Source organism: Gallicola sp. Sow4_E12 (assembly GCF_052116305.1).
Taxonomy (GTDB): Bacteria; Bacillota; Clostridia; order Tissierellales; family Peptoniphilaceae; genus JBQKLI01.
This window is the reverse complement of record NZ_JBQKLI010000002.1, coordinates 1-55,467: the sequence shown is the minus strand read 5'-3', so window position 1 is coordinate 55,467 and position 55,467 is coordinate 1. Positions and strand designations below refer to the sequence as shown.

General features: G+C 37.1%; 70 protein-coding genes, 1 rRNA gene and 1 other annotated feature (1 of these 72 only partly in view). Of the genes, 59 read left to right on the top strand and 12 right to left on the bottom strand.

Annotated elements, in window-relative coordinates; translation table 11 throughout:
• From ACTQ46_RS01390 to ACTQ46_RS01370, 5 genes are all read left to right on the top strand, one after another.
• On the top strand, nt 1-511 hold the 3' portion of the coding sequence (locus ACTQ46_RS01390) for a PulJ/GspJ family protein (RefSeq protein ID WP_441746912.1). 53 nt of this gene lie to the left of the window's left edge; only the last 511 of its 564 coding nucleotides appear in the window; the start codon falls outside the window, past its left edge; its stop codon occupies nt 509-511.
• Nucleotides 501-1,427, top strand: coding sequence for a hypothetical protein (locus tag ACTQ46_RS01385; protein ID WP_441746910.1), 927 nt, complete (start codon nt 501-503; stop codon nt 1,425-1,427). The genes ACTQ46_RS01390 and ACTQ46_RS01385 overlap by 11 nt, the downstream gene beginning before the upstream one ends.
• A 62-nt stretch (nt 1,428-1,489) precedes the next feature.
• Nucleotides 1,490-2,437: a GTP 3',8-cyclase MoaA gene (moaA, locus tag ACTQ46_RS01380; protein WP_441746908.1), complete on the top strand. Its 948-nt coding sequence runs from the start codon at nt 1,490-1,492 to the stop codon at nt 2,435-2,437.
• Between the two features lie 3 nt (nt 2,438-2,440).
• Nucleotides 2,441-3,355 (top strand): cyclic pyranopterin monophosphate synthase MoaC, encoded by a 915-nt coding sequence (gene moaC, locus ACTQ46_RS01375; RefSeq protein WP_441746906.1) that lies wholly within the window; start codon nt 2,441-2,443, stop codon nt 3,353-3,355.
• Between the two features lie 11 nt (nt 3,356-3,366).
• Nucleotides 3,367-4,896: a YifB family Mg chelatase-like AAA ATPase gene (locus tag ACTQ46_RS01370; RefSeq protein WP_441746904.1), complete on the top strand. Its 1,530-nt coding sequence runs from the start codon at nt 3,367-3,369 to the stop codon at nt 4,894-4,896.
• 193 nt (nt 4,897-5,089) lie between these two features.
• On the opposite strand, the gene ACTQ46_RS01365 is transcribed toward ACTQ46_RS01370, so the two are convergent.
• Nucleotides 5,090-5,464, bottom strand: coding sequence for a winged helix-turn-helix transcriptional regulator (locus tag ACTQ46_RS01365; protein ID WP_441746902.1), 375 nt, complete (start codon nt 5,462-5,464; stop codon nt 5,090-5,092).
• A gap of 160 nt (nt 5,465-5,624) precedes the next feature.
• On the opposite strand from ACTQ46_RS01365, the gene ACTQ46_RS01360 reads away from it, so the two are divergent.
• The 16 genes from ACTQ46_RS01360 (at nt 5,625) to ACTQ46_RS01285 (ending at nt 19,191) form a co-directional block, all read left to right on the top strand.
• The gene (locus ACTQ46_RS01360) at nt 5,625-6,122 is read left to right on the top strand and encodes a nitroreductase family protein (RefSeq protein ID WP_441747202.1); all 498 of its coding nucleotides are present in this window, start codon (nt 5,625-5,627) and stop codon (nt 6,120-6,122) included.
• 176 nt (nt 6,123-6,298) lie between these two features.
• Nucleotides 6,299-6,931 (top strand): flavodoxin family protein, encoded by a 633-nt coding sequence (locus ACTQ46_RS01355; protein WP_441746901.1) that lies wholly within the window; start codon nt 6,299-6,301, stop codon nt 6,929-6,931.
• A 242-nt stretch (nt 6,932-7,173) separates the two neighbouring features.
• Entirely contained in the window at nt 7,174-8,112 is a 939-nt protein-coding gene (locus ACTQ46_RS01350) for a D-2-hydroxyacid dehydrogenase (RefSeq protein ID WP_441746899.1), read from the top strand.
• On the top strand, nt 8,113-8,295 hold the full coding sequence (locus ACTQ46_RS01345; RefSeq protein ID WP_441746897.1) for a hypothetical protein: 183 nt from the start codon (nt 8,113-8,115) through the stop codon (nt 8,293-8,295).
• Between the two features lie 105 nt (nt 8,296-8,400).
• Entirely contained in the window at nt 8,401-8,898 is a 498-nt protein-coding gene (locus ACTQ46_RS01340; protein WP_441746895.1) for a QueT transporter family protein, read from the top strand.
• 59 nt (nt 8,899-8,957) lie between these two features.
• A complete protein-coding gene (locus ACTQ46_RS01335; RefSeq protein WP_441746894.1) occupies nt 8,958-9,386 on the top strand; it encodes a PPC domain-containing DNA-binding protein in 429 nt (142 codons plus the stop codon).
• Between the two features lies 1 nt (nt 9,387).
• Nucleotides 9,388-10,092, top strand: coding sequence for a gamma-glutamyl-gamma-aminobutyrate hydrolase family protein (locus ACTQ46_RS01330; RefSeq protein WP_441746892.1), 705 nt, complete (start codon nt 9,388-9,390; stop codon nt 10,090-10,092).
• The gene (locus ACTQ46_RS01325) at nt 10,085-10,789 is read left to right on the top strand and encodes a gamma-glutamyl-gamma-aminobutyrate hydrolase family protein (protein ID WP_441746890.1); all 705 of its coding nucleotides are present in this window, start codon (nt 10,085-10,087) and stop codon (nt 10,787-10,789) included. The genes ACTQ46_RS01330 and ACTQ46_RS01325 overlap by 8 nt, the downstream gene beginning before the upstream one ends.
• Nucleotides 10,790-10,882: 93 nt before the next feature.
• Nucleotides 10,883-11,860, top strand: coding sequence for a lipoate--protein ligase (locus tag ACTQ46_RS01320; protein WP_441746888.1), 978 nt, complete (start codon nt 10,883-10,885; stop codon nt 11,858-11,860).
• Nucleotides 11,861-11,862: 2 nt separating this feature from the next.
• On the top strand, nt 11,863-12,699 hold the full coding sequence (gene lipA / locus ACTQ46_RS01315; RefSeq protein ID WP_441746886.1) for a lipoyl synthase: 837 nt from the start codon (nt 11,863-11,865) through the stop codon (nt 12,697-12,699).
• Nucleotides 12,700-12,742: 43 nt separating this feature from the next.
• Nucleotides 12,743-13,372, top strand: a complete 630-nt coding sequence (locus ACTQ46_RS01310) for an epoxyqueuosine reductase QueH (protein WP_441746884.1) — start codon at nt 12,743-12,745, stop codon at nt 13,370-13,372.
• 171 nt (nt 13,373-13,543) lie between these two features.
• Complete coding sequence (locus tag ACTQ46_RS01305) at nt 13,544-14,845, top strand: NCS2 family permease (protein ID WP_441746882.1); 1,302 nt, start codon at nt 13,544-13,546, stop codon at nt 14,843-14,845.
• A gap of 12 nt (nt 14,846-14,857) precedes the next feature.
• Nucleotides 14,858-16,111 carry an amidohydrolase family protein gene (locus ACTQ46_RS01300; protein WP_441746881.1) on the top strand — a complete coding sequence of 418 codons (1,254 nt, stop codon included), beginning with the start codon at nt 14,858-14,860 and terminating at the stop codon, nt 16,109-16,111.
• A gap of 494 nt (nt 16,112-16,605) precedes the next feature.
• Nucleotides 16,606-16,974, top strand: coding sequence for a GntR family transcriptional regulator (locus ACTQ46_RS01295; protein WP_441746880.1), 369 nt, complete (start codon nt 16,606-16,608; stop codon nt 16,972-16,974).
• A gap of 10 nt (nt 16,975-16,984) precedes the next feature.
• Complete coding sequence (locus ACTQ46_RS01290) at nt 16,985-17,860, top strand: ATP-binding cassette domain-containing protein (protein ID WP_441746878.1); 876 nt, start codon at nt 16,985-16,987, stop codon at nt 17,858-17,860.
• Nucleotides 17,860-19,191: a hypothetical protein gene (locus tag ACTQ46_RS01285; protein ID WP_441746876.1), complete on the top strand. Its 1,332-nt coding sequence runs from the start codon at nt 17,860-17,862 to the stop codon at nt 19,189-19,191. Before ACTQ46_RS01290 ends, ACTQ46_RS01285 begins: the two co-directional genes overlap by 1 nt.
• Before the next feature lie 77 nt (nt 19,192-19,268).
• On the opposite strand, the gene wecB is transcribed toward ACTQ46_RS01285, so the two are convergent.
• Nucleotides 19,269-20,333: a non-hydrolyzing UDP-N-acetylglucosamine 2-epimerase gene (gene wecB, locus ACTQ46_RS01280; protein ID WP_441746874.1), complete on the bottom strand. Its 1,065-nt coding sequence runs from the start codon at nt 20,331-20,333 to the stop codon at nt 19,269-19,271.
• Nucleotides 20,334-20,335: 2 nt separating this feature from the next.
• Nucleotides 20,336-21,439 carry a glycosyltransferase family 1 protein gene (locus ACTQ46_RS01275; RefSeq protein ID WP_441746873.1) on the bottom strand — a complete coding sequence of 368 codons (1,104 nt, stop codon included), beginning with the start codon at nt 21,437-21,439 and terminating at the stop codon, nt 20,336-20,338.
• Between the two features lie 121 nt (nt 21,440-21,560).
• On the opposite strand from ACTQ46_RS01275, the gene ACTQ46_RS01270 reads away from it, so the two are divergent.
• Nucleotides 21,561-22,142: a DUF937 domain-containing protein gene (locus ACTQ46_RS01270; RefSeq protein ID WP_441746871.1), complete on the top strand. Its 582-nt coding sequence runs from the start codon at nt 21,561-21,563 to the stop codon at nt 22,140-22,142.
• Between the two features lie 33 nt (nt 22,143-22,175).
• Here the strand turns inward: ACTQ46_RS01270 and ACTQ46_RS01265 are convergent, their stop codons facing one another.
• The 8 genes from ACTQ46_RS01265 to thrC form a co-directional block, all read right to left on the bottom strand.
• Entirely contained in the window at nt 22,176-23,003 is an 828-nt protein-coding gene (locus ACTQ46_RS01265) for a hypothetical protein (RefSeq protein ID WP_441746869.1), read from the bottom strand.
• A complete protein-coding gene (locus ACTQ46_RS01260; RefSeq protein WP_441746867.1) occupies nt 22,996-23,706 on the bottom strand; it encodes an ABC transporter ATP-binding protein in 711 nt (236 codons plus the stop codon). The genes ACTQ46_RS01265 and ACTQ46_RS01260 overlap by 8 nt, the downstream gene beginning before the upstream one ends.
• A complete protein-coding gene (locus ACTQ46_RS01255) occupies nt 23,699-24,061 on the bottom strand; it encodes a GntR family transcriptional regulator (RefSeq protein WP_441746865.1) in 363 nt (120 codons plus the stop codon). Before ACTQ46_RS01255 ends, ACTQ46_RS01260 begins: the two co-directional genes overlap by 8 nt.
• Nucleotides 24,062-24,111: 50 nt before the next feature.
• Nucleotides 24,112-25,467, bottom strand: a complete 1,356-nt coding sequence (locus ACTQ46_RS01250; protein ID WP_441746863.1) for an aminotransferase class I/II-fold pyridoxal phosphate-dependent enzyme — start codon at nt 25,465-25,467, stop codon at nt 24,112-24,114.
• Entirely contained in the window at nt 25,460-26,827 is a 1,368-nt protein-coding gene (gene scfB / locus ACTQ46_RS01245) for a thioether cross-link-forming SCIFF peptide maturase (RefSeq protein ID WP_441746861.1), read from the bottom strand. The genes ACTQ46_RS01250 and scfB overlap by 8 nt, the downstream gene beginning before the upstream one ends.
• Nucleotides 26,828-26,891: 64 nt before the next feature.
• Nucleotides 26,892-27,041 carry a six-cysteine ranthipeptide SCIFF gene (gene scfA / locus ACTQ46_RS01240; RefSeq protein ID WP_441746859.1) on the bottom strand — a complete coding sequence of 50 codons (150 nt, stop codon included), beginning with the start codon at nt 27,039-27,041 and terminating at the stop codon, nt 26,892-26,894.
• A 45-nt stretch (nt 27,042-27,086) separates the two neighbouring features.
• Nucleotides 27,087-27,971: a homoserine kinase gene (gene thrB / locus ACTQ46_RS01235; protein ID WP_441746857.1), complete on the bottom strand. Its 885-nt coding sequence runs from the start codon at nt 27,969-27,971 to the stop codon at nt 27,087-27,089.
• Nucleotides 27,964-29,457, bottom strand: coding sequence for a threonine synthase (thrC, locus tag ACTQ46_RS01230; protein WP_441746855.1), 1,494 nt, complete (start codon nt 29,455-29,457; stop codon nt 27,964-27,966). The genes thrB and thrC overlap by 8 nt, the downstream gene beginning before the upstream one ends.
• A 111-nt stretch (nt 29,458-29,568) precedes the next feature.
• On the opposite strand from thrC, the gene ACTQ46_RS01225 reads away from it, so the two are divergent.
• A complete protein-coding gene (locus ACTQ46_RS01225) occupies nt 29,569-31,599 on the top strand; it encodes a cell wall-binding repeat-containing protein (RefSeq protein WP_441746854.1) in 2,031 nt (676 codons plus the stop codon).
• Between the two features lie 62 nt (nt 31,600-31,661).
• On the opposite strand, the gene ACTQ46_RS01220 is transcribed toward ACTQ46_RS01225, so the two are convergent.
• Nucleotides 31,662-33,422, bottom strand: coding sequence for an ABC transporter substrate-binding protein (locus ACTQ46_RS01220; RefSeq protein ID WP_441746852.1), 1,761 nt, complete (start codon nt 33,420-33,422; stop codon nt 31,662-31,664).
• 135 nt (nt 33,423-33,557) lie between these two features.
• On the opposite strand from ACTQ46_RS01220, the gene ACTQ46_RS01215 reads away from it, so the two are divergent.
• The 36 genes from ACTQ46_RS01215 to ACTQ46_RS01040 form a co-directional block, all read left to right on the top strand.
• A complete protein-coding gene (locus ACTQ46_RS01215) occupies nt 33,558-35,024 on the top strand; it encodes an oligosaccharide repeat unit polymerase (RefSeq protein ID WP_441746850.1) in 1,467 nt (488 codons plus the stop codon).
• Between the two features lie 38 nt (nt 35,025-35,062).
• Nucleotides 35,063-35,270 (top strand) — a binding site (T-box leader).
• Between the two features lie 46 nt (nt 35,271-35,316).
• Nucleotides 35,317-36,549 (top strand): argininosuccinate synthase, encoded by a 1,233-nt coding sequence (locus ACTQ46_RS01210; RefSeq protein WP_441746848.1) that lies wholly within the window; start codon nt 35,317-35,319, stop codon nt 36,547-36,549.
• Between the two features lie 13 nt (nt 36,550-36,562).
• The gene (argH, locus tag ACTQ46_RS01205; protein ID WP_441746846.1) at nt 36,563-37,951 is read left to right on the top strand and encodes an argininosuccinate lyase; all 1,389 of its coding nucleotides are present in this window, start codon (nt 36,563-36,565) and stop codon (nt 37,949-37,951) included.
• Between the two features lie 392 nt (nt 37,952-38,343).
• Nucleotides 38,344-38,652 carry a 30S ribosomal protein S10 gene (gene rpsJ, locus ACTQ46_RS01200; protein ID WP_441746844.1) on the top strand — a complete coding sequence of 103 codons (309 nt, stop codon included), beginning with the start codon at nt 38,344-38,346 and terminating at the stop codon, nt 38,650-38,652.
• A 66-nt stretch (nt 38,653-38,718) separates the two neighbouring features.
• Nucleotides 38,719-39,348: a 50S ribosomal protein L3 gene (gene rplC, locus ACTQ46_RS01195; protein WP_441746843.1), complete on the top strand. Its 630-nt coding sequence runs from the start codon at nt 38,719-38,721 to the stop codon at nt 39,346-39,348.
• A 22-nt stretch (nt 39,349-39,370) separates the two neighbouring features.
• A complete protein-coding gene (gene rplD, locus ACTQ46_RS01190) occupies nt 39,371-39,994 on the top strand; it encodes a 50S ribosomal protein L4 (RefSeq protein ID WP_441746841.1) in 624 nt (207 codons plus the stop codon).
• Complete coding sequence (gene rplW / locus ACTQ46_RS01185) at nt 39,994-40,284, top strand: 50S ribosomal protein L23 (protein WP_441746839.1); 291 nt, start codon at nt 39,994-39,996, stop codon at nt 40,282-40,284. The genes rplD and rplW overlap by 1 nt, the downstream gene beginning before the upstream one ends.
• A gap of 14 nt (nt 40,285-40,298) precedes the next feature.
• On the top strand, nt 40,299-41,129 hold the full coding sequence (gene rplB / locus ACTQ46_RS01180; protein ID WP_441746837.1) for a 50S ribosomal protein L2: 831 nt from the start codon (nt 40,299-40,301) through the stop codon (nt 41,127-41,129).
• A gap of 21 nt (nt 41,130-41,150) precedes the next feature.
• Nucleotides 41,151-41,432, top strand: coding sequence for a 30S ribosomal protein S19 (rpsS, locus tag ACTQ46_RS01175; protein ID WP_441746835.1), 282 nt, complete (start codon nt 41,151-41,153; stop codon nt 41,430-41,432).
• A gap of 12 nt (nt 41,433-41,444) precedes the next feature.
• Entirely contained in the window at nt 41,445-41,780 is a 336-nt protein-coding gene (gene rplV / locus ACTQ46_RS01170) for a 50S ribosomal protein L22 (RefSeq protein WP_441746833.1), read from the top strand.
• 15 nt (nt 41,781-41,795) lie between these two features.
• Nucleotides 41,796-42,533 (top strand): 30S ribosomal protein S3, encoded by a 738-nt coding sequence (gene rpsC, locus ACTQ46_RS01165; protein WP_441746831.1) that lies wholly within the window; start codon nt 41,796-41,798, stop codon nt 42,531-42,533.
• 23 nt (nt 42,534-42,556) lie between these two features.
• The gene (rplP, locus tag ACTQ46_RS01160) at nt 42,557-43,000 is read left to right on the top strand and encodes a 50S ribosomal protein L16 (RefSeq protein ID WP_441746829.1); all 444 of its coding nucleotides are present in this window, start codon (nt 42,557-42,559) and stop codon (nt 42,998-43,000) included.
• Nucleotides 42,990-43,196 (top strand): 50S ribosomal protein L29, encoded by a 207-nt coding sequence (rpmC, locus tag ACTQ46_RS01155; protein ID WP_441746827.1) that lies wholly within the window; start codon nt 42,990-42,992, stop codon nt 43,194-43,196. Before rplP ends, rpmC begins: the two co-directional genes overlap by 11 nt.
• A 6-nt stretch (nt 43,197-43,202) precedes the next feature.
• Nucleotides 43,203-43,457 carry a 30S ribosomal protein S17 gene (rpsQ, locus tag ACTQ46_RS01150; protein ID WP_441746825.1) on the top strand — a complete coding sequence of 85 codons (255 nt, stop codon included), beginning with the start codon at nt 43,203-43,205 and terminating at the stop codon, nt 43,455-43,457.
• A gap of 27 nt (nt 43,458-43,484) precedes the next feature.
• Nucleotides 43,485-43,853: a 50S ribosomal protein L14 gene (gene rplN, locus ACTQ46_RS01145; protein WP_441746824.1), complete on the top strand. Its 369-nt coding sequence runs from the start codon at nt 43,485-43,487 to the stop codon at nt 43,851-43,853.
• A 16-nt stretch (nt 43,854-43,869) separates the two neighbouring features.
• On the top strand, nt 43,870-44,178 hold the full coding sequence (gene rplX, locus ACTQ46_RS01140; RefSeq protein WP_441746822.1) for a 50S ribosomal protein L24: 309 nt from the start codon (nt 43,870-43,872) through the stop codon (nt 44,176-44,178).
• A 17-nt stretch (nt 44,179-44,195) separates the two neighbouring features.
• Nucleotides 44,196-44,738 carry a 50S ribosomal protein L5 gene (gene rplE, locus ACTQ46_RS01135; protein ID WP_441746820.1) on the top strand — a complete coding sequence of 181 codons (543 nt, stop codon included), beginning with the start codon at nt 44,196-44,198 and terminating at the stop codon, nt 44,736-44,738.
• 16 nt (nt 44,739-44,754) lie between these two features.
• On the top strand, nt 44,755-44,940 hold the full coding sequence (locus ACTQ46_RS01130; RefSeq protein WP_441746819.1) for a type Z 30S ribosomal protein S14: 186 nt from the start codon (nt 44,755-44,757) through the stop codon (nt 44,938-44,940).
• 22 nt (nt 44,941-44,962) lie between these two features.
• Nucleotides 44,963-45,358 (top strand): 30S ribosomal protein S8, encoded by a 396-nt coding sequence (gene rpsH, locus ACTQ46_RS01125; RefSeq protein WP_441746817.1) that lies wholly within the window; start codon nt 44,963-44,965, stop codon nt 45,356-45,358.
• 26 nt (nt 45,359-45,384) lie between these two features.
• Complete coding sequence (gene rplF / locus ACTQ46_RS01120; RefSeq protein ID WP_441746815.1) at nt 45,385-45,924, top strand: 50S ribosomal protein L6; 540 nt, start codon at nt 45,385-45,387, stop codon at nt 45,922-45,924.
• Nucleotides 45,925-45,937: 13 nt separating this feature from the next.
• Nucleotides 45,938-46,306, top strand: a complete 369-nt coding sequence (gene rplR / locus ACTQ46_RS01115) for a 50S ribosomal protein L18 (RefSeq protein WP_441746813.1) — start codon at nt 45,938-45,940, stop codon at nt 46,304-46,306.
• Between the two features lie 17 nt (nt 46,307-46,323).
• Nucleotides 46,324-46,830: a 30S ribosomal protein S5 gene (gene rpsE, locus ACTQ46_RS01110; RefSeq protein WP_441746811.1), complete on the top strand. Its 507-nt coding sequence runs from the start codon at nt 46,324-46,326 to the stop codon at nt 46,828-46,830.
• Between the two features lie 16 nt (nt 46,831-46,846).
• A complete protein-coding gene (rpmD, locus tag ACTQ46_RS01105; protein ID WP_441746809.1) occupies nt 46,847-47,029 on the top strand; it encodes a 50S ribosomal protein L30 in 183 nt (60 codons plus the stop codon).
• A gap of 11 nt (nt 47,030-47,040) precedes the next feature.
• Nucleotides 47,041-47,490, top strand: coding sequence for a 50S ribosomal protein L15 (gene rplO, locus ACTQ46_RS01100; protein ID WP_441746807.1), 450 nt, complete (start codon nt 47,041-47,043; stop codon nt 47,488-47,490).
• The gene (secY, locus tag ACTQ46_RS01095; protein ID WP_441746805.1) at nt 47,490-48,767 is read left to right on the top strand and encodes a preprotein translocase subunit SecY; all 1,278 of its coding nucleotides are present in this window, start codon (nt 47,490-47,492) and stop codon (nt 48,765-48,767) included. Before rplO ends, secY begins: the two co-directional genes overlap by 1 nt.
• A gap of 13 nt (nt 48,768-48,780) precedes the next feature.
• Entirely contained in the window at nt 48,781-49,425 is a 645-nt protein-coding gene (locus ACTQ46_RS01090; protein WP_441746803.1) for an adenylate kinase, read from the top strand.
• Between the two features lie 8 nt (nt 49,426-49,433).
• A complete protein-coding gene (locus ACTQ46_RS01085; RefSeq protein WP_441746801.1) occupies nt 49,434-49,694 on the top strand; it encodes a KOW domain-containing protein in 261 nt (86 codons plus the stop codon).
• Between the two features lie 3 nt (nt 49,695-49,697).
• Nucleotides 49,698-49,916 (top strand): translation initiation factor IF-1, encoded by a 219-nt coding sequence (infA, locus tag ACTQ46_RS01080; RefSeq protein WP_441746799.1) that lies wholly within the window; start codon nt 49,698-49,700, stop codon nt 49,914-49,916.
• A 10-nt stretch (nt 49,917-49,926) separates the two neighbouring features.
• On the top strand, nt 49,927-50,040 hold the full coding sequence (rpmJ, locus tag ACTQ46_RS01075; RefSeq protein ID WP_441746797.1) for a 50S ribosomal protein L36: 114 nt from the start codon (nt 49,927-49,929) through the stop codon (nt 50,038-50,040).
• Nucleotides 50,041-50,064: 24 nt separating this feature from the next.
• Entirely contained in the window at nt 50,065-50,409 is a 345-nt protein-coding gene (gene rpsM / locus ACTQ46_RS01070; RefSeq protein WP_441746795.1) for a 30S ribosomal protein S13, read from the top strand.
• Nucleotides 50,410-50,428: 19 nt separating this feature from the next.
• On the top strand, nt 50,429-50,827 hold the full coding sequence (rpsK, locus tag ACTQ46_RS01065) for a 30S ribosomal protein S11 (RefSeq protein ID WP_441746793.1): 399 nt from the start codon (nt 50,429-50,431) through the stop codon (nt 50,825-50,827).
• A 263-nt stretch (nt 50,828-51,090) separates the two neighbouring features.
• On the top strand, nt 51,091-52,035 hold the full coding sequence (locus ACTQ46_RS01060; RefSeq protein WP_441746791.1) for a DNA-directed RNA polymerase subunit alpha: 945 nt from the start codon (nt 51,091-51,093) through the stop codon (nt 52,033-52,035).
• A gap of 12 nt (nt 52,036-52,047) precedes the next feature.
• Nucleotides 52,048-52,392 (top strand): 50S ribosomal protein L17, encoded by a 345-nt coding sequence (gene rplQ, locus ACTQ46_RS01055; protein ID WP_441746789.1) that lies wholly within the window; start codon nt 52,048-52,050, stop codon nt 52,390-52,392.
• Between the two features lie 137 nt (nt 52,393-52,529).
• A complete protein-coding gene (gene rpsD, locus ACTQ46_RS01050; RefSeq protein ID WP_441746787.1) occupies nt 52,530-53,123 on the top strand; it encodes a 30S ribosomal protein S4 in 594 nt (197 codons plus the stop codon).
• 101 nt (nt 53,124-53,224) lie between these two features.
• Nucleotides 53,225-54,571, top strand: a complete 1,347-nt coding sequence (locus ACTQ46_RS01045; protein WP_441746785.1) for a L,D-transpeptidase family protein — start codon at nt 53,225-53,227, stop codon at nt 54,569-54,571.
• A gap of 494 nt (nt 54,572-55,065) precedes the next feature.
• A 16S ribosomal RNA gene (locus ACTQ46_RS01040) occupies nt 55,066-55,467 on the top strand; the annotation flags it as partial.

The following is a 55,467-nucleotide window of genomic DNA, read 5'->3' as shown; positions in this document are numbered from 1 at the left end:
CCTGATTGAAGTATTAACGGCGATCTCCATTAGTTTTATACTGATCATGATATTGGTTCGGCTGTTGGGGTTTTCTATTGATTTAATGGATTTTACAGTTCAAAGAGATCAGCTGCTTTTTAACGGCAGAGGAGCTGTGGATTATATCGAAAGGGAAATTAATCGTTCTTATAAGATACATAGTGTAAAGGATAAAAATCATACTTCCGGGGAGGATTTGGGATTTATATTAGAGATAAAACCTTATGGGGAAACAAAGGAAGAGAGGCAGTTTGTCTTATATACCCTAAATCGCGAAAAACTAAGAAGAAGAACATTGAAAACAGATAAACCGTTTACAGAGGCAGGCGATATCAACAAAGGAAATAATATTATTGCCGAAGAAATTTCCTCTCTTCAGGGAAGCTATTACGATAGCAGCCGCCATATGATCCGCCTAAATATAACAACGACAGATAATAGGAGCTATAGCATGGAGGTGTATGTGGGAGATAAGATCAATGAAACGTAAAGGCTATATTTCAATATTTGCTTTACTTATAGGACTGCTATTGTTTACGATTATTACCTTTATGATAGTCTCCATACGCTCTCATAATAGGATCAGTACACATCAGTTATCGATGGAACAGGAGAGGCTAAAGGGAGAATCCATAGCAGCATTTCTATTAGAAGATGAAATAAAAATGAAATATTTTAAAGATTTGTTAGGAAATGATAAAGCGGAAGAAGTCGGTACAACACCTTACAGCAATGAGACGTTAGGGGTACATAATTTGATAATAACTCATAAGAAAATATCCGGCAATGAACTGCAGCTTTCTTTTAAAATAGAGGGAAAAGGCATAAAACAAACTTTTAATTTCCATCTGCTTGCAAGAGATCTGCCAATCCCTGCTTTAGAAGAAGAAACCCCTTTCCACGCTATGGATTCTATAGAGATGGAGGAGCTGCTGTCTAGTATAACCCTTAACAGCTTAACAAGAATTGAAGACAAAGCTGTGCTTTTTTCACAGGAAGGGAATGTCTATACTATCGATGAAGAGGATTATCTTGCTCTATTGGAAAAATATGAAGAATCTGAAAATCCGGAAGCGTTGTGGCAAGAGGCTCGGGAATCAGGAAAACCCATTAGCGGGCCGGTTTTTATGGATGGAGAAAGGATTCTTTTTGCTGGAATAGAAGAGATCAATATGGAAGGAATCGCTGTAGACCGAGGAGATACCCGATTTCTTGCAAAAACAAATTGGAATGGGATGTACTTTAATTATGAAAATAATGTAAAGGAAAATTTGTCTGTATTTGGCAAACTATTAGGTGAAAACAGCGGTATGGTCTTAGAATTCAAACAGGAGTTTATGGATCCTTATAAAAATATTTTTCGAAAAGAGAAAGAGCTGATCTATCACACTTCCTATTCTTATTAGGGTGTTGCAATTAATACCCTATCGCTGTATTTCTTGTGGTATAATGTCTTTAGGTGATAATTATGAAAGATCAGTTTAATCGGGAAATCAATTATTTAAGAATTTCTCTAACAGATAAATGCAATCTTCGCTGCAAATATTGTATGCCTGAAACGGGGATCGATTATGTGGATCACGAAGATGTGATGACAATTGAAGAATATTTGAAAATTGCAAAGATTTTCTACGACCTGGGGATACGGAAAGTTCGTTTAACCGGCGGAGAACCGCTCGTTAAAAGGGGTAATATTGAACTGATCAAAGGGCTTAAGGAAATCGGTATAGAGCAGATCGCTATGACAACCAACGGTATTTTATTAAAAGAAAAAGCGAAGGCTTTAAAAGAAGCAGGTCTTGACCGTGTCAACATTAGTCTGGACACTTTAGATCCTGTGAAATTTAAAGAAAATACACGAGGCGGGGATTTGGAAAAGGTCCTTGAAGGGATGAAAGAGGCGAAAAGGGTTGGTCTTCTTCCCATTAAGCTTAATGTAGTGGTGATGAGAGATTTCAATTACGACGAAGTACAAGACTTTATTGAAATGACTAAAGATGAAGAGATTACAGTCCGTTTTATAGAACTGATGCCTTTAGGGGAAGCACTGAAATATAAAGATCAATTTGTTTCGAATGAAGAAATCATCGAGAAATTCAAATTGATTCCCATTCCTCCAAAGGATATATCCAGTCCTGCAAAATATTATAAGATCGACGGAGGCAAGGGTGAAATAGGCTTTATCAATCCTGTGTCCTGCACCTTCTGTGCGAACTGCAATCGGATAAGACTCGACTGCAAAGGAAGCATTTTGTTATGCCTTCACTCAACAAAGAGAATTGATCTTTTAAAGCCTCTTCGGGAAGGAGAGGATGTAGAACAATTATTAAGGGATGCAATTTTCGACAAACCGGAATCTCATCATTTAGAAGATGGAGATTACAACCCAGATCAAATGAATACTATCGGAGGATAATAGATGGAACTAACACATTTTAACGAAAAGGGACTTCCTAGAATGGTAGACGTCTCAGAAAAAGAAGATACAAAAAGAAGAGCAACTGCTGCTTGTACAATTCACATGAAAAAAGAAACAGCAGATAAAATAAAAGAAGGTTCCATAGCAAAGGGAGACGTGCTTTCTGTAGCACAAGTGGCTGGGATTATGGCTGCGAAGAATACAAGCCAGAATATTCCTATGTGCCATAATATTTTAATTACGGGAGTAGATCTTGATTTTGAGATCCACGACCAGTCGATAGAAATTTTTGCAAGTGCAGATACCACTGGAAAAACAGGAATTGAAATGGAAAGTTTAAATGCTTGTGCTATGGCGGCCCTTACGATTTATGACATGTGCAAGGCAATAGACAGAGAAATGCGTATCGACTCTTTAAGACTTCTTGAAAAAGAGGGCGGACGATCCGGCCATTTTAAGGCTTCGGATTCTAACAAGATCGGAAAAGTTTTAGAGGTGAACATTAGTGAAAGAAAAGGTGTGATCAAGACGCCAGTAGAAGTAGGGAAATTGAAGGTGGATTTTGGAATAGAAGGAGATGCCCACGGCGGAAAATGGCATCGCCAGGTCAGCCTTCTTTCTCAAGAAAGTATCGATAAAATGAAGGCTATGGGTCTTCCCGACTTAAAGCATGGCGATTTTGCGGAAAATATTACAACAGAAGGGTTAGTACTCTTTGAACTGCCGGTAGGAACAGTTTTCACGATGGGCTCTGCTGTTATGGAAGTCACTCAGATCGGGAAAGAGTGCCATAAAGGATGCGCTATTAAACAAAAGGTAGGAAACTGCATTATGCCTACGGAAGGGATCTTTGCTAAAGTCCTTCATGAAGGAGAAGTTCGCCAAGGAGATGAAATCAGAATTTTAGATTTATAGTGAGGTAAATAATGTATTCTAAGATTAACACCTGTGTGCTCCAGGGCTTAACAGGATATAAAATCGAAGTGGAGGCTGATATCTCAAAGGGACTTCGGTCTTTTAATATGGTAGGGCTTCCGGATACTTCGATTAAAGAGTCTAAAGAAAGAGTAAGGGCTGCCATTGCAAACATCGGTCATAGTTTTCCAAGGGGGAGGCTGACTATAAATCTTGCACCGGCAAATCTAAAAAAGGAAGGTTCTCAAATGGACCTGACCATTGCTGTTTCAATCCTTACTGCTATGGGAGAAATTATCGAGCCGCCTTCAGAAGAGGTGGCTTTTCTTGGTGAGCTTTCTTTAGACGGAAGGATCCTTCCAGTTGAAGGGGCTCTTCCCATGATTATTTCACTGCAGAGTTTAGGGCTTAAAAAGTGTATCATTCCTTTAGAAAACAAAGAAGAAAGCTCTATGGTCAAGGGGATTGAACTGATTTGCGTTGAGGATTTAAAGGAAGTTGTAGAGTATCTGAATGGGGAAAGAAAGATCGAGCCTTTTGTATCCGACGGGCTCTTTGAGTTTGAAAACAGGGAAGTCTTTGATATCGATTTTAGCGATATTAAAGGGCAGCTTATGCTCAAAAGGGCTATGGAAATTGCAGCGGCAGGAGAACATAATCTTTTGATGATCGGACCGCCTGGCTCCGGGAAAACTATGGCAGCCATGAGACTGCCTTCCATTCTGCCGAAGATGACCTTTGAAGAAGCTATCGAATGTACAAAGATCTATTCTGTATCCGGGGAGCTTGGAAAAAGGAAAATGATTATACATAGACCCTTTAGAGATCCCCATCATACATCCTCCAGTGTTTCGATTATCGGGGGAGGAAGAATACCGAAGCCGGGAGAAATTTCCTTGGCTCATAACGGAGCATTGTTTTTAGACGAACTTCCAGAATTCAGCAAATCCACGATAGAAGTGCTAAGACAGCCCTTAGAAGAAAAGAATATTACAATCGCAAGAGCCCAAGCAAGTTTGACCTATCCTGCAAATTTTCTCTTTATAGCAGGAATGAATCCCTGTCCCTGCGGCTACAATGGAGATCCGAACCACGAGTGTAACTGCTCTGCGGGGCAAATTCAAAAATATCTGAATAAAGTAAGCCGCCCGATTCTTGATCGGATCGATATTCATGTAGAAGTTCAGCCGGTAAAGTTTTCGGAACTTACAGATAAAGGCAAGGAAGAAAGTTCCGATGCGATTCGAGAGCGTGTCCAGAAAGCACGAGATATCCAAAAGAAGCGTTTCGAAAAGGAGAATATTTCTACAAACGGTCTTATGAGTTCAAGGCAGATTCGAAAGTATGTAGTTCTTTCAGAAGAGCTGGAAAAGGTAATCCAGACGGCTTTTCAAAAGTATAAATTTTCCGCCCGTTCCTTTAATAAGATTCTAAAACTTACAAGAACCATAGCGGACTTAGAAGGAAGCGAAGAGATAAAATCAGCTCATCTTATGGAAGCGATACGCTATCGGACGATCGATCAAAAGTACTGGGGTTAATAGTATAAGCATATTATCCAGGATATAGTCTTCCGGCTGCATAGGAACACATGTACTGAAATTCTTAAATGAAAATAATGATTCCCGATAGAGGGGGGTAAAAGTGAAATTCTCCATTATATAAATGAAGAACACAGGAAAGGATAGAAATGTATTGTATCCACCTCAAATTTTATCTGCTGCTATGATTGGTTTATATCTCTGCCTGATCTTTATTTAAGGGTACTAGCTTATATTGATGAATATCGCCCCAGTTGTAAAGATCAATTAATGCAGGGATTAGTTCTTTTCCCGAGTCAGTAAGTTCATATGTAACTGAGGGAGGGACTGAACCTTTGGATTTTCGGATAATGATATAATTTTGTTCTAACTCCTGGAGACATCGTGTAAGCACAGTGTTTGATATACCATTTAAATGCCGCTTTAGCTCATTATAATGAAGTATTTTGTAATGTGCTAGATGCCATAGTATGGGAATTTTCCACTTGCCCCCTATCAACGACATCGCATAAAGGATAGGGCATTTTTCTTCATATGGATTTTCAAAAACGAGTTTCTTTTTCGCCATGGTTATTTTCCCTTCATATAATTTAAAGAAACAAAAATGTGCGTACTTGTCTATTTGTTTCTACTTGATATACTAACTCTAGTTGCAATTAAGCGAGAAGTCAACGTTTTATAGTACTATGGAATACTTATTATATGGAGGGTAAAATGGAATTTAGTAAATTGGCAGAGGAAAGATATTCCTGCAGAAAGTTTTAGAGAAAAAAGTCGAAGATGAGAAAATTGAAGCGCTGATTGATATCATACACCTGGCACCAAGTGCAGAGAATCATCAGCCGATACGTGTCTGGGTGGTTCAAAGCGATGAAAAGTTAGACAAGTTGAAGGAAATTACAAAATTTCATTATAATGCACCCCTATCTATTGCGATAGGTTTTGTTCCAGGAGAAGCTTGGATAAGAGAAAGCGACCAAAAAGATATGGGAATCGTTGATGCTAGTATCGCGGCAACATCTGTATGGTATGCGGCGGCGGATCTGGGATTAGGATGTGTCTGGGTGTCATCATTCGACACTGAAAAACAAAAAGAGTATTTTCCGGAAATGAAAGAGTGCGAAATGGTTGCGTTCATGCAAATAGGGTACCCTGATCCCAGTGGGAAAAAGGCAAAATGGCACTATGAGAAAAAAGAAAAAGCGGATATGTTTTTTGAGTTATAGTGATCAGGTTAAAGTCAGTTAGAAAAACCTATTGTTAGGATTCGGTGAATAAATATTTTTGTTTTTATAGGGGATTTTCCAAAACCTTGGATTGAAGGAAATGATATTGAGCCGTAAAAAGCAGCTGATTTATCTTAACATAATAAATAATTTTTATAATAAAAGGAGTTGTATAGATGAAGGTACTTGCGTTAAATTGCAGTCCGCGTAAAAACTGGAATACTGCAAAATTACTTAAATCAGCACTGAAAGGAGCAGAATCTGCCGGTGCAGAAGTCGAGTATATCGATCTGTATGGTTTGAACTTTACTGGATGCAGAAGCTGCATGCTGTGCAAAAGAAAAGATGTTGAAAGATGCCGCTGTTATTGGAAAGACGATCTTTCCCCTGTTATCGACAAGGTCTTTTCCTCAGATGTTCTTTTTATAGGCAGTCCCATCTATTTAGGGAGACCTACAAGTCAATATTTTGCTTTTATGGAGAGGCTGCACTTTACATCCCTTTCCTATGATGATTACAGCAGCTATTTTAAAGGGAAAGTAGATGTTGGAATGTTTTTGACGATGAACGCAACAGAAAAGTTTTATGAGCAGTTGTACAAGAAAGAGTTCGAAGATTATGCGAATGAATTTCGTATGCTAAACGGCGATGTTTCTTTATATCCGGTGTTTAACACCCTCCAAGTAAAGGATTATACGAAGTTTGATATGAGCGGCTTTAACGAAGAGGTGAAGAAGGATGTTCATGAAGAGAAATTTCCTATCGATTTAGAAAATGCTTTCAATATGGGTGTTTCCTTGAGCAAATAATACTTCAAACCAGTGCAGTCTGTTCACTAGAATAGGCTGCTTTTTATTATTTTTATCCTCGTGTTACAATAAAAACAGCTGTTAAAATCAACAACGAGATTTCGAGAACGGTTTTGGTTTCTAGAAAATATAAAATAAAAACAATTTTATAAGAGATTTTAGTCCTATAGAGGCTAGGGTGAAAGTTTTAAAGCATAATAAAACGATGTATAACACTGAAACAGATCAGTAGGGAGAGCGGAATGAAAATAGTTGTAACAGATTCGAAATTTGTAAATCCTGGAGATTTATCTTGGAAAAAGTTTGAGGAGTTTGGCGAAGTCGAAGTTTTTCAAGATAACGAACCTGAAGCTTTGAAAGCCTGCGAAGATGCAGATGCTGTATTGATCAATAAGACGAGGATAGATGAAGCCTTCTTAAAAAGCTGTCCAAAGATTCGGTATATCGGAGTAACAGGAACAGGCTACGATGTAATCGATGTAGAGGCCTGTAGAAAAGGAAATATTGTTATCAGCAATTGTCCGGAATATGGAACAGATATTGTGGCAGAATATACCTTCGGGCTTATTCTTCAGTTAAGCCATGAGTTTGATAAACATGATACAGCTATTAGAGAAGGCAGATGGAACGAGGAAAGCGGGTACTGCTTTTGGCTGAATAATCCCTTTGAATTACAAGGGAAAACTTTAGGCATCATCGGCTATGGGAGAATTGGAAAGAGGGTTTGCGAGCTTGCCAAGGCCTTTAAAATGAAGGTTTTAGTTAATAATGGGATAGAAAACTCAGAAAGAGAAGTTTCTTTAGAAGAGCTTCTTACGCAGTCGGATATTGTAACTCTTCACTGCAATCTGACAGAAGAGAATAAAAGATTTGCAAACAAAGAATTCTTTGATCGAATGAAAAAGGAAGCCTATTTTATCAATGTTGCCAGAGGCGGTCTTGTAGAGGAAGAAGATTTAAAACAGGCTCTAAATGAAGGAAAGATAAAGGGAGCTGCTGTTGATGTTGTTTCAAAAGAACCTATTGAGAAGAGAAATCCTCTTCTTGATGCTCAAAATCTCTTAATCACCCCTCATATAGCCTGGGTGGCGAAAGAGGCGAGGGAACGAATTATAAATATCAGTTATGAAAACTTAAAAGCTTTTCTCGAAGGTAGTCCTCAGAATAGAGTAGGAGAATAGATGATGAAACTTCAGAACGAATTATTGATAAGATTGATAACGGACGCAACACTAGTCCTAGCGCTGACAGCGGCGATTGTTATTACAAATTTAGCTCTTCCGATTAAGATATTATTAGGTTTATGGCTTATAATAGAGATTATAGCAGTATACAGAAGTATAAAAAGGTGGAAGGATCAATAGTTTTAAGTCATAATAGGATAGGAATAGAAGTGTTTTCTTGGAACCCACTTTAAAAATCAGGATGGCTGCGTCATTTTGATGCGGCTTTTTTTATGAGGAGGAATTATGAATACAAGGTTTTTAGCAAGACAGGCTGCTGTAGCAGCGATTTATATGGTTTTAACGATTGTTTTATCGGGGATATCTTACGGTCCTCTGCAGTTTCGGGTATCAGAAGTAATGACCCTTCTGCCTTTTTACAATAAGGAATATATCTGGGGAATTACAGTCGGGTGTATTCTAGCGAATATCGCCAGTCCTTTTGGAATTGTGGATATTATTGTCGGATCTTTTGCAAGTTTTCTAGCAGCAGTAATTATGAGCCGGATGAAAAATATTTGGCTGGCTTCTTTAATGCCTGCGATTACGAATATTCTAGTGGGTGTGCAGATTGCCTTAATGAGCAGCGAACCGTTGAATTTTTTCGTTGTAACAGGGCAGATTATGCTCTCCCAGTTTATTATCGTAACGATTATCGGTGTTCCCTTATTTAAAGTTTTAACGAAAAACAAATCTTTTGTAAATATGCTGGAATTAAATGATAAAAAGAGCTTTAGAAGCTAAAGAGAGCCTTGAAATATGATATACTAAAATACTGATATTGTTCAGTAAAGGAGGATACTATGTTTAAGACTAGAAAAGGCGACACTCTTATTATTCGTTTGGAGAAGGGTGAAGAGCTTGTAGAAAGTATTATAAATATTTGCGAAGAAGAAAAAATAAAGACAGGTATCGTTTCGGGTATCGGAGCTTGCGGGGAAATTGAAATAGGATACTTTAATACAGATAACAAAGAATATTTTTCAAAACAATTTGAAGGACATTTAGAAATTGTATCTCTTTCTGGGAATTTCAGCCATATGAAAAGGGAACCTTATGGGCATTTCCATATGGCTTTTTCCGATGAAGATTTAAATCTCCATGGAGGGCATTTAAATTCTGCGGTTATTTCAGCAACAGGAGAGATTTTTATCCAAGCAGTGGATGTGGAAGTGGATCGTGATTTTAGCGAAGAAATCGGATTGAACCTCATGGAATTTCGAGGTGAATAATGTGAAGACCATTGGTATATCAGGATCGGTCATGGAAGGTGAATTCAGTCCAATATTAACAGTAAGGGAAACCTATCTGAATGCACTTAATGTTAATGGATTTGCACCTATATTATTTCCCATATTAGAATGTACGGATTGGATGGATGATATTTTAGACCGAATTGACGGGGTTGTGATTCAAGGCGGCATCGATGTATCTCCGTTAACTTATGGAGAAAATCCAACCCTTGAAAGTCTTGATTTTCATCTTACGAGAGACCAGTTTGAATTAAAACTAATTGAAAAGTCTTTAGAGAGAAAGATACCCATTTTAGGGATCTGCAGAGGGCTTCAGATTATAAATGTCTATTTCGGGGGAACTCTTCATCAGCATCTTTCCTTGGAAGATGCGGCGGTGATTCATCATCGAAATAGAGAAATAAAAGAAACCAAACATTTTATCACAACGAAAGAAGGAAGCATTGCAAGACGATGTTTAGGGGAAAGGCCGATTGTAAATTCCATTCATCATCAAGGGATTAAGGATCTTGGCAGAGATCTTATAGCCACCTCCTATGCCGACGATCAGTTAATAGAATCTATAGAGTACAAAGGAGAGGGATACCTTCATGGTGTACAGTTCCATCCGGAACAGATGACGGGAGATGGGGCAAAAAGAATTTTCAATGATTTTTTCGAAGAGGTGAAGAAATATCATGAGTAAGTTTATAGGAATTTTATGCTGGTCGGATATTATCTGCGGATTAAAATATCAAAGTATTAATACAGCTTTTTCAGAAATGATTGAAAGGGCAGGGGCCGTTCCCATAGTTTTCCCTCAGATTGAAGAGATGGAAAAAGTAAATCACTATCTCAATCTTGTAGATGGTATTTTGCTAATAGGAGGGTCTGATATCTCTCCTCATCTATATGGGGAAGATCCTCAGCGCTATCTTTGGGATACAAATCCAAGAAGAGACATTGTAGAAATGAATATTCTCAAGAGAGCGATGGAAAGAAAAGTGCCTATCCTTGCAATCTGCAGAGGGATGCAGCTTCTAAATGTGTATCTAGGCGGGGATCTTTATCAGGATATTTATGAACAGAAAGAAGATGTAATGGTTCATAGTTTCCGAGAAGATAAAAAAATTGCCTACTATCATAATATCTATATGGAAGAAGGCAGCCATATGGAGAAGATCTTTGGCAGGAAAACATTAGTCAACAGCTATCATCATCAAGCGATACGAAAACTGGCAGGAGATTTAAAAGCTACGGCACGTGCAGGTGACGGGATTATCGAAGCGGTAGAATATAAAAATGAGGATCAGTTTATTCTAGGAGTGCAGTTTCATCCAGAGCTTATTCAAGATAATTTAAAATTCAAAGATATTTATAAATATTTTGCGTCCAATCTATAGTAAAAGTTGAAAGCTTTTGAAAAGCTGTGTAAAATAGAATGAGGCTGTAATCCTTTTCCGATTGCAGTATTCTATTGAAAGGAAGTAGCTATTATGATCCTAGTTGAAAATAAATCAAAAAATCCGGCATACAACCATGCCCTTGAAGAGTACTTGCTGAGTACTGGCGAAGATGTTTTTATATTATGGCAAAATGAACCTACCGTTCTTGTGGGGCGCAATCAAAATGTATATAAGGAAGTAGATATCGAGTACTGCAATGATAAAGGAATCCACATCGTTAGAAGGCTTTCCGGAGGCGGTACGATCTATACAGATCTTGAGAATATGCAGTATACCTTCATAACAAGAGAGCAAGAAGGGGACTCCTTTAAATATTTTGCAGCTCCGATTATCAATGCTTTAAAAAAACTGAATATTAATGCAGAATTTACAGGCAGAAATGATATGGTTATCGATGGAAGAAAATTTTCTGGAAATGCCCAATATCATCAAGGCAATCGTGTTCTTCATCATGGAACGATTCTTTTTAGTGTAGATATGTATAATCTTCAGAATTGTCTAACGCCGAATAAGAAAAAGTTTGAAGGAAAAAATGTTTCTTCAGTAAAATCGAGAGTAGGGTTTTTAAAAGAATATACAGATAAAACGATTCAGGAATTTATGGATGTATTAGAAGAAGAAATCTGCAAAGAATATGGTATTATAGAAAGATACGATCCAAAAGATATTGAAGAACAGGTTTTAAAGATTCAAAAGGAGCGCTTTGAGTCGAAAGAATGGAATTTTGGACAAAATCCAAAGTTTTCAGTTGATATTATTGAAAAACATCCCTTTGGCCTTGTGGAATACGGAATCAATGTGTCTAAAGGAAGAATTAAAGAGATAAAAATCAACGGCGATTTTTTCGGCAGGAAAAATATCAGCGGCTTGGAAGACCTTTTAAGAGGACAGCTCTTTGAAATCAAAGAAATCACAAATGTATTGAGTCAAATAGATATAAACGATTATATTCAAGGGGCTCAGAAAGAAGATATTATTAATGACTTATTTCAGGAAGGTGAGGTATAAATATGGTTTTAAAGAAACCGGAGTGGATGAAAATTAAAGTACGCGGAAGCGGAAAGTTTATGGCGGTAGAAGATCTTTTATCCGACTTGAATTTAAATACAGTCTGTGTGGAAGCAAACTGTCCAAACAAAATGGAGTGTTACGAAAGAAAAACATCCACATTTATGATATTAGGCGCAAATTGTACAAGAAACTGCAAATACTGTAATGTAACATGCGCCCGTCCAGAGGAAGTAGATCCGAAAGAGCCAAGAAATTTAGCCACAGCTGTAGACCGTTTAAAACTAAAGCATGCTGTAGTGACTTCTGTAACACGAGATGATCTTGAAGATGAAGGAGCAAATCAATTTGCGGAAGTGATTCGTGAGATTCGTAAGCTTAACAGCGAAGTAACGGTAGAGGTGCTTATACCAGACCTTCATGCTAAAAAGGAACTTCTTGATATTATATTTGTAGAAAAACCGGAAGTTCTTAATCATAATATCGAAGCGGTAAGATCTATTTTTAAAACCGTCCGCCCTCAGGGGGATTATGAAAGAAGTCTTGATGTCTTAAAGCAGGCCAAAGAAAGCGGATTAGTAACTAAGTCTGGCTTTATGGTAGGGCTGGGAGAAACAAAAGAAGAAGTGTTTGAGACATTAGAAGATCTTCGTTCTGTTGATTGCGATATGGTAACGATAGGACAATATCTCCAGCCTACGAAAGAGCATTTTGAAGTACAAAGATATGTAACTCCAGAAGAATTTGACGAATACAAAGCAAGAGCTTATGAACTAGGGTTTAAACATGTAGCTTCAGGTCCTTTTGTCCGCAGCTCTTATCACGCACAAGCATTATAATATAAAAGAGAGTAGAAATACTCTCTTTTTTCGAGGTATAAATATGAATAATAAGATCAACTATCAGAAAAAATTAGATCAGCTGCTGGAAAGTATTGAAGGTACGCCAAAGCTGCTCCTTCACAGCTGCTGCGGTCCCTGTTCTTCTTATATATTGGAATACTTGACAGAGTATTTCGAGATCTTTATTTTGTATTATAATCCGAATATTTATCCGGAAAAAGAATATTGGAGAAGGCTGGAAGAGCAAAAGGATGTCATCGAAAAAATAGAAAAAACAAATCCTATTCATATGATCGAAGGGGAGTTTGAACCAAAAGATTTTTACGATTCGGTAAAAGGTCTGGAAGATTCTGGCGAAGGTTCCGAAAGATGTTTTTCATGCTACCGTTTTCGTTTAGAAGAAGCGGCAAAAAAAGGAAAAGAAAAGGGCTGTGATTATTTTACAACAACACTTTCTATTAGTCCTTATAAAAATGCCTCTAAACTCAACGAAATCGGTCAAGTCATGGAAGAAAAGTATAATATTAAATATCTCTATTCTGATTTTAAGAAAAAAGGCGGATATCAAAGATCTCTTGAATTATCGAGAGACTACGACTTATATCGGCAGGACTATTGCGGATGTGTTTTTTCAAAAAAAGAGAGAGACGAGAGAATAGAAAAGCGGTAGAACCGCTTTTTTATTTTTCAAGAATCAAGTTTTATGGGAAAGCAAGTTCCCTGTGTAAATAATTTGAAGAAATACAGGGCTTTGGTAAAATTATAGTAGTAACTCATGAGGATATAGATACATTTCAGGTACCGGGAATGTAAAAATAGTATAGAAGTCATGGGGAGAGATATGAAAGAAAAATTAAATCAGTATTTTAAAATCAAAGAAAGAAATTCATCATTTAGAACGGAAATCTTTGCAGGAATAACAAGTTTTATGACTATTGCCTATATATTGGCAGTTGTTCCGCTGAACTTGTCTGAGGTAGGTATGGATAGACAGTCTGTATTTACTGCAACCGTTGTCAGTTCGCTGATAGCAACCTTTCTTGTAGGTGTTGTAGGGAATTTTCCCTTTGCATTGGCACCGAGTTTAGGCATTAATTCCTTTTTCGCCTTTTCAATTATATTGGGTATGGGAAAAAGTGTGGAATTTGCCATCACAGCAAGTCTTATCTCTGGAATATTGCTTCTATTAATGACCATTTTTAAAATTAGAGAATTATTGTTTGATTTGATACCTGCATCTTTAAAATTAAGCATGGTAGCGGGGATCGGGTTTTTTATTACCTTTATTGGTTTGAAAAATGCCGGTATCGTAGAATCGGGCGGTGCTGTTTTAACACTAGGCCGATTAAATCAGCCCAGTGTTTATTTAGCCCTATTGGGAATCGTTTTACTAGGAATATTAGAATATAGAAAAGTAAAAGGCTCTTTTATTATTACAATTTTATCAGTATCCGTAATCGGAATCTTTTTTGGAGTCACAACGCTGCCGGAGGCAGTTGTCAGTCTGCCTCCTTCAATGGAACCGACTATGTTTCGATTTGAATCGATTGAAAATATATTAAGTGTGGAAATGGTTATCAGTGTTTTTACCTTTCTATTCGTTGTTATTTTTGATACGATAGGAACTTTGGCAGGTCTTGCTTCAAAGGCGGATCTTTTAGATGAAAACGGCAAGCTTCAACATATCAACCGTTCTTATTTGGCTGATTCTATCGGAAGTATTGCTTCTAGTATCTTTGGTACAAGCATGATCGGGACAACTGTCGAGTCGGCAGCTGGAATTAAGGAAGGAGGAAAGACAGGGTTAACTGCATTGGTAACGGCAATTATGCTGGGATTGGCACTGCTATTAAGTCCGATTTTCCTAGCCATCCCAAGTACTGCTACTACACCGGTATTAGTTCTGGTCGGATATTCTATGATGTCTGTCATTCAGGTGCTGGATTTTACCGATATTACAGAAGGACTGCCCGCGTTTTTAACGGTAATTATGATGCCATTAAGCTATTCTATAGCTGACGGGATTATGGTGGGAATATTAAGTTATACATTTTTGAAAATACTAACAGGGAAAACGAAGGAAGTATCCATTCCGATGATCGTACTTTCAGTCTTGTTTATCCTAAAAATTATATTTATATAAAAGGAGAAAAATATGAAAGCTTACAAAGGCAATATAATATTTACAAAAGATGCATCCGATTTTACGATTTATGAAGACAGCTATATTCTTGTTGAAGATGGAAAAGTAAAAGATATCGTAAAAGAAGAACCGGATTGCGAAGTAGAGGATTTTGGGGAGAAGCTAATCATACCTGCTTTCAACGATATACATATTCATGCTCCTCAGTTTACAAATTCCGGAATCGGATATGATGAAGAATTGATTCCATGGTTAAACAAATATACCTTCCCAACAGAGGCGAAGTATGCAGATCCAGAATTTGCGAGAAAAATCTATAAAAGATTTATTGAAATCTTGTGGAGATACGGTTCAATGAGATCCGTTGTATTCTCAAGTCTTCACAAAGAAGGAACGGAAATCCTTTTTGATTTGTTCAAAGAATCCGGTTTAGGCGCTTATATCGGCAAAGTAAATATGGATCGAAATTCAACAGAGGATTTAATAGAAACAACAGAAGATTCTTTAAAAGATACACGAGAAATTATCGAAAAATACAGAGATGAAAAACTAGTGAAGCCGATTATAACACCTCGGTTTGTCCCAAGCTGTACAAATGAGCTTATGGAAGGACTTCAGGAGATTATCAACGAAGAAAAACTTCCAGTACAGTCTCATCTTTCAGAGAATGTGGGAGAAGTAGAGTGGGTAAAAGAGCTTCATCCAGACAGCGAAAATTACGGTTCCGTATATGATAAATACGATATGTTCGGAACAACTCCAACGATTCAAGCACATTGTGTATATTGTACAGAAGAAGAGATGAAAATGATGGAAAAACAAGATGTCTATGTGGCACACTGCCCCACATCAAACCTTAATTTAATGAGCGGTCTTGCTCCGATCAAAGAATATTTAGAAAGAGATATAAAAGTAGGGCTAGGGACAGATGTTGCCGGCGGACATACATTTAATATGATGCAGGTTATCACTTCTGCAATACATGTGAGCAAGATGTACTGGTTATACGTTGATAAGAATAAAAGTCCTCTAACAACTTCAGAAGCTTTCTATATCGCAACAAAAGGCGGCGGGGAATTCTTTGGAAACGTGGGAAGCTTCGAAAAGGACTATGCCTTTGATGCTTTAGTAATCGATGATTCCGATCTAAAAGACTTGGATATTCCAGTAAAAGAAAGATTGGAAAAAGTAATTTATATGGGAGAAGACAAGCATATTATAAAAAGATTTGTAGAAGGAAACTTAATTGAAAAGCCCTTTAATTAATAAAAATTACCGATGTAGAAATACATCGGTTTTTTGTTGTGTTTTATTAGATAATATTAATAAATAAATAAATAAATAAATAAATAAAGAAAGTAAGAGTGATAGAGTGAAGTTGATGATGAAAAATGATAAAGACGCTCATTTTTCTGTTTATATCAGTAAACGGTTTTAAACATTCTTCTTAGAACTATTAAAGAGGATGATTATTAAACTAAAAAACTTAAAGTTATTTTTTATCTAGATCCTATCGAAATAAATAAGCTGCACCTAGCTGAGAGTATTTGAGTGAAAGGGTAGTGAAGCCAGTCGTAGGCTAAAAATACTCAATCCCTATTACTTCCTCTTAAATTCTACTCCCTATTTTTCCTCCCTAATCCCCTCTTGACATGTATGGCGTGTGATGGTACACTTAGGACAACGACAAATATTTTTTTACCATAGCTGTATGGTGATTTATGATACAAAGCATACATCTACAGTTGAAAGGAGGGGCCATGTATACACTTGATTTGCAGTCAGAGATACCGATTTATAAACAAATTGTGAAGCAGACAAAAGAGATGCTCATTCGAAAAGTGCTGCAGGATGGAGAGAAGATGCCGTCAATACGAGAACTCGCATCGATATTATCGATCAATCCGACTACAGTGGCGAAGGCATATGAAGAGTTGGAAAGAGAAGGGATACTAGTGAAAATTCAAGGAAGAGGCAGTTTTATTTCTTACGATGAACAGGATAAAGCCCTCAGAGTAGAAGAAAATTTAACACAGCTTGCTTCCATATTCAAAGAATTAAAATTATTAGGTTTTCAGAATAATGAAATAATTACCCAGATGAAAGACATACTTTCCACGCTGGATTAAGGAGGATGAAATGTATTTAGAAATAGAAGATTTATCGAAAAAAATAGGGAAACAGACCATTTTTGATCATGTTAGTTTCGCAGCGGAAAAATCCGACGTGATAGCCCTTATAGGAAGAAATGGATCAGGAAAAACGACATTGCTGCAAAATATAATGACGGTGATGACACCGGACAGCGGGGATGTTCTTATTGAAGAGAAAAGTGTATATGATAATCCAGGGCTTTTAGAAAAGATGGTTTTAGTTCCAGACCGCTTTGACTATTTTAAATTTACGAATCTTAAAAAAGTTATAGAATATTTCGCTATTCTTTATGACGGATTTGATCGAAAAAGGGCTATGGATGAATTCAATGATCTGGGAATCTCGATAGATAAGTCCATGAACACATTGTCAAAAGGACAGCTTACCTTAACGGCGATAATATTAAATCTATGTACTGGAGCAGAAATCATGCTTATCGATGAGCCTTATGATGGAATCGATGTAGTAAATCGAAAAAAAATTGATGAATTTATAGTCGAGATGGCGGATTCTGGTAAAGTTGTAATTGTCTCCTCTCATAATTTGGATAAATTAGAGATGATGGCTACAAAAACGGTCTATTTAGAAACGGGCAGATCTGGGATACTTTTAGATGAGCAAAAATTAAACCAGTATTATAAATATCAAATTGTTTATAAAGAAGAAGAAGGAATTGAGTTCGACAAAGAATCCGATGTGATCCTTCTTCAAAAAATCGGCAGAGTCGTGACGATACTAACTACAAGAAATCAAGCGCAGATGAACGGTTTTTTAAATAGTGATAAGGTGAGTCAATACGATATTCTTAAGTTAAAAACAGAAGACTTATTCTTCTGGGATCAGAAAAAAGGAGGAATCTAATGGTTAAATATTTTAAATTTTTATGGAAAAAGAATGCAGCTATTTTTACCATTATATTGTTAATGTCCTCGTTGATATATGGATTTGGTTCAAAATCTCAGGTAGATGATTTTATGGATAAAATTCATTCTAATATAGCGCAGATGGAGATTGCAAAAGAGGAACCGGAAAGATATCAGCAATATTATAATGCTCTATCAAGGAATCAATCAGAACTTACGAATGGAGAGGGAGACTATTTTAATCATTCTCCAGAAGAAGAAATTCAAAAAGAATTAGACTGGTATAATGAAAATAATACTAGATTAAAAAATGAAGCAAAAAAGAAGCCCTTTACATCAGAGAATTTAAAAGAATATAAAGAGAATGCGAGGGATTTCTTTAGAAATTATCCTGAGGCGGTCCCCTATATGGATATTGGTGGAAGTCTATCCTTCTTACCGGATGAGGATACTTATTTCCAACAGGAGAATTATACTTATGACGCAGCTTCTTACTATGAAAAGACTTTGGAATATAACAGCATTTACTTGGCTAAGAATCATTTCAATATGGCAATTTTTGCAATGGCGTTCTTAGGGATAATTTATGCAGTGTTTCTAACAAGTTTGGAGCATATGACAAAATATAAAATGTTTGAAGAAATGATACCTCTAGAGGGCAAAGTAAAGTATATGACGAAATTGGTTTTCGGTATAGTGTGGCTTGCATTTTACCTGATTTTAAATACGATCATTATGTTCGTATTAAGCAGTATGGCCACACAAGGAAGTATAGATATCAGTTCTTTAATACAAGGATATAGTCAGGCTGGACTCCAAGGAGTAATATGCTTTATTCTTGCGATGTTTGTAGGATCTTTTACAGGCAATATTGTAGGCCACGTAGCTGGAATGATTCCTCTGTCCATAGGATATCTATTCTTCAACAGCTTATACCCTCTTCAGGACACATTGTGGAGATTGATATTTTCAAATATTCAAAATATCGATACTAGATTCTACTATCCGATTATATCTCCCATCGCTTCAAGTACGATGGTGTTAAGCAGAAATCAACTCTTTGCAGCTCTTCTTCTTTCTCTTGCAGCAGCAATAGCGGGAGCTTGTTTATATAAAAAAGCAAAATATGAAGACAGCGGAAAGTTCTTCACCATTAAGTGGATCAATACATTGTATTATATCTTTGCAGTATGGACCTTTGCGTCGATTACAGCATTTATTTCCACGGGGATCGTAGAGGGAATCTTAACAGCTGTTGTATTTATTATATCTGTATTGTTTTTTGGATATATATTCCGATTCTTATTTAAGGTTCGTATCGGATTTTAATAGAGAGTTGGCAAGTACAAGAAAGATAAAAATATATATAAAAGCACAGAATCTAGTAGAAGAATCTGTGCTTTTTATTATTGTATATTGTCTTTTAATATTTCAACAATTTGTTTTGCCGCATCACCTTTTCCATAAATGAATTTTTGGAAATTTTGATTGTTTTCTTTTTTTACAGCTTCATAGATTTCAGAAGGTTCCACTAAAGTGTTGATACCGGCATCGGTAAGTTCTCTCCAAGAAGTATCCGGCATAATAATGACTGCTTCTTTGTTAGCGAAATAGGACTCTTTTTGATAGCCGCCGCTGTCGGTTATGGTTTTATAGCAGTATTTTGTAAGACCCATTAATTTAAGATAATCGATAGGCTCTAGAATAGTTATTCCTTCAAGAAGCGATTCGAAACCGAAGGTTTCAATTCTTTTTGCAGTTCTTGGGTGAATCGGCCAGACTACAGGAATTTCTTTCGATACTTTTTGCACTTGTTCGAGAATTGTTTTTAGTTTTTTTGGTTCGTCTACATTAAAATCCCGATGCATTGTCATAACGATATAGTTTTCTTTTTCCAAATTATATTTTTTGAGGAGGCTGTCATCAAAATGAGGTTCCATTTTTAAGAAGATATCATACATAACATCTCCTGTGAAGTAGACATTATCTGTAAGACCTTCTTTTTTAAGATTTGATATGCCTGTTTCGCTTGGAACAAAAAGAAAAGAGGAGATACGGTCTGTTAGTACTCGGTTCGTTTCTTCCGGCATATCCTTTGGTTCTTGTCTAAGACCTGCTTCTACATGGGCAACTTTGATTTTTAATTTCGAAGCTGCCAAGGCGCCTGCAAGGGTAGAGTCTGTATCTCCATAAAGAAGGACTGCGTCCGGCTTTTCTTCCATTAAGATTTTTTCAATCTCGATAAGCATTTCTCCAGTCATGGCACCATGGGTTTTTCCATTGATTCCTAAATTATAATCTGGCGTATCCATTCCAAGGATATCGAAGAAAATTCCAGACATGTTTTCATCATAATGCTGTCCTGTGTGAACGACGATTTCTTCCATTTCATCTTGTTTTTTTATTTCGGACTGAAGGATTGCTTCTTTTACAAATTGCGGTCTAGCGCCGACGATAGTCAATATTTTCATTTTTATCTCCTTGTTAAATCTTCAGCTACTTGTCTGCAGCGCGCTTCCCAGGTGTTTTCTCTTATAGCCTGATCCATATGTTCTACTTTCTCATCGATCTTAGAACGGTTTAAATTTATATGTTCAAAAAATGAGATTAATTTGTTCTCATCATAGGGGATTTCCCAGCCTATTTTATTTTCAGAGACAAATTCTCCTACTGCAGTCATATCTACAGATAGAATGGGTTTTTTATAACTCATATATTCGAAAAGCTTCACAGGCATCGCGAATTTCCTATATTCTCCCGGTTTAAAATAGATTAGAGAAATATGAGCGTTTTCGATATCTTCTTTGAATTCTGAGCCAGACTTATGTATAATGCGGATTCTATCGTTTAAGTAAGGCGAATATTTATCTTTGGATTTTTCCCATTCTTCTTTGCGGGTGCAGACAGTAAGCTTTAAGAAGGGCAGTTTTTTAACAACGGAGAACACCATCTCCATATCATAAACCTCGTCTAGTCCTCCAACGTAAAAGAGCCGCAGCTCTTTGTCATTGCTGTCCGGGATTTTTACCGCAGCTGAATTCGAGTATTGTGTTCCTGGAGGAAGAGAGGCGATAGGTCCTTTGAATTCCATAGGAAGGTAGTTCATCATTAATGTTGTAGGCAGATAGAAAACATCGATTAATTCTGGGTATTTTTTCAGATCATATCGATAATAATACTCGCTGACTTTCCTTTTAAAGGTAGAGAGTTCTTTTCGATTTTCGTTAAACAGCCAATAACAGTCTCTATAAAATAATCCGATAGGAATATTGTTTTTCTTTAAAAAACCCATAAAAGAGAAATCTAATTTGGGATAGGTAGGCAGATGATGAGATTCTGTTAATAGGGTAGGCATTGTGGAGCTTTCGCTATAACAGAAATCATATTTTTTTCCTTGCTTTATTTGTTCCTTGATATTGTCGATAGATTTCTTTCTTTCTTTACCATAACCCATGACTACGTCCACGTTATAGCCGATATTACGAAAGCCATCGAGCATTTTGAAGGGACGTATATGGGAGCCGGATTTTCTGTTTTTGTCCACAAAATAAGGGACATGAAAAATTATATTATTCATAATATACTCCTTGTAAAGGTTTGAGTTTATTATACCATAATTAAATATTCCAAGTATTTGGGTCTTGATAAAAATAAAGGGTATATAAAGTGTAGAAAACAAGAATTATAGGAGGAGAATTATGGCTTTATTTGATATGTTAAAAGATGGTTTAAATATGAATCCTGGCGGAATGAAGAACAGAAGAAATCCTCAGGGATTTGATGAAGAATCCAAGAAAAAATTAGCAATGGTTGCTATACCGGCTATTTTATGGGCTGTTCACAAGGCTGTAAGAGAAGATGAGAAAAAACAGAAAGAGCTGGAAGACATTGCAACACAAAACAGAAAACTAGATCCAAATGATATGACAAAAACGATAGAAGAGGCGAATCCTCAAGAAGGAAAGGATATTTTAGACAAAATCCTCGGCAGAGAAAAAGAATCTGTGACTAAGAACATTGCTGAAAAGTCCAATGTGTCTCAAGAAGAAGTAGATGCAGTATTGGATAAAATCACACCGACTATTATTGAAATGCTTCAGAAAGAAAAAGAAGACAAGGGTGTTTCCTACGATGATCAGCTGAGGGAAGAATTAAAAGAAATGCAGAGAGATCCGGAGATCGGCACAGCCAGCTCTACTGCTAAGGAATATATAGAAGACGATAAAGAGCATTCTTTGCAGGATGGTTTGATGGATATATTAGGTAAATTTTTAAGATAAAAAAAACTCCTTTTCCGCGGAAAAGGAGTTTTTTTATAGATCTACTTTTTTTTCTAAAAGTTTGGCACTGAGAACAAATAGCAGAATCGTTGTTGCTGTATAAAGGAATAAAGAAACGAGACTGATACCTGTAAATAGCGTAAGGGAGTTGGGATCGTTTAACATTCCGCCGTTTACAGCCAATTCTTCTGTCATTGTTATCCAGCGGAATTCAGCATTATTCGCCATAACAAAGAGTGGAATCGTTCTGCTGATATAAGATATTCCGTATTCTAAAAGAGAAGAAAGCAGTATATAGAACAATATCCAGAAATATCCTAATCGATTAGAGCGAAACAGCGTTTTGCTCAATATGATACAAAAATACATCAGCACTAAGGTAAAAACTAAGGATATCAGAGAGTAGAGAATAAATAAGACGACGATAATCGGCGATGAGATAATATTGTTGCTGAGATAATCGAAAAAGGTATTTATTTCTGCTGCTCCAAAGGTGTAAGTCATCGCTGCATAATTAAGGGCTAATGTTCCAATTAACAGCATTATAATCCAAAAGACGGAGTTTATAAGTTTCGCGCCCAAGTATCCTTTGCTGCTTACAGGAAGGCTGAAAGTTAAGTATCTCGAGTCATGGTATAAATCACGCCTAAAATAAGAGATGATCATAAAAAGAAATAATAAGTTCAGTACAAACATCAATACCACAAGGAAAGACATAGCAAGTCCCTGCAAGAGGGTATTAGATTCTGATAAACCTGCAATAGTCGGATACATCAGCAAATTAACTACAATGATAGAAAGAATCAAACCTAAAAAAAGTTTTGCAGTTCTTCCGAATTCTACTTGTAAGAATTTACTCAATCTCCTCACCTCCAAATTCCCTGCGGTAGATTTCATCCAGAGAGGCCTTTCGTTCGATACGAAGGTCTTCAGCGTTCCCGTCGAGTACAATTTTTCCTTCGTTAATAAAGAGGGCACGATCAAAGATGCCTTCCATTTCTTTAATAATATGGGTTGTTACAAGCATAGTGCTTTCAGGATCGATATTTGAGATTACAGCAGACAGGATCTGCTCTCTCGCTACAGGGTCGACACCTGCAATAGGCTCGTCCAGCAAAAAGAGTTTAGCGTCTCTAGAAAGGACAAGGGCTAAGTTCAGTTTCTCTTCCATACCTTTCGATAGAGAGGAAATTTTCATCTTCTCTTCAAGCTGCATATTTTCCAGCAATTTTTTCGCTTTTTCCATACTAAAATCTTTGTAAAAATGATTAAAGAGCTTTAAAGATTCTTTAATATTGTTTTGATTGCCTAAAAAGTTACGGTCAGGCAGATAGGAAACGAAGGATTTTGTTTTCACGCCTGGTTTTTCTCCCTGAATATAAACATCCCCTTTATAGCGGAGAATCATGCCGGAAAGAATTTTTATCAATGTGGTTTTGCCGGAACCGTTGGGACCGAATAACCCGTTTACAGTCCCTTCTTCTAAGGTCAGAAGTTCCAAATCGACTGCTGCTTTCCTTCCATATTTTTTCTTAAGATTTTGAATTTCTACTGTATTAATCATTATTCACCCAACTTTCTTTGATTAAGGTAATACTCTTATCTCGAGGAAACCCTAGATTATTCATATCCTCGACAAAAGATTGAACAATATCTTTGGCCATTTCTTCCTTTAAACGGTCAAACAATTCTTTGTTATCTACGACAAAAGACCCTACACCTCTTTGTGATAATAAAATGCCTTCTCTTTCTAAATCGCTATAACTCCTTTGAACTGTGTTGGGATTTACTTTTAAATCTCCTGCGATTTCCCGAACTGCCGGTAATTTATCGCCAGGTTTCAGTTCCCCGCGGATAATCCGAAACTTTATTAAATCCATAATCTGTATATATATAGGTTGATGATCGTTAAAATACAAAAGTATCCCTCCCTCCGCATTGTATTAGATATATAGTACACTGGAGACGTTTACTTGTCAATATTTACATAAAGCAGGTCGTCATTTTTTGAAACACTTTTATGCAATCGAATTTTTTGTTTTCTAAACTTTGTCAATTCGATCAGATGTTTCTTTTCGAGGATCGTTCCTTTTTCTAAATACAAACTGCCGGGAGGATAGATATAGATATCTTCTAGCAATTCTTTGCCTTCACAGTCTAAAAAAGGAAGACCGATATCGTCATGGATCTTATTTTTCGTAGTACTTCGGCAAGGAGATCTTTTGTAATTTTCTATTGTACTATAAAGGCAGTTAAAATCTCTTTCCTCGTCGAGTATCGTGGAAATCAATACAATGGTATTTTCATCGTGCATTTCTGCATAGATTCCATTTTTTTCTAAATAAGAAAGCATATCGATAACATTTCCTTTAGGATAAAGAAGTATTCTAGTAAAATCTTTTTCTGAATCCATTTCTGCTGATATATGGATATTATTCTCAAGTTTTCTTAGGAATAAGTCAATCATTTTCTTCAAGGATAGGAATTTTTCCTTGTATTTCTGCATATAACGAAAGGATAAATCCAGGGATGCGATAAAAAGGAAAGAGGGAGAAGAGGTTTGAAGCATAAGGAGCATGCTTCTTACTCGTTGGATATCCTCTTCGTTTAAACTGCCTATATTTAATACAGCTGTTTGTGTAAAGGAAGGCATTGTTTTATGGAAACTATTAATACTGATAGAACAGCCTGATTCTACAGCAGACTTTGGAAAGAGGCTGCTGTAGACGAAATGGGAGCCATGGGCTTCGTCAATTATTGTATAGATTCCTCTTTCGCTGCAGTAGGCAGCTAGTTTTTCGATGTCTGAAGCATAGCCGTAATAATTAGGTCTGGTAAGAAAAACCATTTTTATATCTTTATCCTCTTCCAAAATTTCGAAGATCTTTTCTTCAGAAGCGGGAAGGGGGAAACCTTTTTTATGAGAAGGCTGTTCTAATACAACTTTCTTTAATCTGCCGAGTTTCACCGCATTATGGACGGACTTATGACATCCTGATTCGATCAGTATTTTATCCCCCGGATCTAAAAGTCCCATTACAGAGGATAAGATGCCGACGGTGGAACCATTTACAAGATAAAAACTTTCTTTTGATTTCCGGTCCTTTTTCAGATCGTTCAAACTTTCAGCCAAAAAGGAGACAGGATAGTACAGATCATCTGTATCATCAAGCTCCGTAACATCGAAAGAATAAAGATTCTCAGCTAAGGCATTAAATTCTTCTGGGAGTGTTCCTTTATGTCCTGGCATATGAAAGCGAAGTTTGGATTTGTTTTGATATTCCTCTAACCCCTTAAGGATAGGGGAACGGAGGGGGTTATCCATTTGCCTGTTCCATCATTTTGCTGACTTCAACCATAATCGCGCATTCTGTTCTTTTTCGCTGGAGTTCGCATCCTAATTCATAGGGTTTTTGCAGATCCTTATTGAAATTATAAGCATTTGCATGACAGCCGCCGGAACAGTAAAATTTCGCCCAGCAGTTTTCGCAGGAAGGTTTTGAAAATACATGGGAGTTTAAGAATCCCTTTGTAATTTCTTCAGGAAATTCAATAGTTTCTTCTAAGAGATTTCCTAGTTTGAAATCTTCATTGCCGACAAACTGATGGCAGGGGTAGATATCTCCTTCAGGAGTAACTGCTACATACTCGCATCCTGCACCGCAGCCTTGAACTCTCTTAATAATACAAGGGCCTTGTGATAGATCAACCATAAAATGGAAGAATTTGAAAGGATCGCCTTTGACTTGGTCTTTTGCATATTCGATAGCCAGTTTTTCGTATTCCTTTTTAATTGCTTCTAGATCTTCTTCGGTGATGGCATAATCGTCGTATTCAGAATCTACTACAGGCTCGATAGATGCAAGATCGAATCCTAAATCTTTGAAATGCTTGACATCTTCCGAGAAGTCTAAATTTTTCTTTGTGAAAGTTCCGCGGACATAGTAGTATTTGTTCTTTCTGCCTTCTACAAGCTTCTGGAATTTCGGTACGATCAGGTCGTAACTGCCTTTATCGTTGACCGTTTTTCTCATAGAGTCGTTTATTTCTTTACGCCCATCCAGGCTTAGGACCACATTATGCATATGTTTGTTGATATAGTCGATTTTTTCGTCATCTAATAATACGCCGTTTGTAGTAATGGTAAAACGAAACTGCTTGTTGTGTTCCAGAGCTTTCTCATTGCCGTACTCTACTAAAGTTTTAACCAGTTCAAAATCCATAAGCGGCTCGCCGCCAAAGAAGTCTACTTCCAGATTTTTTCTGTTTCCAGATTCAGAAATCAAATAGTCGATAGCTTTTTTACCCACTTCTTCAGTCATATAGGCTTTATATCCTCCGAAATCTCCTTGGGAAGCAAAGCAGTACTCGCATTTTAAATTGCAGTCGTGTACTACATGAAGACACATTGCTTTTAAAACAGGATTTCTTTTTTTGAAATCTTCCGAGTCCATATAGTCTGCAGAGGAATACAGGAGGTTTTCATTTTCCATCTCTTGGATTTCCCTATAGGCTTCTTCGATTTTTTCAGCAGGATATTCATGAAAAACTTCTTTTATTTCCTCAAGAGTTTTTTCTTTATAAAGGTCTAATATATTATAGGTGATATCATCTACCACGTGGATCGCCCCGCCATTTACATCGAGGACGATATTGTAATTATTCATTTTATACTTATGGATCATCTATTTCTCCTTAATTTGTAATTTAAAAAAGGATTGAGCATCTCAATCCTTTTTTCTGTTCCGGTTATCTAGATTCGTTTTCGCATTCTTGATTTGCTACAGTACAAGAAGTTTTACAAGCTGATTGGCAAGAAGTTTGGCATTCTCCGCAACCGCCTGTGCAAGCAGAATCTTTTAATGTGCTGCCGGTAAGAGTTAAAATATGTTTTTTCATAATATGTACTCCTTTCCTTGAATTCATTTTATTATAACATAAATACTAATCCTGGGAAATAATTGTCCCTTCATTATCGATAGAAAGATCAACGGCTTTCCACTGATCTTCAAGAGTGTGTAAATAGTTTTGTATATTTTTCTTAAAGCTGTTCTCCTCGTTTTTGCGGAGAATCATAATAGTAGGGCCAGCACCGCTTAGAAAGGCACCGTAAGCACCTAGATCATAAGCTTTTTGTATAATACGGTCGAAATTTGGTATAAGGCTTGATCTATAAGGTTCGTGAAGCTTATCTTTAAGAAAATATTTAAGATCTTTGAATTGACCGTTTTTTAAGCTTTCTACAAAAAGCATCGCATGGGATAGATTATAGGTCGCATCGGTTAATGAAACTGTCTCAAGAAGCACAGCTCTTGCCTTTTTGGTAGAAAGTGTAAAATCCGGGATTAATGCCGTACAAAGAAGTCCTGAGGGGATATTGGCTTTGCGATAGAAGATTCTATCCTCTTCCCGCATAGATAATGTAAGCCCGCCAAAAAACTGGCTGGATATATTGTCGCAGTGTCCTTCAATAGCTACGGCTTTCAAATAGATCTCTTCTGTTGTCATTTTCTTTTTCAAATATCGGTTTGCTGCGATAACGCCGGCCAATATGCAAGTTGCAGAAGACCCTAAACCTCTTGATATGGGGATTTCATTTGTCATAGTCAATTTTAAGGCCGGGGCTTCGATTCCTTTTTCTTCTAAAACCTGCACTAGAGTACGATAGACGAGATTGTTCTTATTATTATATCTTTTGTTTGGTGTGTTGATAATAAGTTCGTTGCTGTCTTCGAATATAAATTCATTATAAAGTTTGAAAGATAATGCAAGTACATCAAAGCCCGGTCCCATATTAGCTGTAGAAGCAGGTACTTTGATCTTAAGCATCATGATCACCTTTTACAAACTCGTTTAAATAAGTGAATATTTCCTCTTTCGGGACGTAAGTGGTAAAGCGCTTTTCTTTGCTGTCTAAATTCATTAGATTTTTAGGGATATCCACTGAAGTCAATTCGCTTAGTTTTTCGATTTTTTCTTGTTCAGTCATATTTTCTGTTTCTATTTTAAGTGCTTTTAGCATAGAATCGGAAAATTTATAAGGGGAAGCAGTAGAAGCGATAATTGTCTTTGTATTATCTTGTGTTTCCATACGATATTTATCGTAGCAGACATTAGCCACTGCTGTATGGGTATCCATCAAGTACTGATCGTTGATCAAGCTGTATAGAATCTTGTTGGATGCTTCTTCTTCAGTCGCGTAATAAGCCTTAAGGAACGGCATTTTATCCTTTAGATCTTCTGGTATTCTATATTTTCCCTTATCTCGGAGTTCGCCCATTAGAGCAGAAATCAACTCATCATCATTGCCGCTTATATGGTATAAGAATCTTTCTAGATTTGAGGAGACAAGAATATCCATGGATGGGGAAGGGGTGGCTACCAATTCTCTATTGCTGTCGTAAACACCAGTGTTTATAAAATCTGTCAGTACATTGTTATCGTTAGAAGCGCAGATTAAATTGTTTACAGGAAGGCCCATCTGCATAGCGTAATAGGCTGCTAGAATATTTCCAAAATTGCCTGTCGGCACTACAATATTGATTTTTTCGTTTTCAGATATTTCGCCAAATTTAAGCATAGTGATGTAGGCGTTGTAATAATAAACAATCTGAGGAATCAGCCTTCCGATATTAATAGAATTCGCCGAACTTAGACGTGTATTGTTGGACTTCAAAAGCTGGCTGAATTCTTCATCTGCAAAGGTGGTTTTTACAGCTCTTTGGCAATCGTCAAAATTGCCTTCTACCCCAAGAACAAAGACGTTCTCCCCTTCTTGTGTCTGCATTTGAAGTTTTTGGGTATCGCTTACACCTTTTTCAGGATAAAAAACAGCAATTTTTGTATGTTCTACATTTTTAAAACCTTCCAAAGCGGCTTTTCCGGTATCGCCGCTGGTTGCGGTGATGATTAGAATATCCGTATAGTCTTTTTGAGAATGTAACGAGCTTTCTATAAAAAAGGGAAGGATACATAAAGCCATGTCCTTGAAGGCGCTGGTTCTGCCGTGGAAAAGCTCTAGGATAAAACGATCGTTTAATTTTCGAAGGGGTGCTATAAATTCTGTGGAAAAATTATCTGTGTTATAAGCGGAGCTTACACAATGAGATAGTTCCTCCGGTGTAAAATCAGTCAAAAATTTGCCGCAGATATAGTAGGCAAGATCTTTGTATTTCATTTCCGTCATATTTGATGGAGAACCTGCGTTTGGAAAACTCTCCGGTACATACAGTCCGCCTTCGTCTGAGATGCCTTGTAAAATGGCTTTTTTTGAACTTACTTGATTTCTTTTGTTTCGAGTACTATTGAAAAGCAAGTCACTCTCCTCCTTGTTTTTTTGGTATTATGTAGTTATTATATCATTAATCAAGTAGAGGAGATAGTAATATTGCAGGAACTTGGAATGTTCAAATATAAGGAGAATAGAATGAAGAAATTATTTTTGTGTGCATTCCTCCTTTTCGCGAGCCTAATGAGCGTAAATGAATCGAATGCTCAAAGGGATTACGAACGGATAGCCGGAAAAAATAGAATTGAAACAGCAGTAGAAATTTCGAAAAAAATACAGAACAAATCTAAGATAGCGGTAGTCGCAAACTCCATGAAGTATGTGGATGCTCTTCCCGGATCGACTTTAGCAAATCTTCATAAAGCACCGATTCTTTTAGTAGAAAAAGACCGTATCCCGGAAGCGACTATAGACGAGTTAAATCGTCTGGGAGTGGAAAAAATATATATACTTGGCGGAGAAGCGGTAATTTCAAAATCTGTAGAAGAAAAACTTAGCGCATTTAAATGTATAAGACTTGCGGGAGAGAATCGCTATGAAACTTCTTATGAAATTTATAAAGAAATAACACAAAGCGCTGAAACTGAAGAAGTTTTTGTTGCGGCGAAAGAAGTCGATGCGGTAGCTTCAGCAGCAGCGAGAGGAGAAAATATACCCCTGCTATTCGTTTCTGAAAACATACCCTCTTTTATGGAAGAAATAGAAGCGAAAAAAACTGTGTTAGGAGGCGATCAGGCATTAAGCCGGAAGGCTTACACCGCTTTGCGGGCAGCTGGAAGAATCGCAGGAAAAAACCGTTATGAAACGGCGATACAGTTGGCCGAGAGAGCCGGCATGGAAAACCAGATTTTAGTAAATGCCTTCAATTTTGTAGATGCTTTTACATCAGGAACATTGGCGTATCGTATGAATGGTAATATACTTTTAACAGATACTCACAGTCTTCCGGAAGCGACAAAAGATTATTTGGAGAAAAATAAAGGAAAACTAATACTTATTGGCGGCGAGAAAGCAATATCCGAAGAGATCTTTCTAGAGGGGGATTCTACAAATCCTCTTGATGCCGCTTATTGGAATAAATATAATCAATACGGAAGAAATATCCTTATGACTGGAAAAGAAATTATGGATTACAATCAGGCTATCGATAAGGAAAGTCCTTATGTACGAGATCTATTGAGCCTGTCAAATAAGTTCTCGAAATCCTACATTAAGGATGCGGTGGAAGGTCTTAAAATGTCTTCTAATCCAACGAAAGCAAATGGTGGAGGCTATAGCCAAGGACAAAAGAACCAGTGGCTTAATAATAGAGCTATAAACAGGATAAAAGACACAACAGCCAGATATGCTGTGGCCCTGCAGCGCACTCTTATCCGAACACTGCCTACGGCAGATGGAAATATTAAGGGTGGATATCATGATTATTTTGCAGAGGATGCAGTTAATCCATGGGAAATGATGATGGTTCTTCATAAGAGCAGCGACGGCAAATGGTGCTTTGTTATGACGGAAAACTATATGGGCTGGGTTATGCAGAAAGATATCGCTTATACAACGAAAGATGAACTAGCAGCCTATAATAAATTAGATTTTTATGTAGTGACAGAGCCTAAAATTAATTTGAACGGGTGGAATATGGATATGGGGACAAAAATTCCTCAAAGAGAAGGCCGGCCGTTATTGCCGAAGGCCGATGATAAGGGGAATTTGTCAGTGAGCGCAGGAAAGAGAACTGCTGCCCTTCATACCGGCTATCTTCCTTATACGGAATATAAGCTGGTAGAACAGGCGCTGAAGTTTGAAGGAGAACCTTATGGATGGGGAGGAAGCAGAAATTCTCATGACTGTTCTTCTTTCATCGAAGATATTCATAAAGTATTTGGAATAAAGCTTCCAAGAAATACATCTCATCAGGAAGCGCCAGCGCTAAAAGGGAGAGTTTCTATAGCAGGTAAATCAAAAGGGCAAAAGCGAGCTGAGATCCAGAAAAAGGGTCCCGGAGCTGTGATCTATATGAAAGGCCATGTTGCCCTTTTCTTAGGAAAAGATGCGAAGGGCAAAGATATGATTATTCATCAAAACGGCAGTACTCGGGACTGTGCCATAACGGCTCTTGATTTCGGAGGAAGCTACTTGAACGCCTACAGCACAATTCAAAAATATCGTTAAAAGCGAGTATAAATTAAAAAGACATTTGACAGAGTTTGAAACTTCTATCAAATGTCTTTTTTTTAATCTTCAAGAGGGGTTACTCTATTATTTACTGTTTCGTTATTTGGAGCGTTTTCTAGATCGTTTGGAGTGATATTATAAGCGTCTAAATCTTCTTGGGTATATTCAAATTCTTCTTTATCAAGACGTTCTGGATATCTGAAATAGCCCCTTGCTTTAGGTTCCGCCTGTTCCACATTTGTAATTCTCTCGTCTACTGCCATAATTGTTTTTATATAAAGCAGAGGGTAAACAGGTTTATCCCTTAATATTATCCTTTGAATTTCGTCATAGAGGACTTTTCTTTGAACCGGATCCGTTTGAGCATCTGCTTTTTCCCATAATGCATCTAGATCCGGATTGCTGTAACCGGTTAAATTATAGGGCGAATCTGTTTGGAAATAGGATTTATAGCTGTCTGGATTCGGGTTTGAAGGATAGCTGTACAAGCAGACATCAAACTCATTGTTTGATGGATCGTATAACTTGGCTTCAAATTCATCTCTATAAAGCGGTACAAGCTGCAGGTCAACACCCATCGCTTTAAAACTTTCCTGAAGGGCAACAGCAACTCGTTCCTGCGGCTCCCCTGGATCTAAAATAAATCCGAATTTGATGACTTCTTCTGGATGGTCTAAAGAAAATCGAAGCAGTGTATTTCTAGCTTCCTGAGTGTTATTGTCAGCAAAGGGCGAATCGTTCAGACGATAAGGATTGTCTTCGCTGAAAATCGAATTAGCAGGAGTTACATGAAGGGAGCTTCCAAAATTCCCTTTGATACTATCCACATTCATTGCTTGAAGAAAAGCGTCTTTTATCTCCGGATGCTTTCCAAAAAGACCGGCTTCTTTATATAGAAGATTAACGACTTCTCCTTGAGGGAATTCGTAAATATTATAATCCACCGCAGATAAAGCATTTGCATCGCTGGAATTTATATAACCTACCTGCACATTATAATCGAGCATTTCATACCTTGGAGTAGTTCCGTGGACTGCTACTTTTGCTTCAAGATGGGAGAATTTTGGTTCTTCGCCGAAATATCCATCAAACTTATTAAATTTAAAATAATCTGTAAAAGAAGTTGTATCGTAATAAATATTTTCAAAGGCAAAGGGTCCATTGCCGATAAAGGAATCTTTATTCTTTACCGAAAAGAAAGTGTTTTCGTACTTTGAGTAAATATGAGAGGGTACGATTGTGAGATCTGCAAGATTATAGAGAAAAGACATAGAAGTTCTTGGCAATGTAATCGTCACAGCTTTTTCGCCGTTTTTTTCAACGGAAACCGGCTCCCCGTCTATTCTAAAGAGATCTTTATGCTTTGTATCCCGATGCTCTATCGTATAATTAATCGAATAGATGATATCGTCGCTTGTAACTGGAGTTCCATCATGCCAAAGGGCATTCTCTTTAAGGGTTAGTTTAAAGACTTTATGATCTTCTTCGATTTCCAGGCTGTTTAAAAGATTCGTTTCGGTAGTATAGTTTAAATTTTGATCGTTCAAATAAAACAATGGCTCATAAAGCAGTTCTATAATCCGGTTGGAAGAATCGGACTCGGAATAGAAAGGATTCATATTGGCAGGATAACCTACTAGACCATATTTAATTGTATCGCCGATTTCTTTCTGCTTTGCAGCTTTGGCGACTAATACTCCTTTTTCAGTATTGAATAGCGCTTCTTTTATCTCTGCAGTCGATGAGGTGGAATCCTTCGCGCAGGAAGAAAGAAAAACACTTATCAAAAGTGTGAAAAAGATAATTTTTTTTCGTTTCATGGGAGCCTCCTGTTCATTTCAATATCTCTATTATGGCAAAAAACCAAAAGCACTGCAAGAGGGGCACTGTTGCTTTTAAAGCCAAAATTTTTTATACTATAACAATAGAGTCCAAAATTAGTAAGGAGGAAAATTATGAATTTTCTAGGCCTGTCTCTGCAGGATTACGGAATACTGATTATAACGATTATTTTATGTGCATTATCCGTTCGTTTATATATCAAAGCGTCAGGAACGTTGTCGCCCGTTAAAATTAGTCCTATATCATTAACGTTTTATTTTTTTCTTGTATTTTCAGTTATCGGCACAACTTTAGTCGCTATGGGGAATGAGTATCATCACATGATGAGATACATGCGCCATGGAGATATTAAAATGCTCGCATGGTTTTTGGTGATGATTTTATTTGTATTATTTCCGGCGATTCAGATACTTCTCAATAAAATCTTTAAATATAAACCAGAATCTTATCAAGAATATACAAAAAAGAAAACAACATTAAGCAAAAATAGAGATGCAGAATTTATTGCAGTATCTCTAGCAGCAGCTATATGTATAGGTGCTGTGGTTTATACGTTCTGGAAGATCGGTATCAGCGATAATCCGCTGTTAAATGCGATCCGAGGAGTGGATTCCGAGCAGCTTGCCTTTTTAAGGAACAAGGTTTCCAATGATTTCCCGGGAAATGAATATATTCGAAATATTTTTGCCGTAGGTCTTACACCGATTATTTCTTATATGGCGTATATATTAATGAGAGAAACAAAGCAGCTGAGATTTATTATTTTATTTGCCCTGCTATTTATCAGCAGCAATCTAATCTCGATTTATGATTTGGAGAAAGCGCCAATTATTATATATTGGGCGACCTTTGTGATTCTTTCTATTATGTACGGCGACAAACTGAAATGGAGATATTTAATCGGCTTAGGTGTAGTTGCAGCTGCAGCCATCGTTGTAATGTATGTGGTTATTGCTGGTTCTTCTCTCGATAAGATCTTCAGTTTTGCAGGACCTATCAACCGTATTATCTTAACAACGCCGATTGCTTTTATTCTGCATCTGGAAGTATTTACCTACAGATCGCTGCTGTTAAATGGAGCGAGTGTTCCAAGCTGGGTGGGAAGGCTGTTTTTTGGAAATACTGACCTGAACAGATCAGGACGAGCAGTTATGGAGGTTGTAAACTTCGACGGTATTCGAAATGGTACTGCAGGCGTCTATAATGGATTGTTTCTAGGAGAGGCCTTTGCAAACTTTGGAATGCTGGGTATTTTTATCGCAATGATTCACGTTCCGATTATGTTTTTTCTGATGAATTTTGTATTTGTAAAATTAAAAAAGACACCGATTACTTTAGCGCTGTTTGCTTATTTTACAGTCAGTTTCCTCTTTACTCTTCACGGAGGATATACAGATTATATATGGAATACGATGTGGGTTTTAGTTGTAATCATTGGTATTATGATGACGGTATTTATAAAATTTCTAGAAAAGATTAATTTCAGAAAGAAAAATGTAGAGTCCAAAGAATCTCCTTATGTTGTAAATGTAGAAAAAGAAGAGACCTTCAAGCCTCTAGATACAAAGAGCGAAGTTTAATCTTGACATTAGAAATAGAATATATTAGAATATGGATAATTCATTCTGAGAAGTGGGAAGTAGTATAAATGGAAACTTCAGAGAGTCGCTGGATGGTGAGAAGCGATGGGGAAATTTATACGAAATAGGACCATGGAGAAGATGCAGCGAGTCTATCGAGCTGTGTCCGTAAGCTTATCGTTAAAGCAAAGGGGATAGTATTATACTATCAATTGGAGTGGTACCGCGGAAATTTTCGTCTCTTTCTTTTTTAAGAAAGGGACTTTTTTTATGATTATTTTAGGAGGAAGAAATGAAAGAAGTAAACAAAGAAAATATCAAGAAGGTTGTATTAGCGTATTCAGGGGGACTAGACACATCTATTATCATCAACTGGCTGAAAGAAAATTATGGATGCGAAGTTATTGCTGTAGTGGGAAATGTAGGACAAGATGATGAGTTAGAGGGTTTAGAGCAAAAAGCGATAGAGTCCGGCGCATCAAAATGCTATATCGAAGATTTAGTAGATGAGTTTGTAGAAGACTTTATTTTCCCTACACTTCAAGCAGGTGCAAAATACGAAGGCAAATACTTGTTAGGAACAGCTTTCGCCAGACCTTTAATCGGAAAAAGACTTGTGGAGATTGCCCATGAAGAAAACGCAGATGCGATTATCCATGGTTGTACAGGTAAAGGAAATGATCAAGTTCGTTTTGAAACAGCTGTAAAAGCATTCGATCCTTATATGCCGATTATTGCACCGTGGAGAACTTGGGAGATCAAATCCCGTGAAGAAGAAATTGAATATGCGAAAAAACATAATATTCCTCTAAATATGACAGAAGAAACATCTTATTCTGAAGACCGAAATATCTGGCATATTTCTCACGAAGGCTTAGAGCTGGAAGAACCGGATACTGAACCAAACTGGGAAAAAGTTATGAAATTAGGGGTAACACCAGAGAATGCTCCAGATGAACCGACTTATATTACTTTAGACTTCGAAAAGGGAATTCCAGTTGCTGTAAACGGCGAAAAAATGAAAGGAGCCGATATCGTAGCTGCCTTAAACAAAGTAGGCGGAGAAAACGGAATCGGAATCGACGACATTATCGAAAACAGACTTGTTGGAATGAAAGTCCGCGGTCTTTACGAAAATGCAGGGGGAGCTATTCTTTACAGAGCCCATGAGTGGCTGGAAAGTCTTACATTGGATAGAGATACAATGCATTATAAAGAAGTAATCGCTGTAGAATTTGCTCAGTTAGTATATAATGGATTATGGTTTACACCTCTTAGAGAAGCATTATCTGCTTTTGTTGAAAAGACACAAGAGCGTGTAACAGGTACGATTAAAATCAAACTGTATAAAGGAAATATCATTAACGCAGGTATGACATCCGACTATACATTGTATAATGAAGAGTTTGCTACATTTGGCGAAGATGGAGTATACGATCAAACAGATTCTCAAGGATTTGTAAACTTATACGCATTGCCGATTAAAGTTCAGGCAATGATGGACGCAGAACGAGAAAACAACTAGAAGAGGTGCTTATATGAAGCTTTGGGGCGGACGATTTAATAAAGAACTGGATAAAATTGCAAATGATTTTAATTCTTCAATCGCTGTGGACGGAAGAATGTACCGCGAAGATATTACAGGCTCTATTGCCCACGCCACAATGCTTTGTGAAGCTGGGATTATAACGGAAAAAGATTTTCAAAAAATAAAGGAAGGACTAGAGGCGATCTTAGAGGACATTGAAAGCGGGAAACTCGAAATCGATTTAGAAGCAGAGGATATTCATATGTTTGTAGAGCAGGAGCTGACAAACCGTATCGGAAATCCAGGAAAAAAACTTCATACTGCAAGAAGCCGAAACGATCAGGTGGCGGTAGACTTAAGGCTTCATTTGAGAAATGAAATCGGAAAGATTATGGAAGCTCTTATAGAGCTCAACAAGACGCTGATACAGCTTGCCGCTGAAAATATGGATTCTGTTATACCCGGCTATACCCATCTTCAAGTGGCTCAGCCTGTAACCTTTGCCCATCATATTATGGCCTATGTTCAAATGTTTACCAGAGATATCACAAGACTTTTGGACTGCCGAAGCCGTTTAAATGAAAATCCTTTGGGAAGCGGTGCTTTAGCAACAACAACATATCCTATCAATAGAGAACGCACTGCAGAGCTTCTAGGATTTGATCGTCCGACAAAAAACAGCTTAGACTCTGTGTCCGACAGGGATTTTGTGTTAGAACTTCACTTCTGTATTTCTACGGCGATGATGCATTTTTCTAGGTTAAGTGAAGAAGTGATTCTCTGGTCATCTCAAGAATTTAAGTTTATAGATTTGGATGATGCTTACTCGACAGGTTCTTCCATTATGCCTCAAAAGAAAAATCCGGATATGGCAGAACTTGCCAGAGGAAAAACAGGAAGAGTTTATGGAAATCTCTTAGGTGCTCTTACAATGATGAAAGGTCTTCCGCTAGCTTATAATAAAGATCTTCAAGAGGACAAGGAAGGGATATTTGACAGCGTTGATACAATTTTAATAGTTGCGCAGGTTTTTGAGGGGATGTTCAGTACACTTGCTGTTAATAAGGATAAGATGAGAGAAAAGGCAGGCAAGGGATTTATCAATGCAACAGACTGTGCAGACTATCTTGTAAAAAAAGGGTTGGCTTTTCGAGATGCTTATACTATCACAGGAAAAATCGTTCGATACTGTGTCGATCATGATGAAACCTTAGAAAGTCTTGAGTTGGAACGATACAAAGAATTTTCCCCTGAGTTTGAAGAAGATATCTATCAGTACATCGATATCGACTTTATCTTAAATCAGAGAAATGTTTATGGCGGACCGGGAAGAGAAGCGGAAGAAAAACAGATTGCTGAAACCAGACTATTTTTAGAACAACTGGAAGCACAAATTTAGATCACCGAAAGGTGGTCTTTTTTTATGCAGAATTAACCTTCCTTATATATAATAATAAAGCAGGGATTTTTACCTCATGCTTTGGCCGGATAATAACGGGAGAGTTAAGCAATGTTTATGAAAAAGGATTTATTATAAAAAGAAAAGAGGATAGAATATTTTTTTGAAAAAACCTTGCAATCTCACAGGAAGTGCTGTATACTGTTCTAGTGCGTAAAAAGGGCGTTGATGTGAGAGGTTGCTTAATAATATTAAGGGAATTTTCACGGAGTATGTTCGATGGAATTCGAGCGAATGGATTTCCGAAATTTTTTTGAAATTAAAGCACAAACACCCGGACGGGTGTATCGGGAGTCGAACGCTTCCTTTTGAAAATTCAAGGAGGTGCCATTATGGCAAAACAAAAAATCAGAATCAGATTAAGAGCTTATGATCATGAACTAATTGATCAATCAGCACAAAAAATTGTAGATGCGGCAAAGAGATCAGGAGCAGAAGTTTCCGGTCCGATTCCACTACCTACAGAAAAGGAAATCATTACAATCTTAAGAGCTGTCCACAAGTATAAAGACAGTAGAGAGCAGTTCGAACAAAGAACTCATAAAAGACTTGTAGATATCATGAATCCAAACGCTAAAACATTGGATGCATTAAAAAGACTTAATTTACCTGCAGGGGTAGATATCGAAATCAAGTTATAATCTTAGAATGATTGTAAAAGGCGTTTAAAACGCTGGCAATCCGCTATAAGTATCAGGAGGTGCTCGATGAAGAGTATATTAGGGAAAAAAATTGGAATGACTCAATTGTTCCAAGAAGACGGAGTTGTAGTTCCTGTAACGGTAATAGAAGCAGGTCCTATGATTGTTACACAAATCAAAAATGAAGAGACAGACGGATATAACGCTGTTCAAGTTGGCTATGTGGATCGTAAAGAACATAAAATGAGCCAACCAATGAAAGGTCACTTTGACAAAGCAGGCGCTGGATACAAAAAATATCTTAGAGAATTCGCTACTTCTGAAGAAGAAAGTTTCGAATTAGGCCAAGAAATCAAAGTAGATGTTTTTGAAGATGGAGACATCGTTGATGTTATCGGTACATCAAAAGGTAAAGGTACACAAGGCGCGATCAAAAGACATAACTACGGTAGAGGACCTGAAGGTCATGGATCTAAATCACACCGTGTAGCTGGTGCGAGAAGTGCTGCGGCTTACCCAGGCCGAGTTTTCAAAGGTAGAGCTGGAAGCGGAAAGATGGGTAACGAAAGAGTTACTGTTCAAAACTTAGAAGTTGTACGTGTAGATACTGAGAGAAACCTGCTTTTAATCAAAGGTGCGGTACCAGGACCTAAAGGCGGAGTCATCACAGTACGTAAAGCTATTAAATCTAAGTAGTTATCTGAAAGGAGGATGAAATATGCCTAATGTTGTTATGATTAACCAACTTGGAGAAGAAGTTGGAAAAATAGATCTAAATGAAGCGGTGTTCGGTATCGAAGTAAACGAACATGCGGTATACGAAGTTGTTAAAAATCAACTAGCAAACAAGAGACAAGGAACACAATCTGCAAAGACTCGAGCTGAAGTTCGAGGAGGCGGAAGAAAGCCTTGGAGACAAAAAGGAACAGGTAGAGCAAGACAAGGAAGTACAAGAAGTCCTCAATGGACTGGCGGTGGAGTTGTTTTTGCACCAAAACCAAGAGATTACAGCTATTCAGTTCCTAAAAAAGTTAAAAGACTTGCTCTTAAGAGTGTGTTAACTTCTAAGGTAAACGATGAAGAGATTATTGTTTTAGATAAATTAGAGCTAGATGCTATCAGCACAAAAGCAGCTCAAGAAGTTATCAGCAAAATCAATATCGGAAGAAATGCATTATTCGTAGTTTCTGAAAGAGATGAAAAAGTTTATCGTTCATTCAAAAATATCCCAAATGTAGATACAGTTGTAGCGGATAAGATGAATGTATATGATATCTTAAAATATGATTCTTTCGTTGTGACTCAAGATGCAGTTAAGAAAATTGAGGAGGTGTACGCATAATGACATCACCACATGACATTATCATCAAACCGATTATTACGGAAGATTCCATGGACAAAATGGAAGATAATAAATATTCTTTCAAAGTTGCTGTAGATGCGAACAAATCTGAAATCAAGAAAGCTGTTGAAGCGATCTTTGATGTAAAGGTTGTAAAAGTAAATACAATGAACATGAAAGGTAAAAAGAAAAGAGTAGGTCAGCACGTAGGCAGAACTTCCGACTGGAAAAAGGCAATCGTGACTTTGACTGAAGATTCAAAGGCCATCGAGTTCTTTGAAGGTATGTAATAGGGAGGCACAAAATGGCTATTAAAAAATATAAACCAACCTCTGCCGGTCTTAGAGGAATGAGCGTTTTAGATTTTAGCGGGTTGTCTAACAAAGCTCCTGAAAAATCTTTAACTGTTTCATTAAGCAAATCTGGCGGAAGAAATTCATATGGAAGAACTACAATTCGCCACAGAGGCGGCGGAGCGAAGAGAAAATATAGGATTATCGACTTCAAAAGAAACAAAGATGGTGTTCCAGGAAAAGTTGCAGCGATCGAGTACGATCCAAACAGAACTGCAAACATCGCTTTGATCCATTATGTAGATGGAGAAAAAAGATATATCTTGGCTCCAGCTGGAATTAAAGTAGGTCATATTATTGAATCAGGTGCAGATGCAGATATCATGCCTGGAAATGCACTTCAATTAAAAGACATTCCTGTAGGTACTACTGTTCATAATATTGAAATGAAGCCTGGAAAAGGCGGACAATTAGTTCGTACTGCTGGAGCTGAAGCTCAATTAATGGCAAAAGAAGGCAAATTCGCACAATTAAGATTACCATCTGGAGAATTCCGCTTAATTCATTTAGAATGCCGAGCAACTGTAGGACAAGTTGGAAACATCAGCCACGAGCTTGTAACAGTTGGTAAAGCTGGAAGATCTCGTCACATGGGTAAAAGACCTCATGTAAGAGGATCTGCCATGAACCCTGTAGATCACCCACACGGTGGTGGAGAAGGCCGTGCGCCAATCGGACGTCCAGGCCCATCAACTCCTTGGGGTAAACCAGCACTTGGTCTTAAGACTCGTCAAAAGAACAAGAAATCAGATCAGTACATCGTACGTAGAAGAACTAAATAATTAAGCAAGGAGGAGTTATAGATGAGTAGATCCTTAAAAAAAGGACCTTTTTGTGATGACCATCTAATGAAAAAGGTAGAAACATTAAACGAAAGCGACAGCAAAAAAGTTATAAAAACTTGGTCTCGCCGTTCAACAATATTCCCGGATTTCATTGGTCATACAATCGCAGTTCATGATGGAAGAAAACATGTTCCAATTTATATTACTGAGGACATGGTAGGACATAAATTAGGTGAATTCGTACCGACAAGAACTTTCAGAGGTCATGCTGGTAGCGAAAAGAGCAGTAAGATTCGATAGGAGGGAAAGAACATGGAAACTAGAGCAATAGCAAAATACGTTCGTATTTCTCCTCTTAAAGTGAATTTCATCTGCAAAGAGATCAGAGGAAAAAGTGTTGAAGAAGCACTTTCAATCTTGAAATTTACTCCTAAAAGAGGAGCTAGAGAATTAGAAAAAGTATTAAAATCTGCAGTCGCAAACGCAGAGCATAATAATGATTTAGACAGAGACCTTCTTATTGTATCTGAAGCTTATGCTAATGAAGCTCCTGTTATGAAGCGTTGGAGACCAAAAGCTAAAGGTATGGCATATCCAATTCTTAAAAGATCAAGCCATATCGGCGTAGTTGTGAAAGAAAGAGAATAAGGAGGGGTCAATTAAATGGGTCAAAAAGTAAACCCTCATGGGTTACGTGTAGGAGTCATTAAAGATTGGAATTCTAAATGGTTTGCTGATAAAAAAGATTTCAGTGACTTATTAGTAGAAGATCATAAAATAAGAGCACTTGTTAAAAAAGAGCAAGAATTAGCAGGTATTTCTAAAATAGACATTGAAAGAGCAGCAAATAAAATTAAAGTTACTATCTATACAGCAAAACCTGGTATGGTTATCGGCCGTCAAGGAAGCGGAGTAGAAGCTTTAAAAACAAAAGTTGAAAAACTTACAAACAAAAAAGTTATCATTAATGTTGAAGAAATCAGAACTCCTGATTTAAACGCACAATTAGTAGCTGAAAACATTGCATCTCAGTTGGAAAGAAGAATTTCTTTCAGAAGAGCGATGAAACAGTCTATCCAAAGAAGTATGAGAGCTGGAGCAAAAGGAATCAAAACTGCTGTTTCAGGACGTGTTGGCGGAGCAGATATGGCGAGAACTGAAGGTTATAGCGAAGGAACTATTCCTCTACAAACTTTAAGAGCTGATATCGAATACGGTTTTGCAGAAGCAGATACAACATACGGAAAATTAGGCGTTAAAGTTTGGCTTTACAAAGGTGAAGTTCTTCCTGGTATGAAAGAAGCACAACTGCCAGAAGCTAAACATGACAGAAAAAGAGATAATAGAAGAAGAGATCGTCGCAGAAACAATAAACAATCTAGTGGTAGAGACAACAACTAACATTAGGAAGGAGGACTTAAGCTATGCTAATGCCTAAGAGAGTGAAATACCGTAGAGTTCATCGCGGTAGAATGAAAGGTAAAGCCTTAAAGGGAAATACAATTACCTATGGTGATTATGGCCTTCAAGCAATAGAGCCTTGTTGGATGACTTCGAACCAAATCGAGTCTGCCAGACGTGCCATGACAAGATATATCAAAAGAGGTGGAAATATCTGGATTAAAGTTTTCCCAGATAAACCTGTTACTAAAAAACCAGCAGAAGTAAGAATGGGTTCCGGAAAAGGGGCTCCAGAGTACTGGGTAGCTGTTGTTAAACCTGGTAAAGTTCTTTTCGAAATGGCTGGTGTACCAGAAGATGTTGCAAGAGAGGCAATGAGACTTGCAGCGATGAAATTACCGATCAAAACAAAATTCATTGCTCGTGAAGAGCTTCAGGATAAGGATGGTGAAGCTAATGAAAACTAAGGAAATTAGACAAATGTCAGATCAAGACTTAGCGAATACATTAAAAGATTTAAAAACTGAACTTTTTAATCTTCGTTTTCAATTGGCAACTGGACAATTAGAAAATCCTATGAGAATCGGCGGAGTTAAAAAAGATATCGCTCGAATTAAGACAATCATCAGGGAAAGAGAACTTAAGATCGGCAAGGAGGCTTAACCCAATATGGAAAGAAATAAAAGAAAAACTATCATTGGGAGAGTGGTATCTGATAAAATGGACAAATCAATTGTCGTTGCAGTTAACACAAAGGTATCACATCCTGTATACAAAAAACAGTTAAAGAAAACTACAAAATTTACAGCTCATGATGAAAATAACGAGTGTAATATTGGAGATAGAGTAAAGATAATGGAAACAAGAGCTCTTTCTAAAAATAAGAGATGGAGACTTGTCGAAATCCTTGAGAAAGCAAAATAATTCTTATTTTGGAAAGGAGGATCTTAAATGATTCAAGTAGAATCCCGTTTAAAAGTTGCGGATAATTCAGGTGCAAAAGAGTTGCTTGTCATCCGTGTTCTAGGAGGTACTAGAAGAAAGTACGCTAGAATTGGTGATGTAGTTGTTTGTTCAGTAAAAAGTGCTACACCCGGAGGAGTTGTAAAGAAGGGTGAAATTGTTAAAGCAGTTATTGTACGTACAGCTAAAGGTATTAGAAGAGTAGACGGAAGTTATATCCGTTTTGACGATAATGCAGCAGTTATTATTAAAGACGACAAAAATCCGGTAGGTACTAGAATTTTCGGCTCAGTTACAAGAGAACTTCGAGAAGGAAATTTCATGAAGATTATTTCATTAGCACCGGAAGTATTATAAGTGGAGGTGTCAATTAATGAAAATTAAAACCGGAGATACGGTAATCGTCACTTCAGGACAATATAAAGGCAAAACTGGAAAAGTTCTAGACACTATGCCTAAGAAAAATAAAGTTGTTGTTGAAGGTGTAAATATTCTTACAAAACATGTTAAACCTCGTGGTCCACAATCACCAGGCGGTATTGTGAAAGAAGAAGGCCCAATCGACATTTCAAACGTAATGTTTTACGATGAAAAGTCTAAAAAAGGCTCAAGAGTAGGTTACAAAATAGAAGACGGTAAAAAAGTCCGAATTGCAAAAGCAAGCGGAGAAGAGATTAAATAGGGAAGGGAGGTAAAAGCGTGACTTCCAGATTATTAGATAAATATAATGAAGAAGTAATTCCAGCTCTTATGGAGCGTTTTGAATATAAGAATGTTATGGAAGCTCCAAAATTAAACAAGGTTGTTTTAAATATTGGACTTGGATCCTCTAAAGACAATCCAAAAGCTGTTGAAGGAGCTGTTCGTGATATTGAGAAAATCACTGGACAAAAACCTATCGTAACAAAAGCGAAAAAATCCATTGCGAATTTCAAGCTTAGAGAAGGTATGACAATTGGTGCAAAAGTAACACTTCGCGGAAAGAAAATGTATGATTTCTTAGACAAACTAATGAACATTTCTTTACCTCGAGTAAGAGACTTTAGAGGTGTAAGCTCATCTTCCTTTGACGGAAGAGGAAACTACACAATCGGAATTAAAGAACAATTAATTTTCCCTGAAATTGAATACGATGAAATCGATCAAATCAGAGGAATGGACATTTCTGTTGTAACGACTTCAAAAACAGACGAAGAGGCGAAGGTATTTTTAGAGTTAATGGGAATGCCTTTCCGTAAATAAAAGGGGGGATACACTAGTGGCAAAAAAATCAATGATCGCAAAACAACAACGACCTGCTAAGTTTAGCACTCGTGCATATACAAGATGTAGAATTTGTGGAAGACCTCATGGTTATCTAAGAAAATATGGAATTTGTCGTATTTGCTTTAGAGAATTAGCTTATAGAGGCGAGATCCCTGGCGTTAAGAAGGCAAGCTGGTAGAATTAGAGAGGAGGTAGCTTTTATGATGACTGATCCTATAGCAGATATGCTAACAAGAATTAGAAACGGAAACAATGCAAGACATAAATCAGTAGAAATTCCTGCATCTACCGTTAAAAAAGATGTAGTTCAAATATTACTTGATGAAGGTTTTATCGATGGCTTCAATGTAACGGAAGATGACAAACAAGGTATGATAACAGTAGACTTAAAATACGGCCCAAATGAGGAAAAAGTAATCTCTGGTATTAAGAGAATTTCTAAACCTGGACTAAGAGTTTACGTAAAAGCAAATGAAGTGCCAAAAGTACTTGGTGGATTAGGTGTTGCAATTATTTCAACATCAAAAGGCGTAGTAACAGATAAAGTTGCAAGACAAGAAGGTGTCGGCGGCGAAGTTATCTGTTATGTATGGTAATACTGTAAAAGCTTAAGGAGGTAATTATGTCAAGAATTGGATTACTACCAATCGACATTCCTGCAGGTGTTGAAGTCAAAATTTCAGAGAAGAATTTAGCTGAAGTAAAAGGTCCTAAAGGTACTTTAGAGCAACAACTCTGCAGTGACATGGATATTAATATAGAAGACAATGTTGTCACTATCCAAAGACCTAATGAATCAAAAAAAATGAAGTCTCTTCACGGTTTAACGAGATCTCTTTTATTCAACATGATTGAAGGAGTTACAAATGGTTATACTAAGACTTTATTAATTGAAGGTACAGGATATAGAGCAGCAAAACAAGGCAACAAACTTACATTAAACTTAGGATACTCTCATCCAATCGAAGTTGAAGATCCAGAAGGTATCAATGTAGAAGTTCCAGAAGCGCATCAAATTGTTATTACTGGAATCGACAAACAACAAGTTGGAAATTATGCTGCTGTCATTCGTGACTACAGAAAACCGGAACCTTACAAAGGAAAAGGTGTTCGCTATAGTGATGAGCATATCCGTCGTAAGATCGGTAAAACCGGTAAGTAGGAAGGAGTAGGCAATGTTTAAAGCAATTAATAAAAATGCAAATAGAAAAGCAAGACATGCGAGAGTACGTAAGAAAATCTCCGGAACTACAGAGAGACCAAGACTTGCGATTTTCAAAAGTAATGCTAATATTTATGCTCAAATCATAGATGATGTTGTAGGTGTAACATTAGTTTCAGCTTCAACACTTGATAAAGAAATTAAAGGCAGCCTTGAAAATGCATCAAATAAAGATGCAGCGAAAAAGGTTGGAGAAGTTATTGGTAAAAGAGCAGTAGATAAAGGAATCACTGAAGTGGTTTTCGATCGTTCTGGGTATCAATATCATGGTAAAGTAAAAGAACTAGCAGATGCTTGTAGAGAAGCTGGTCTTAAATTCTAAGCAAGGGAGGGAAAATTTTGGAAAATAGAAAAAGAGATGTAGAGAAAAGTGAATTCGAAGAAAAAGTTGTCTCTATTAATCGTGTTACCAAAGTAGTTAAAGGTGGTAGAAACTTTAGATTTAGTGCCCTTGTTGTAGTTGGAGACGGTAAAGGACGCGTAGGAGTTGGAGTAGGTAAAGCTCAAGAAGTTCCTGAAGCGATCCGCAAGGCTGCTCAAGATGCTAAAAAACATTTAATCAATGTACCATTAGTAGGAACAACAATTCCTCATGAAGTAATCGGACGTTTTGGTGCGGGTTCTGTATTATTAAAACCAGCAAGCGAAGGTACTGGAGTTATCGCCGGCGGTCCTGTTCGTGCCGTATGCGAACTTGCAGGTATTCGTGACGTACGTTCTAAATCATTAGGAACATCTAATCCTAGAAACGTAGTTAACGCAACTCTTCAAGGACTAAAAAGTCTTAAAAAAGCAGAAGATGTAGCAAAATTACGAGGAAAATCAGTTAAAGAAATCTTAGGTTAAGGAGGGCTTAGACACGATGGGAAAGCTTAAAATAACTCTTAAAAAGAGCAAAATCGGTAAAAAGCAAAATCATGTTAAGACAGTTGAAGCCCTTGGATTACGCAAACCAGGACAAACTGTTTTAAAAGAGGATAATGAAGCTATCAGAGGAATGGTTAACACTATTTCTTACATGGTAGAATGTGAAGAAGTAGAATAGGAGGTGTTCCCTTGAAACTACATGACTTAAAACCAGCTAAAGGCGGTAAAAATAAGGCGCGTAAAAGAGTAGGTAGAGGATATGGTTCTGGAGACGGCAAACTAGCCGGTCGTGGACGAGATGGACAAAACAGCCGTTCAGGCGGTGGAGTACGTCCAGGATTTGAAGGTGGTCAGATGCCTTTGTTCAGAAGATTACCTAAAAGAGGTTTCACAAATATTTTTGCAAAACAATATGCAGAACTAAATGTTGAGATTTTAAATCGCTTCAATGATGGCGATGTTATTACTCCGGAAGTACTTTTTGAAGCTGGGATTTGTAAAAAATCTAAAGCAAAAGACGGTATTAAATTCTTAGGAAACGGAGAGTTAGAAAAGAAAGTAACTGTTAAAGCACATAAATTCACAAAAGGTGCTGAAGACAAAATCACAGAGGCTGGAGGAAAGGCAGAGGTGATTTAATGTTTGAAACCATACGCAAGGCATGGGCAGTTGCAGAGTTACGTCAGCGCATGATATTCACATTATTAATGGTTGGAGTTTTCCGATTAGGAAATGCGATTCCAGTTCCATTTATGAATAAAGAAATGGTCTCTCAAGTTATGGGGGGAGCGGGACAAACTGGGATACTGAATTTATTGAATTTGCTATCTGGTAACAGTTTATCTCAAATGAGTATCTTTGCACTGAGTATCTATCCATTCATTACTGCTTCTATTATTATCCAGCTTTTAACTGTCGCTATACCGCGTCTGCAAGAAATTGCCAGAGACGGTGAAATGGGCAAGAAAAAGATTGGAAAGTATACAAAAATAGGAGCTGTAATCTTAGGCTTTATAGAAGGATATGCAATTGTAAATGGACTTTTCTCGCAAGCGATTGTGCAGCAAAGTATGTTTTCTGGATTTGTTATCTTGCTATCGATGGTAGCAGGTTCAATGTTCTTAATCTGGTTAGGCGAAATGATTACTGCTAAAGGCGTAGGTAATGGAATATCCATTATCATCTTCCTAGGTATTATTTCAGGGCTTCCAGGTCAAATCGGCAATATATGGAGACAATTCCAAACAGGCTTGATTCAGTGGTGGCAGATACTAATATTATTAATTATTGTAATATTTGTATTGTGGGTAGTAGTTATGGTCAATGAGGGTGAAAGAAAGATCCCTGTACAGTATGCAAAAAGAGTCGTTGGCAGAAAGATGTATGGCGGTCAATCAACGCATATTCCTGTAAAAGTCAATATGGCAGGAGTTATGCCGGTAATATTTGCCTCATCCATACTGCAGCTGCCAAATACCATTGCACTATTATTCGGTACAGATATGCCTAATTGGGTACAAAATATTTTCACAGTAGAAACAACATCAGGATTGATTATCTATGCGATCATCAACTTGCTGCTTATTATACTGTTTGCATATTTCTATACTGCGATTCAATTCAATCCAGTAGAATATGCTAAAAATCTTCAGCAATACGGTGGATTTATTCCAGGAATAAGACCTGGGAAATCAACTGGAGAATATTTACAAAGAATTTCCAATAGAATTACTTTTATCGGAGCGCTTAGTTTAGCATTAGTATCTTCGGGTCCAATGCTTTTAGCGAAAGTTTTAGGAGTCGAAATTGTCTTCGGAGGAACGGCGATAATCATCGTTGTGGGAGTAATTCTTGACACGTTGAAACAAATGGATTCAATGTTAACGATGAGACATTATAAAGGTTTCTTGAAATAAGAGGAGTAAATTTATGAGATTAATCTTATTAGGCCCTCCAGGTGCAGGCAAAGGAACTCAAGCTGCGAATCTGGTTAAAAAGTATAATATTGAACATATATCAACAGGTGACATTTTTAGAGCAAATATTAAAAATGAAACACCTCTTGGAAAAAAAGTAAAAGAATATTTAAATCAGGGAGCATTAGTACCTGATGAACTTACAATAGATCTTGTATGGGATCGATTAGATCAAGAAGATTGCAAAGATGGATTTCTTTTAGACGGTTTTCCACGAACTATCAAGCAAGCGGAAGCACTAGAAGAAGGACTTGAGAAAAGAGACCTTAGACTTGATCGCGTGATTAATATCGATGTTGACAAAAATGATCTCGTTAAACGACTTGCAGGAAGAAGAGTCTGCTTAAGCTGCGGTGCAACTTACCATGTTGAGAACAATCCTCCTTCACAAGAAGGTATTTGCGACAAGTGTGGAAAAGATGTTATCCAAAGAGAAGACGACAAGGAAGAAACTGTTTTGAATAGAATTAATGTCTATGAAGAACAAACTCAGCCTTTGATTGACTTTTATGCTAAAAAAGACTTATTATTTTCAGTAGACGGCACTCTTTCCATTGCGCAGGTATTCGAGGAAATCGAAAAAGAACTTGATAGATGATTGTTAATATGACATCATTGAGAAAAGGTCAAATTGTTCGTTCCTTGGCGGGAAGAGATAAAGGGCAGATTTTGATAGTCGTTGACCGTTTTGATGATTCTCATGTGTTAGTTGTTGATGGTAAAAGAAGACTGCTGGATAAACCAAAGAAAAAGAAAGAAAAACATCTTCAAGATTACAAGACAATAATAGATGAAAAAGAAATGGTGAATGATTGCCGTATTCGAAAGATCATTCAGATGTTTGAAAAAAATGAGGAGGTTCATTAACAAATGGCCAAAAAAGATATCATTGAAGTAGAAGGCAAAGTGACAGAAGCGCTGCCTAATACAATTTTCAAAGTTGAATTAGAAAATGGTCACGAAATAACTGCCCATATATCTGGGAAATTAAGAATGCATTATATTCGTATCCTACCAGGAGATAAAGTTGTCGTCGAATTATCACCCTACGATTTAACTAAGGGCAGAATTACTTGGAGAAACAAGTAGGAGGTTAAGGATGAAAGTAAGACCATCTGTAAAAAAAATGTGCGAAAAGTGCAAAGTTATTAAAAGAAAAGGCAGAGTCATGGTTATCTGTGACAATCCTAAACATAAACAAAGACAAGGATAATATACCCACGGAGGTGACAATTAAGTGGCAAGAATTCAAGGTGTAGACTTACCAAGAGAAAAAAGAGTTGAAATTGGACTAACTGCTATCTACGGAGTTGGAAGAGCACGTTCTAATGAAATTCTAAACAGCTGCGGTATCAATCCAGATACTAAAGTGAAAGATCTTACAGAATCAGAATTATCTGCTATTAGAACTGAGCTTGATAATTATCATGTAGAAGGGGATTTAAGACGTCAAATCGCTATGGATATTAAGCGTCTTAGAGAAATCAACTGCTATAGAGGCATGAGACATAAAAGAGGTCTTCCTGTAAGAGGACAACATACTAAAAACAATGCAAGGACACGTAAAGGTCCTAAGAAATAGGTAAAGGAGGGAAATTTCGTTGGCTGCTAATAAGCAAAAATCTACTCGCGTAAGAAGAAGAGAGCGTAAACATATCGAAAAAGGTCAGGCACATATCGTATCTACCTTTAATAATACAATGGTAACTTTGACAGATCTTAATGGTAACGTAATATCATGGGCTTCTGCAGGACAATTAGGCTTTAGAGGTTCAAAAAAATCTACTCCATTTGCAGCACAGGAAGCGGCTCAAGAAGCGGCTCGCAAAGCAATGGAACATGGATTAAAAAGCGTAGAAGTATATGTTAAAGGACCAGGATCAGGACGTGAAGCGGCAATTAGATCACTTCAAGCATCAGGTTTAGAAGTAAATCTAATTAAAGATGTTACTCCTATACCACATAATGGTTGCAGACCACCTAAAAGAAGAAGAGTTTAATCCGAATATACGGGGCCTGTCTGCGATATATAATCGAGACAGATTGAGATTTATTCTCGGCCGATCGACGTTACAGGTCCCTACATTTGACTTTTAAACTTATGAAAACTTATAAGAGGAATTAATAAAAAAGAGAAAGTCAAAGGGTAATACTGTAACTTTGGTTAAGTTCTTTTTTCATGTGAAGAAAGTATTGCTAATACTTTCATACAATTCAGTTACCCTCAATGAAATAGACTTATAATTTAAGGAGGGGTTGGTCTATGACAGAAAATTTGAATACAAAAATTGAAATTATAGATGTTGTTGAGAATGAAAATTGTGGTAAGTTTATAATTGCGCCATTAGAGCGCGGTTTTGGAACAACTCTTGGCAATAGTTTGCGAAGAGTGTTATTATCGTCTTTACCAGGTGCTGCTATAACTAAAGTAAAAATTGACAATGTTCTACATGAATTATCAACTATTTCTGGTGTTGTCGAAGATGTTGCAGAAGTTATTTTAAATATAAAAGGAATCTGTATACGCAAATACGGAGACGAACCTATAGAATTAGAAATAGAAAAGAAAGGTCCCGGAGCTTTAACTGCGGCTGATTTTGCAGTAGATTCTAGCGTTGAAATAGTAAACCCGGATCACTATATCGCAACTTTAAACGAAGATGCAGATATTAATATTCAAGTACGAGTAGAAAATGGAAGCGGTTATAGAATAGCGGAGTTCAATAAGTCAGAAGAAGACCCTATTGGCACAATCGCTGTAGACTCTTCCTTTACACCTGTTACAAAAATGAACTACAGCATCGAGAACACTCGAGTAGGTCAAATAACAGACTTTGATAAATTAACTTTAGAAGTATGGACAAACGGGACATTAACAGCACCAGATGCTATTTCTAAAGGTGCAGATATTCTTATGAATTATCTTGAACTCTTCAGAGAATTACCGAACTGTGATTTTGAGAAAGAAGTAGTTGAAGATGAAGAAGATGTCAATACGGAAGAACTTTACTCCATACATGTAGAAGAACTGGATCTTACATTAAGAAGCTTTAATTGTCTTAAAAGAGCCAGTATCGATACTGTAGGTGATATTGTTTCTAAATCTAAAGACGAAATGGCAAAAATCAAAAACTTCGGTAAAAAATCCTTAGAAGAAGTGGAAGACAAAATCCACAGCATGGGATTGGAATTCGCAGAAGAAGAGTAAGGGGGGATTTAGATGGCAGGATATAGAAAATTAGGTCGTAGAGCAGACCATAGAGATGGAATGTTGAGAAATCAAGTTCAATCTTTATTCGAAGAAGGTAGAATTCAAACTACTGTAACTCGTGCTAAAGAAACAAGAAAAGTAGCAGAAAAAATGATCACTTTAGGTAAAAGAGGAGATTTGCATGCAAGAAGACAAGCCTCTGCATATATCTACAAAGATGCTACTGTTCATAAATTATTCGAAGAAATTGCGCCTCAGTACAGCGAGCGTAATGGCGGATATACTAGAATTCTTAAATTAGGACCTCGCCAAGGCGACGGTGCTGAGATGTGTATCTTAGAATTAGTAGATTAAGAATTTGGGATTGGGTTTCACTTAATCCCTTTTTTTAATGTAAAAGGCTTGAAAATGCGATAATAAAGTGGTATCATTATTACTGGCTTAAAAAATTATCGCGGCAAAATAATTTTTTAATGGAGAGAATATAAAATATGGCAAAAATGATGGGACCTAGATTCAAACAATCTAGAAGACTTGGTTTAAATGTATGCGGACATCCTAAAGCTAGCAAAAGAATGGGCAAAGGTTTAGGAAGAGATGACAAAAAACTTACAGAATATGGTACACAGCTGCTAGAAAAACAAAGATTGCGTGCTTACTATGGAGTAATGGAGAAACAATTCCGCTCTTATTTCGATAAAGCTTACAAAGCTGAAGGAAATACAGGGGAAGAGTTAATCAAATTACTTGAAGTTCGCTTAGACAATCTAGTGTATAGAGCTGGCTTTGCGTCTTCAATTAGACAAGCTAGACAAATGGTAGTTCATGGACATGTTCTCGTAAACGGTAAAAAAGTTAATATTCCTTCTTTCGAAGTACAAGTTGGAGATAAACTTAGCTTAAGAGAAAAATCACAAAAAGTTGAAATGTTCAAAGAAAATTACGAATCTGAGTTAAAAGGCGGTTATCCATATCTTTCAAAAGAAGATAACTATACAGTAACGCTAGAAAGATCACCAGAAAGAGATGAAGTACCAATTGAAATTACAGAATCTCTAGTTGTTGAGTACTACTCAAAATTATAATAAAAGATCCTCCAACCCTATTGAAGGGAAGGAGGATTTTTAGTATAATAAATGAGATGGTAATACCAGTAATTTAATAGGTAATAAAAATAGGAGACGCAATGACAAAAAAAATAGTAATAGGTATTGTATCGGCAATATTGATTGTTTATCTGGCAGGAGTTGGATATTTCAATTTTTACACATTACCAAACACATTTATTAACGAAGAGAACCGAAGTTTTAATGACAAGTCTACAGCGTTAGACCGAAATGTAGACAGCTTTACCGTAACAGCAGTAGGAAAAGATGAAAAAGAAGCAATTATTCCCTCAGAATCCATAGCATACAGCATTGACATACCAAAAGATACACGGTTAAATCAAAATGCCTTCACATGGCCGGCAGCATTCTTTACAAAGGACGAATATACTGTCGATTATAAACCTTCATGGAATGATAAAAAATTGAACGAGTTATTAGAAAATTCTGATCTGTTCAAGAATGTACAAGAACCGATCAATGCAACCATAGAAAAAGTAGATGGCAGTTATCAAGTAACCGATCAAGTATACGGTAATTCCTTGGATATGGATAAGTTAAAAAGCACTATCATTAATAATTTCGTAGCCTTGAATGAAAAAGTAGAACTAAATGAAGAATATAAACAGCCATCTGTAACAAAAGGAAATGAAGAATTAGAGAAAAGTGTACAGAAATTAAATACCTGGAATACAACGGAAATCACCTTCGATCTTGGTGAAAACAAAGAAGTGTTAACAGGTGACGAACTAATTGCAATCTTAGATAAAGAAAACAACTATGAGCCTGATCCAGCGAAATTACGAGATTATGTAAAAAACCTAGCTATTAAATACGATACATTAGGAAGCGAACGTACTTTTAATGCAACAGGTGTTGGTGAAGTAACTGTAAAAGGCGGCATCTACGGATGGCAGATGAATGTAGACGAAACAACAGCTTTAGTAAAAGATCAAATTGCAAAAGTTGAAAGCGGAACCATAAAGCCGGTATACACAGAAACAGCGATGGCTAGCGGAGACGACGATATCGGAAAAACATATGTTGAGCTTGACTTATCAAGACAAAAGATGTGGTACTATAAAGATGGAGAACTAGCAGTGGAAACAGCAGTTGTAACAGGGGATCCTACAAAAGGCGCTGCAACACCAACAGGAACCTTCAAAGTATGGTCTAAAGAACGTAACAGAAGACTTCGAGGTCTTAATTTTGACGGGAAAACCAGATACAACGTACCAGTCAATTTCTGGATACCGATTAATTACTCAGGTATCGGAATCCATGATGTAAATTATAGAAGCTCCTACGGTGGAGGTATCTACTACGGCAACGGAAGCCACGGCTGTATTAATACACCTTATTCTAAAGTAAAAGCAATATTTGATAGTGTAGAATTAGGAACACCAGTGATCGTTTATCACTCTTAAATAAAGAAAGACTCTAAGACGAAAGCTGCAGAGTCTTTTTTGATATCATATAGGTTAGATCTAGAAAAAGATCAGGAAAAATATTTGTAAAAAACTCTTGACAAAGTTTTAGAATATTGATATTATGATTAGGCACTCGAGAGTGAGTGCCTTTTAATTTGAAGAGATTAAAAGTTAAAAATAATAAAAACTCAAAAAAACTTCAAAAAAAAGTGTTGACAAGGATAAATAATCCTGATATACTTAAGAAGTTGTCGCTTGAAAGAGCGGCGGAACCTGAACAAGAGAATAACATAGAAACTTTGAGCAGATGTACATTTGTACAAACACAATAAATTCGGTGTAAAGAATTAAAAAAGACCAGTATGGCAGATCGTTTCAACCAATCACTGACACAAATCAGTTCTTGGGAAACGAGTTGCATGAGACCTATTACCAAATCATAGATTTGGATTAGGGCTTCAGTCGAAAATGAGCAATTAAACTCAAAACATTTATTTGAGAGTTTGATCCTGGCTCAGGACGAACGCTGGCGGCGTGCTTAACACATGCAAGTCGAACGATGAAACTTCCATGAACTCTTCGGAATGATTGGGAGCGGATTAGTGGCGAACGGGTGAGTAACGCGTGAGCAACCTGCCTTAAACAACGGGATAGCCTCGGGAAACCGGGATTAATACCGTATGAGACCCCGCCTTCCCATGAAGAAGAGGTTAAAGATTTATCGGTTTAAGATGGGCTCGCGTCTGATTAGCTAGTTGGTGAGATAAAAGCCCACCAAGGCAACGATCAGTAACCGGCTTGAGAGAGTGAACGGTCACATTGGAACTGAGACACGGTCCAAACTCCTACGGGAGGCAGCAGTGGGGAATATTGCACAATGGGGGAAACCCTGA

Excerpts from the sequence above, each read along its gene's own strand:
- ACTQ46_RS01385 (WP_441746910.1), top strand. The coding sequence starts at position 501 with ATGAAACGTAAAGGCTATATTTCAATATTTGCTTTACTTATAGGACTG.
- moaA (WP_441746908.1), top strand. The coding sequence starts at position 1,490 with ATGAAAGATCAGTTTAATCGGGAAATCAATTATTTAAGAATTTCTCTA.
- moaC (WP_441746906.1), top strand. The coding sequence starts at position 2,441 with ATGGAACTAACACATTTTAACGAAAAGGGACTTCCTAGAATGGTAGAC.
- ACTQ46_RS01370 (WP_441746904.1), top strand. The coding sequence starts at position 3,367 with ATGTATTCTAAGATTAACACCTGTGTGCTCCAGGGCTTAACAGGATAT.
- ACTQ46_RS01365 (WP_441746902.1), bottom strand. The coding sequence starts at position 5,464 with ATGGCGAAAAAGAAACTCGTTTTTGAAAATCCATATGAAGAAAAATGC.
- ACTQ46_RS01355 (WP_441746901.1), top strand. The coding sequence starts at position 6,299 with ATGAAGGTACTTGCGTTAAATTGCAGTCCGCGTAAAAACTGGAATACT.
- ACTQ46_RS01350 (WP_441746899.1), top strand. The coding sequence starts at position 7,174 with ATGAAAATAGTTGTAACAGATTCGAAATTTGTAAATCCTGGAGATTTA.
- ACTQ46_RS01345 (WP_441746897.1), top strand. The coding sequence starts at position 8,113 with ATGATGAAACTTCAGAACGAATTATTGATAAGATTGATAACGGACGCA.
- ACTQ46_RS01340 (WP_441746895.1), top strand. The coding sequence starts at position 8,401 with ATGAATACAAGGTTTTTAGCAAGACAGGCTGCTGTAGCAGCGATTTAT.
- ACTQ46_RS01335 (WP_441746894.1), top strand. The coding sequence starts at position 8,958 with ATGTTTAAGACTAGAAAAGGCGACACTCTTATTATTCGTTTGGAGAAG.
- ACTQ46_RS01325 (WP_441746890.1), top strand. The coding sequence starts at position 10,085 with ATGAGTAAGTTTATAGGAATTTTATGCTGGTCGGATATTATCTGCGGA.
- ACTQ46_RS01320 (WP_441746888.1), top strand. The coding sequence starts at position 10,883 with ATGATCCTAGTTGAAAATAAATCAAAAAATCCGGCATACAACCATGCC.
- lipA (WP_441746886.1), top strand. The coding sequence starts at position 11,863 with ATGGTTTTAAAGAAACCGGAGTGGATGAAAATTAAAGTACGCGGAAGC.
- ACTQ46_RS01310 (WP_441746884.1), top strand. The coding sequence starts at position 12,743 with ATGAATAATAAGATCAACTATCAGAAAAAATTAGATCAGCTGCTGGAA.
- ACTQ46_RS01305 (WP_441746882.1), top strand. The coding sequence starts at position 13,544 with ATGAAAGAAAAATTAAATCAGTATTTTAAAATCAAAGAAAGAAATTCA.
- ACTQ46_RS01300 (WP_441746881.1), top strand. The coding sequence starts at position 14,858 with ATGAAAGCTTACAAAGGCAATATAATATTTACAAAAGATGCATCCGAT.
- ACTQ46_RS01295 (WP_441746880.1), top strand. The coding sequence starts at position 16,606 with ATGTATACACTTGATTTGCAGTCAGAGATACCGATTTATAAACAAATT.
- ACTQ46_RS01290 (WP_441746878.1), top strand. The coding sequence starts at position 16,985 with ATGTATTTAGAAATAGAAGATTTATCGAAAAAAATAGGGAAACAGACC.
- ACTQ46_RS01285 (WP_441746876.1), top strand. The coding sequence starts at position 17,860 with ATGGTTAAATATTTTAAATTTTTATGGAAAAAGAATGCAGCTATTTTT.
- wecB (WP_441746874.1), bottom strand. The coding sequence starts at position 20,333 with ATGAAAATATTGACTATCGTCGGCGCTAGACCGCAATTTGTAAAAGAA.
- ACTQ46_RS01275 (WP_441746873.1), bottom strand. The coding sequence starts at position 21,439 with ATGAATAATATAATTTTTCATGTCCCTTATTTTGTGGACAAAAACAGA.
- ACTQ46_RS01270 (WP_441746871.1), top strand. The coding sequence starts at position 21,561 with ATGGCTTTATTTGATATGTTAAAAGATGGTTTAAATATGAATCCTGGC.
- ACTQ46_RS01260 (WP_441746867.1), bottom strand. The coding sequence starts at position 23,706 with ATGATTAATACAGTAGAAATTCAAAATCTTAAGAAAAAATATGGAAGG.
- ACTQ46_RS01250 (WP_441746863.1), bottom strand. The coding sequence starts at position 25,467 with ATGGATAACCCCCTCCGTTCCCCTATCCTTAAGGGGTTAGAGGAATAT.
- scfB (WP_441746861.1), bottom strand. The coding sequence starts at position 26,827 with ATGATCCATAAGTATAAAATGAATAATTACAATATCGTCCTCGATGTA.
- scfA (WP_441746859.1), bottom strand. The coding sequence starts at position 27,041 with ATGAAAAAACATATTTTAACTCTTACCGGCAGCACATTAAAAGATTCT.
- thrB (WP_441746857.1), bottom strand. The coding sequence starts at position 27,971 with ATGCTTAAGATCAAAGTACCTGCTTCTACAGCTAATATGGGACCGGGC.
- ACTQ46_RS01225 (WP_441746854.1), top strand. The coding sequence starts at position 29,569 with ATGAAGAAATTATTTTTGTGTGCATTCCTCCTTTTCGCGAGCCTAATG.
- ACTQ46_RS01220 (WP_441746852.1), bottom strand. The coding sequence starts at position 33,422 with ATGAAACGAAAAAAAATTATCTTTTTCACACTTTTGATAAGTGTTTTT.
- ACTQ46_RS01215 (WP_441746850.1), top strand. The coding sequence starts at position 33,558 with ATGAATTTTCTAGGCCTGTCTCTGCAGGATTACGGAATACTGATTATA.
- ACTQ46_RS01210 (WP_441746848.1), top strand. The coding sequence starts at position 35,317 with ATGAAAGAAGTAAACAAAGAAAATATCAAGAAGGTTGTATTAGCGTAT.
- argH (WP_441746846.1), top strand. The coding sequence starts at position 36,563 with ATGAAGCTTTGGGGCGGACGATTTAATAAAGAACTGGATAAAATTGCA.
- rpsJ (WP_441746844.1), top strand. The coding sequence starts at position 38,344 with ATGGCAAAACAAAAAATCAGAATCAGATTAAGAGCTTATGATCATGAA.
- rplC (WP_441746843.1), top strand. The coding sequence starts at position 38,719 with ATGAAGAGTATATTAGGGAAAAAAATTGGAATGACTCAATTGTTCCAA.
- rplD (WP_441746841.1), top strand. The coding sequence starts at position 39,371 with ATGCCTAATGTTGTTATGATTAACCAACTTGGAGAAGAAGTTGGAAAA.
- rplW (WP_441746839.1), top strand. The coding sequence starts at position 39,994 with ATGACATCACCACATGACATTATCATCAAACCGATTATTACGGAAGAT.
- rplB (WP_441746837.1), top strand. The coding sequence starts at position 40,299 with ATGGCTATTAAAAAATATAAACCAACCTCTGCCGGTCTTAGAGGAATG.
- rpsS (WP_441746835.1), top strand. The coding sequence starts at position 41,151 with ATGAGTAGATCCTTAAAAAAAGGACCTTTTTGTGATGACCATCTAATG.
- rplV (WP_441746833.1), top strand. The coding sequence starts at position 41,445 with ATGGAAACTAGAGCAATAGCAAAATACGTTCGTATTTCTCCTCTTAAA.
- rpsC (WP_441746831.1), top strand. The coding sequence starts at position 41,796 with ATGGGTCAAAAAGTAAACCCTCATGGGTTACGTGTAGGAGTCATTAAA.
- rplP (WP_441746829.1), top strand. The coding sequence starts at position 42,557 with ATGCTAATGCCTAAGAGAGTGAAATACCGTAGAGTTCATCGCGGTAGA.
- rpmC (WP_441746827.1), top strand. The coding sequence starts at position 42,990 with ATGAAAACTAAGGAAATTAGACAAATGTCAGATCAAGACTTAGCGAAT.
- rpsQ (WP_441746825.1), top strand. The coding sequence starts at position 43,203 with ATGGAAAGAAATAAAAGAAAAACTATCATTGGGAGAGTGGTATCTGAT.
- rplN (WP_441746824.1), top strand. The coding sequence starts at position 43,485 with ATGATTCAAGTAGAATCCCGTTTAAAAGTTGCGGATAATTCAGGTGCA.
- rplX (WP_441746822.1), top strand. The coding sequence starts at position 43,870 with ATGAAAATTAAAACCGGAGATACGGTAATCGTCACTTCAGGACAATAT.
- rpsH (WP_441746817.1), top strand. The coding sequence starts at position 44,963 with ATGATGACTGATCCTATAGCAGATATGCTAACAAGAATTAGAAACGGA.
- rplF (WP_441746815.1), top strand. The coding sequence starts at position 45,385 with ATGTCAAGAATTGGATTACTACCAATCGACATTCCTGCAGGTGTTGAA.
- rplR (WP_441746813.1), top strand. The coding sequence starts at position 45,938 with ATGTTTAAAGCAATTAATAAAAATGCAAATAGAAAAGCAAGACATGCG.
- rpmD (WP_441746809.1), top strand. The coding sequence starts at position 46,847 with ATGGGAAAGCTTAAAATAACTCTTAAAAAGAGCAAAATCGGTAAAAAG.
- secY (WP_441746805.1), top strand. The coding sequence starts at position 47,490 with ATGTTTGAAACCATACGCAAGGCATGGGCAGTTGCAGAGTTACGTCAG.
- ACTQ46_RS01090 (WP_441746803.1), top strand. The coding sequence starts at position 48,781 with ATGAGATTAATCTTATTAGGCCCTCCAGGTGCAGGCAAAGGAACTCAA.
- ACTQ46_RS01085 (WP_441746801.1), top strand. The coding sequence starts at position 49,434 with ATGACATCATTGAGAAAAGGTCAAATTGTTCGTTCCTTGGCGGGAAGA.
- infA (WP_441746799.1), top strand. The coding sequence starts at position 49,698 with ATGGCCAAAAAAGATATCATTGAAGTAGAAGGCAAAGTGACAGAAGCG.
- rpmJ (WP_441746797.1), top strand. The coding sequence starts at position 49,927 with ATGAAAGTAAGACCATCTGTAAAAAAAATGTGCGAAAAGTGCAAAGTT.
- ACTQ46_RS01060 (WP_441746791.1), top strand. The coding sequence starts at position 51,091 with ATGACAGAAAATTTGAATACAAAAATTGAAATTATAGATGTTGTTGAG.
- rplQ (WP_441746789.1), top strand. The coding sequence starts at position 52,048 with ATGGCAGGATATAGAAAATTAGGTCGTAGAGCAGACCATAGAGATGGA.
- rpsD (WP_441746787.1), top strand. The coding sequence starts at position 52,530 with ATGGCAAAAATGATGGGACCTAGATTCAAACAATCTAGAAGACTTGGT.
- ACTQ46_RS01045 (WP_441746785.1), top strand. The coding sequence starts at position 53,225 with ATGACAAAAAAAATAGTAATAGGTATTGTATCGGCAATATTGATTGTT.